This is a genomic window from Maribacter sp. ACAM166, from assembly GCF_005771495.1.
Taxonomy (GTDB): Bacteria; Bacteroidota; Bacteroidia; order Flavobacteriales; family Flavobacteriaceae; genus Maribacter.
Window position 1 is genome coordinate 1 of sequence record NZ_VAUW01000005.1, and the last position, 57,671, is coordinate 57,671.

The window sequence follows — 57,671 nt, forward strand, 5'->3', positions numbered from 1 at the left end:
ATATAAGTACAGATGCAAAAATAGTGACAGATAAATGGAGAGGATATTCACCACTAAAAAAGGACTATGATATCGAACAGAAATTCAGTAACAACGGTAAAAATTTCAAAGAACTGCACATAGTGATTATGCAATTAAAATCTTGGTTAAGAGCAATACCAACTCACGTAAGCAAATGGCACGTACAAGCTTACTTTGATGAATTTTGTTTTAGAATCAACCGCTCTCAATTCAAGCAAAGTATTTTTCATAAAACTATAGAAAGAATGGTCTTAGCGAAACCTATTTATCATAAAGACATAAAACGGATACTAGGCGTATAACTCAAAAAATTTATATTATTGTAGTTGTTACAATAAGAGTTAACAATCTCTTCGCTCTTATCCTTTGATCCATCACTAACTATGATAATTTCATAATCCTTAAAATTTAAATCCTGGTTAAGAAGACTATCAATGCATTTAGAAATATGCTTTTCAACATTATAAACAGGTAAAATTATACTTAGTTTCATTCTGTAATTTAAAGTTAAAGCGAAAATATAAATTCGTTAACGTTTATTAGTTCTACAATTAAATTAAAAGCTATTTTTTTCGTGTTATTAATGCTAATGTTGTTGTATACGGTTCGTTGCGTGTGTAAATAACTAAACTAGCAATCAAATTACAGACCTACCTGCCTGCAGGTAGAAAATAGGCAAGGGTTTTCGTAAGTAGACTTGTACTAGCAATTAATTTTATTAAGTGTTGGTTTATGTATTCCCTTACTTATTTATCGTCGCTCTACGCTAACTTTATAGAATTTAGGAGATTTAAACCCCATCTTCTCTTACATTATATCGAATGCGAATGAGGTTAAAATTCATCATTAACTATTATAAAATCAACTTTTTATCCTGTTCGTCCATGGGTAAAAAGGTGATATCCAAATAACCTCCACTGGCGTTATCATCAGTAACTAATTGAGGTTTTCCTTTGATCATTTCAATAGAGTTTCCATGGATATGTCCTGCAAAAATACCTAGTAGATTTGGAGTAGTAAAAACTTTCTTGTGAAAATTAAATGTTGTTTGAGTATGCCTATTTTTTGGCCATTTAGGACGTCTTTCTAATTCAAAATTACGATCTGTGGCCGCACCCCAATTCGGATTTCCACAACCAAATGAAACCTATTTTACTAGGCCGTATACCTCACAGGATAAAGGGGCGGTGGAAAATAGAAAAGGCGTTATAAGGAGATTCTTCTCTAAAAAAACAGATTTGAGAGAAGTCTCAATCGAAAGAATAAAAGATGTAGAAAGATTGCTAAATTACAGACCCATTAGAAAGTTTAATTATAAGAACCCTATTGAAGTCCTAAAAAGTAAGTCTGTTGCACTTATGGGTTGAACCCAGCGTTGTTCTTCTGTTGCAGAGAAATTATTAAACCAATCAAATATTTATATAGGCTGTGATTAGATGTCAACTATAGTATGTGCCTAATCAATGGGGTCACATTCTGTAGTGTAAACAGCTAAATTAAAATTCAATATATCCGTTAGTAGGTGGTCTCCTGATCTTCCTGCTGCCAGGGATAAATTATTTAGTGAGTTCTTTATGGATTATTTTTCCATTCTTATAATCAATACTAACAGTGAAACAATTCCAGCTACTAACTACAAAAGAATTATTGGATTCAGAAAAAAAATCGTCCCAACTTATCGCATCCTTATTTATTCCTTTATTCCATTGTATAGGATTACAGTAAGTGTCTCCTATTAAAGGAAGTTCTGCAGACCAAATGACATTATTATCTATATCCTTTGCATAAATGTTTGATTTTCCTTTTGGGTAATTGTCAGGGTTTTCACGAACCACTGTAATACTGTCTATTCGTTTACTTTCAAGAATATCTGTATGTATTGCTTTTTCCATAAGTTTTTTAATGTGCTACAATGATTTGTATAAAAGAAGTAGGGATGGTGATAATCTATAAATTTTCGGATGAACCACAAGCCAAATCCTTTGTATGTTGTTTTATTGATTTAAAATCCAAATTAAAAGATTTGGCGACCTCGAAAATATTCCAGAATCATTGAGTTTAGCAACTGCTTGCCCTATTCCTTTATACACTATTGGCAACATTTTTTATTGGTAAACTAATTCACTTGATTTAAAAATTTTAATCCATTTTTCAACAAATTCGTTACTCAATTTTTTATTTTTTACTGCAACAAAATTAGAATAGAGTGAAGAATTGCCTTGGATAATATAATATAATTGAGATTCAGGATTATTGTCGTTTGTAAATCTTGGTGATTCGATTTGAAAAAGTGCCCAATGATTTTTATCTGTTTTGTTCTTCTCAATTACTGTTAATACTGCTTTAGGTGCTGTTTGTTTTGTTTGCTTATAAGTCAAATTAATGTATGTGTCTATTGGTATATTCTTTGCTCCTTTTATTGAAATCATTGTACCAAGAATTTTCCAATTATCAATACTTTCTTTTTTTGGAACTAATTCAATGAAATGCATTTGTTCATTTTCTTGATTTGAGACTATTTCCCATTCATATTCTTCAGGCCAGTTTACTTTTAGATTCTCAATTTTGTTCTGACTGAATAAATTGAGTGAAATAAATAAAATTAAGATTTGTAATATTCTCATTATTTTGTTTTTTAAATTGCCGCCAACAATTGTATAAACATTTCAGGGTACGTTTATTTCTCAAATTAGGGAGTAAACGGTACCCTATTGTACTATTAAAGAATAAAGCTACACTTAGCAATACGACCACACTTACGGGAAACCATAAAATGCGAAAAATCATGTATAGTTTGGGTATTTTTTCGACTAAAAGAGGATGTCAAAAAAATTGCTTTTTATTTATAATGCGAATAGTACTGCGGGGAGTCAACTATTAGATTTCGCCCACAAAATCATAAGTCCCGTTACGTATGATTGTAAGCTCTGTTCCTTAACCTTCGGCACGTTCACTGAGAACAAGCAGTGGAAAGCCTTTCGAAAAACCTTATTGGCTAAAGGCTACGACCTTTCCTTCTTGCATAAAGATGAATTCCAGAAAAGCTATAATAGTAAATTTGGGCCTGCGTTTACCTTTCCGATTATCTTAGTGGAAACAGAGTATGACTTGGAGGTACTGGTGACTACAGCGAAATTGAATGCGATGGAGACGGTCGGTGAGCTGGTGGATGGTTTGTCGTTGTCGGTTGTTCGTTAATCGTTGTTGGATTGTAGTTATATAAAATGTCATTTCGAGTGGTTTTAGGGTGTAGTGTAGCGGAAACTTAAAATTATATCGAGAAGCTATGGAACGCATGATATTTCTCAATACTAATTTTTTCGTACCTCAAAATTCACTCGAAGTGACAGGGTGACCAAAAGCAACTATGGTCATTTCGAGTGGTTTTAGGGTGTAGTGTAGCGGAAACTTAAAATTATATCGAGAAGCTATGGAACGTATGATATTTCTCAATACTAATTTTTTCGTACCTCAAAATTCACTTGAACTGACATTCAGGTATTATTAATATGAAATTTGCCAGAAGTTGGTTGTCCGTTGTTGGAATGTAGTTGTCCGTGTAATATTTTACAGCAAAAGTACTTCGTACTAAAGGTCTTGCCTACAGTTACTGCATGATGAAAATTAGTTCAAGAAAGTCTGTCCACTGGTACTGCTCACTGAACACTAAAAAAACAACTACTTCTTAATCGCTTCAAAAAACTTCTCGTTGATGCTGTCAATATAGTTTAAGAGTTCGTCGCGGCCACTACGGTGGCTAGCGCTGGTGACGAAATGTAGCGGAGCTTCTTCCCACATATCGGCCAGTAGCGTATCTAGGTAGGTTTTAACATCGCGTTCTACGGCCTTAGGTTTTAACTTATCGGCCTTGGTGAAGATAATGGCAAAAGGTATTGCATTTTCGCCCATCCATTGCATAAACTCCATGTCAATGGGTTGTGGCTCGTGGCGAATATCTACCAGCACGAATGAACAAACGAGTTGCTCGCGTTGTAGAAAGTAATTAGTAATGTATTTCTGAAAGGTTTTTTTGTCGCGTTTCGATACACGTGCATACCCATACCCAGGTAAATCGACCAAGAACCAATTTTCATTAATTTTAAAGTGGTTGATAAGTTGCGTTTTTCCGGGTCTACCCGAAGTTTTTGCCAAGCTTTTACGCTCGGTCAACATATTGATTAATGATGATTTTCCCACATTAGAGCGACCAATAAAGGCGTACTCAGGTATAGGCTCATTAGGGCATCGTGCAACATCAGAGTTGCTTATTACAAAGTCGGCCGACTTTATTTTCATCCGTAGAAAATTTTAAAATTTGTTTTTCTCTAACCATGCGTCTAGAATGGTATTGAATTCAACTGGGTGCTCCATCATCGGGGCATGTCCACATTTATCTATCCAAAATAAATCTGAATTCGGCAGCAGTTCATCAAATAGTTCAGCAACATCGGGTGGTGTTACACCATCGTTCTTTCCCCAAATAATACAGGTAGGGGTTTTCATAGCAGGTAAGTCTTGCGCCATATTATGGCGTATTGCACTTTTAGCGATTGCCAAGGTCTTTACTAATTTAACACGGTCATTTACCGTGGCAAAAACCTCGTCTACGATTTCTTTGGTCGCAACCGCAGGATCATAAAATACGTCTTGAGCTTTTTTCTTAATAAACTCATAGTCACCACGCTTAGGGTACCCATCACCCATAGCACTCTCATATAAACCCGAACTACCGGTAATGACCAAGGCCTTTACTTTTTCTGGGTACATTTTAGTGTATAATAGTCCGATATGGCCACCTAAGGAGTTCCCCAAAAGAATAACATCATCAAGCTCTTTATGGTCTATAAATTTTTTGAGGTACTTGGCAAAATTCTTTACCGTTGTTTTCAGCATGGGCATTGAATACAAGGGCAATTCTGGAATTAGCACCTTATAGCCTTTTGGTGGGAAATGGGAGGTTACGCCCTGAAAATTACTTAGCCCACCCATAAGACCGTGAAGGATAATAATGGGTTTACCCTCACCTACTTCTATGTAATTAAACGTGCCGTCGCTGATCATATCGTTTTCCATGAACTCTACTCATCATATTTGCCCAAATATAGGTAATTACCGAGAATAGCAAACAACTCTTTTGATAAGGCGTGTTCACAAATCTTTCTTGATTTCTTTTTTTTAAGAATTATAGGTCAGGTGGTGATTTTTTCTTCAAAAGTGAGTGAAGGTGTTAAAAGGTGTTCAAAAGTGGGGTAATTTATTAACAAAGTGGATTTTAGTGGTAAAATGTGGTAATAATATTTATATATTTGAGTTATATAATAAAAACCAACCATTTTGGATATCTATTTCTTTGGGACATTTAACTGCAAGGCCGATGCCAAAGGGCGTATTATGCTCCCTGTTGCCTTACGGAACCAAGTGGCCCCAATTTTAAAAGATGGTTTTTTTATTAAGAAATCCTACCTCAGTGAATGTTTAGAGTTGTATCCGGCTTATGAGTGGAACAGGGTGATGGCAGAATTGAATGAAAAGAGCAGGTTCGACGAAGAGAACCTACAATTTATAAGAATGTATACGGCAGGCTTGCGTCAGGTTGAAGTAGATGCTACCGGAAGATTGTTAATACCCAAGGATATTATTTCATTGGCAGGCATTTCGAAAGAAGTGGTCATTGCACCGATTGGTAAACGATTGGAGATTTGGGATAAGAAGGCGTATGACGAATCGATTAGCGCTACCAAAGAAGAAAAAGTGAACTTGGCAAAGCGCGTTATGTTGAATGAAAAACCGTCGGAAAATGTATCATAACCCGGTATTGCTGAAAGAATCAGTAGATGGTCTTGATATCAAGGAGAATGGCGTGTATGTTGATGTGACCTTTGGTGGAGGCGGTCACTCTAAAGAAATATTGAAACGATTGGGGGCTGGCGGCAAATTGTTCGCTTTTGATCAAGATGAAGATGCGCAAGCAAATACACTAGGTGATGAACGTTTTGTGCTTATAGCAGAGAATTTTAGGTACATCACTCAATTTTTGAAGTTCTATGGCATTCGGAAAGTAGATGGAATCTTAGCAGATTACGGAGTTTCATCGCATCAGTTCGATCAAGCCGAAAGAGGGTTTTCTACCCGTTTCGATGCAGATTTGGATATGCGGATGAGCAAACGTAATACGCTTTCTGCCTATGAGGTGGTCAATAAATACAGGTATGATGAGTTGCGTAAAGTATTGTTCGATTATGGGGATATACGCAACGCCAACGCCATGGCGAAAGTTATTATAGCAAGTAGGGAAATAGAGGAGATTAGAACGACCGATGCGTTGAAGCAAGCTTTAAAACAGTTTTTGCCAGAGCACAAGCAACATAAGATTTTGGCTCAGATTTATCAGGCGATTCGCATAGAGGTGAATCAAGAGATTGAAGTGATTAAAGAATTTTTAGAGCAGGTGCCAGATTTATTGAAGCCGAATGGCCGGTTGAGTGTTATAAGTTACCACTCGTTAGAAGATCGCTTGGTGAAACGGTTTATACGCGCTGGTCAATTTGAAGGAGAGCCGGAAAAGGATTTTTATGGAAATATAGAGGTACCTATGAGAAAAGTTGGAGGATTGATCATTCCGTCTAGAGAAGAAATAAAACAGAATAACAGAGCACGTAGTGCAAAATTGCGAATAGCAGAGAAAAATGACAAAAAGTAAAATGAAAACGGGGGTCTTAGACCTATTGAAAGGTAAATTTTTGGTAAGCGGAGACGCACCCAAGAATTGGCTGTTCATCATTTTCATTTCCTTTTTGGCAACGGTAATGATTAGTAGCTCGCATAGTGCAGATCAAAAAGTACATGCGATAGCCTTATTGAACGAAGAAGTTAAAGAACTGCGCAACGAGTTTGTCGATATGCGATCAGATGTGCAGCAGTTGAAATTAGAATCGAGCATTACCGGTAAGATTTCTGATAAGGGACTTTATCCTTCAGAAACACCACCACAGAAAATTAGGGTCAAATCTTTAAATGAGAACGAGTAGATGGCCACAACAGACAAAAGCATACTTAAACGACTATATCTTGTAGCGGGCTTTCTTGTGCTCTTTGCTGGTGCTGTCTTATTCAAGTTGGTGTCTATACAGGTGATTGATGGTGAAAAATATAAGGCATTGGCAGAAACACGCACGTCTCACATGTTCACCATTGAGCCGAACAGAGGAAATCTTTATTCTGATGATGGTAGCCTTTTAGCAACGTCGGTATCTAAATACACCGTTCGTTTTGATGCCGTTACTGTAAGCGATGCTGATTTTAAAGAACATGTAAAACCATTATCTGATGCGTTGGCGAAGCAATTCGGTAAAACATCTTCCCATTACCAACAAATACTTAGAAAGGCAAAAGAGCATAAAAACAGGTATACCTTAATAGCACGAAATTTGGACTATTCTGAATATATGACGGTTAAAACTTTTCCGCTTTTTAAGAAAGGTGCTTTTCAAGGAGGTTTGATTATTGAGCAAAAGACAAAACGTGAGCATCCATTAGGGAAAATAGCTGAACGTAGTGTTGGGTATGAGCGTGTAGATAAAGATGGGTACCGTACCCGTGTAGGTATGGAAGGTGCTTTTGGCGAATACCTAAGGGGCGTTGAAGGAAAACGCTTGAAGCAAAAAATAGCCAAAGGGCAGTGGAAACCAATCGGAAATGATAATATTATTGAGCCTAAAGATGGGTATGATGTGTATTCTACCATTGATATCAATATACAGGATATAGCACACCATGCCTTGTTAAGGCAATTGGAGCTCTATAAAGCAGATCATGGTACGGTCATCGTAATGGAAACCAAAACCGGAGAAGTGAAAGCTATTGCTAATCTAGGGCAAACATCAGAAGGTAAATATTACGAGCGTTTGAACTATGCAATTGGTGAATCTCACGAGCCAGGGTCAACATTTAAGTTGATGAATCTGGTAGCGGCCTTAGAAGATAGGGTTGTTGATACCAGTAGCGTGATAGATACTGAAGATGGGACGTGGAAATTATACAATCACAGAATAAGGGACTCTAAACGTGGTGGATATGGGAAAATTTCTGTAGCCAAAGCCTTTGAAGTATCCTCAAATGTAGCGTTTGCTAAAATCATACACAATGGGTATAAGAATAATCCAGAAAAATATGTAAACCGGCTAATGAGCATGGGTATTCATAAGAAATTGGGTCTTCCGGTACGAGGAGAAGGTGTCCCGGTACTTCGATATCCTGGTGATAAAGGATGGTCTGGTCTGTCGTTGGCTCAAATGGCTTATGGGTATGAAATTTCTATGACCCCGTTACAGACGTTAACCTTCTACAATGCGATTGCGAATGATGGAGAAATGATCAAACCAAGACTTTTAAAAGAAGTAAAGGAGTGGAACAAGTCCATCGAAAAATTTGATAAAAAAGTATTGAATCCTGCAATTTGTTCGCAGGCAACCGTAAAAAAGGTACAGCAAATTTTAAAGGATGTGGTTGAGAAGAAACATGGTACAGGTCACGGCATGTATTCAAAAAATTTTTCTATGGCAGGTAAAACGGGTACGACACAAACAAACTATGTGTCTAAAGATCGTAGTAAGTACGAATATATTTCTTCGTTTGCCGGATATTTTCCTGCTGACAACCCCAAGTACTCCTGTATCGTAGTTATTCATAAGCCAGACAAAAGCGTCGGTATTTTTGGTGCAGATGTGGCGGGTCCGGTATTTAAATCCGTAGCACAAAAAGTATATGCCACCTCACCATTGACTAGTGAGGTTGATCTGAGAAATGTACTAATCGCTGGAGGGGAAGATGCCTACCAAGGATATTTTAAAAAGGCACAACAAGAATATTCGCATGTACCTAATGTAAAAGGGATGAGCGGAATGGATGCCGTTGCGATTTTAGAAAATTTAGGAATAGAAGTAGAGGTGAAAGGAAATGGAACCGTAAAACGTCAATCTATCTCCAAAGGAACCGATATCAAAACCGTAAAAAAAATAGTATTAGAATTAATATGAAGCAATTGAAAGACATACTATATGGAGTGAATCTTACCGCAGTTAGTGGTACGACTTCGTGTGGTATAGCTTCAGTATGTTTTAATTCACGACAGGTTAGAAAGGGTGATGCTTTTGTGGCTATAAAAGGCACGTTGACCGATGGTCATAAATACATCGATACAGTAGTTGAGGCAGGTGCACGAGCTATTATTTGTGAGGTATTGCCTGCAAATATGGTAGATGATGTTACCTATGTTGAGGTTGGGAACGGTAATCAGGCCTTGGCGGTAATGGCTTCTAATTATTATGAAAATCCGTCCAAAAATTTAAAATTAGTCGGTGTAACCGGTACCAATGGCAAAACTACCGTATCGAGTTTATTGTATCAGCTATTTAAAAAAGCGGGGTATAAAGTTGGCTTGTTATCTACGATAAAAATTATGGTAGATGAAACCGAATATCCAACAAAGCATACGACACCAGATGCATTGGTGATCAACAAGCATTTAGCGTTAATGAACGATGCTGGTGTTGAGTTCTGCTTTATGGAGGTCAGTTCACACGGTATCCATCAAAAAAGGACTGAAGGTCTTGTTTTTGAGGGAGCGGTTTTTACCAACCTTTCTCACGATCACCTAGATTATCATAAAACGTTTGCCGATTACAGGGATACGAAAAAAATATTGTTCGATCAGTTACCAAAAACAGCTTTTGCCCTTACCAATATAGATGATAAGAACGGCTTGGTCATGCTACAGAATACCAAAGCCAGAAAATATACTTATGCCCTTAAGAATTATGCAGATTTTAGGGCACGGATTTTAGAAAATCAGTTCGATGGTCAGTTGTTGAAAATTAATGAGCATGAGTTGTGGACTAAATTAATCGGACATTTTAATGCCTATAATATGTTGGCGATTTTCGCTACGGCGGACTTATTAGGACTTGAGGAATTGGAAACTTTACGCTTGTTAAGTGAGCTGGATAATGTCGCAGGAAGGTTTCAATATTATATATCAAAAAATAAAATTACAGCTATAGTTGATTATGCCCATACGCCGGACGCCCTTAAAAATGTGCTTGAGACAATCAACACGTTGAGAACTGGAAATGAAAACGTCATCACCGTTGTGGGGTGTGGTGGCGATAGAGACAGATCAAAGCGTCCGGTAATGGGCAATATCGCATCAGAAATGAGCGACAAAATTATTTTCACTTCCGATAATCCAAGAACAGAATCCCCTTCTGAAATTATTGCAGAAATGGAAGCAGGCGTTGAACCACAAAATTTTAAAAAAATACTATCTATTGAAAATAGAGCGCAGGCCATTAAAGCAGCTTGCCAATTGGCAGACGCCAACGATATCATTTTAGTCGCTGGTAAAGGTCATGAGGCCTACCAAGAAACTGATGGTGTTCGAATAGATTTTGACGATTTTAAAATGGTACAAGAAGTACTAATTAGCCTTGATAAGTAACATTGGCCTGAGAATGCCATAATGATAAAACTATGTTAACCTATTTGTTCGAATATTTAGAAAAACAATACCAGTTCCCAGGGGCTTCGCTATTTCAGTTTAGTACGTTTCGTGCGGCCATGGCAATCTTGTTTTCTTTGATTATCGCAACAGCGTTCGGTAAGCGCATCATTCTTTTTTTACAAAAGCAACAAGTTGGGGAAACGATTCGTGATTTAGGTCTTGAGGGTCAACAACAAAAAGCAGGTACGCCTACCATGGGTGGTATCATCATTATACTGGCAACCTTGATTCCGGTGGTGTTATTTGCTCGTTTGGATAATATCTATATCATACTATTAATATTCACCATGTTATGGATGGGTGTTATTGGTTTCTTAGATGATTACATCAAGGTATTTAAAAAGAATAAAGAAGGCCTTAAAGGAAGGTTCAAGGTATTGGGGCAGGTTGTATTAGGTCTTATTGTAGGGGCGGTATTATATTTTCATCCCGAAGTGACCATGCGTGACCATGATAAAACGATTATTACCAGCGAATTTACGGTTGAACAGGTAAAGGGCGTGGAAATTAAGTCTACCATGACCACGGTACCCTTTTTTAAGAACAATGAATTTGATTACGGACACTTAATTGACTGGGCAGGAGATGGAGCACAAGAATATGCTTGGTTGTTGTTTATTCCAATCATCATTTTAATTGTAACAGCAGTATCTAACGGAGCGAACCTAACAGACGGTATTGATGGTCTTGCCGCCGGTACATCTGCCATCATCGTTTTTACCCTAGGTGTTTTTGCCTTGGTATCGGGTAATATCATTTTTTCAGACTATTTGGATATTATGTATATACCACGGGTTGGTGAACTATTGATATTTATCACCGCTTTTGCCGGTGCCTTAATTGGGTTTCTTTGGTACAATACATTTCCTGCCCAAGTTTTTATGGGTGATACAGGTAGTTTGACCATTGGTGGTGTCATCGCTGTAATTGCCATTATCGTACGTAAAGAATTATTGATTCCAATTTTATGCGGAGTATTCTTTGCGGAGTCACTTTCTGTGATTTTGCAAGTAGGTTATTTCAAGTACAGTCGAAATAAATATGGAGAAGGTAGGCGTATATTTTTAATGTCGCCATTGCACCACCACTATCAGAAAAAAGGATATCACGAAAGTAAGATTGTTACACGTTTTTGGATTGTGGGGATATTATTGGCTATCGTAACAGTGGTTACTTTAAAAATTAGATAATCCCATTCCTAGCCCTTCTCAAAAGGAAGGGAATATGAATATGAAAGAGAAGAATGAAAACTTAGGAAAAGAGCGTCCCTTCTTTGGAGGGATTGAGGGAGGACTTTTAGTAGTGCTTGGCGGTGGAGAAAGTGGTGTAGGAACAGCCATTTTAGGATTAAAAAAAGGATATGAAGTTTTTGTATCCGATAAGGGGAGAATAAAAGAGAAGTATAAAAACGTTCTTGAGCATTTTGGAATTGATTGGGAAGAAGAAACACATTCTGAAGACCGCATCTTAAAAGCCGATTTGGTAATGAAGAGTCCGGGGATACCCGATACGATGCCCTTGGTAAAGCAGTTGGTGGAAAAAGGTATTCCAGTAGTATCTGAGATTGAATTTGCATCAACATACACTGATGCTAAAATTATCGGTATTACAGGGAGCAATGGAAAAACTACCACGACCATGTTAACGAACCATATCCTCGCTACAGCAGGATTGAAAGTTGGTATGGCAGGGAATATTGGCGATAGCTATGCGAAAATGGTGGCAGAACATGATTTTGACTATTACGTGCTCGAGATAAGCAGTTTTCAGTTGGACGGTATAGTGAATTTTAAACCGCATATCGCGGTAATCACCAATATAACGCCCGACCATTTAGACCGATACGGATATTCTTTTGAAAACTATATCGCATCGAAATTCAAAATTGCAGAAAATCAAGATGAGAACGATTATTTGATTTATGACGCAGATGATTCGGTAGTGGTAAAGTGGCTCGATGAGCACCCAGTCAAATCAAAATTAATGCCGTTTTCATTGAAAAAGGTATTCGCAGAAGGAGCATTTTTAGAACAAAACAACATTATAATAAAAACAACAACAGACACTATAACCATGATTAAAGACACTTTGGCCTTAGAAGGTCAGCACAATGTAAAGAACACGATGGCAGCTGCCACAATCGCAAAATTGGTTGGTATTCGTAAAGAAACGATACGAGCTTGTGTGTCTAATTTTCAAGGGGCACCGCACCGTTTAGAAAAGGTGTTGAAAATACATCATGTACAGTATATCAACGACTCAAAGGCGACCAATGTAAATGCAGCCTATTATGCTTTAGATAGTGTAAAATCTCCAACGGTATGGATAGTCGGTGGTGTTGATAAGGGAAATGAGTATATGGAGTTAATGCCTTTGGTACGTGAAAAGGTAAAGGCAATTATTTGTCTTGGAGAAGACAATGAGAAAATCAAACACGTTTTTGGTAATGCTGTCGATCTGTTAGTAGAAACTTTCGCTATGGAAGAAGCGGTAAAAGTAGCCTATAAAATTGCAGAGCGTGGAGATACGGTTTTGTTATCACCGGCGTGTGCGAGTTTTGATTTATTTGAAAATTATGAAGATCGCGGAGATCAATTTAAGAACTGTGTAAAAAACCTATAGGGTGTTGGATATATTTCAAAAAATAAAGGGAGATAAAGCCATTTGGGCCATTGCGGCACTACTGGCTCTATTTTCATTTTTACCGGTGTACAGTGCAAGTAGTAATTTGGTATACGTAGTGGGCAATGGTACCACAGCGGGCCATTTAATGAAACATGCTATTCTACTGTTCATGGGTTTTGGAATTATTTATGGGATTCATAAGATACCCACACACTTTTTTAAGGGGCTTTCAATGATTGCCCTACCTATTGTTTTGGTCCTTCTTGTATTTGTTTTGGCGCAAGGCACATCAGACGGCGGCACCAATGATAGTCGGTGGATTCGTATTCCTTTGGTAGGGTTCGGTTTTCAACCCTCTAGCTTGGCAGCGGTAGTATTGATGATTTATGTAGCACGTTATTTCTCAAAAGTGAGGGAAATTAAGGTAACTTTTAAAGAGAGCATATTGCCGTTGTGGCTTCCTGTTTTCTTAGTGGTGATGCTTATTTTGCCTGCTAACTTTTCAACCGCTGGTATTATATTTTCAATGGTGATGATCTTGTGTTTTTTAGGAGGATATCCTTTTAAATATTTACTTGGAATAGTTGGTGCGGGCATACTGTTTCTATCAATTTTTATATTGACAGCTAAAGCATTTCCAGATCTATTTCCGAATAGGGTAGATACATGGATGAGTCGTATCGATAGCTTTTCTAATCCTGAAGATACCGAAGCAAACTATCAAATAGAAAAAGCAAAAATAGCTATTGCAACTGGTGGTATAGTAGGTAAAGGTGCTGGTAAGAGTGTTCAAAAGAACTTTTTACCGCAGAGTTCTTCAGATTTTATTTACGCCATTATTGTAGAGGAATACGGATTGATAGGTGGTTTTGCCTTAATGTTCTTTTACTTGTTTTTACTGTTTCGTATCGTAGTGGTAGCCAATGGCTGTACTACTATTTTTAGTAAATTATTGGTATTAGGTGTTGGGTTGCCCATCGTTTTTCAGGCACTAATTAATATGGCGGTTGCAGTGGAATTGTTTCCTGTTACGGGTCAGAATTTACCACTGATTAGTAGTGGAGGCACATCTAGCTGGATGACCTGTTTGGCCATAGGTATAATATTAAGTGCAAGTAATAAAAGTATAGTGCAGGAGAGTGCTTCTGCAGAGAATATCGATGAGACGAACCCCTTAGAGATTTTAAGTGGGCAATTATAGATTCATCTTATCAGGCGGAGGTACAGGTGGGCATATTTATCCGGCCATAGCCATAGCCAATGAATTGAAGAGAAGGTATCCTGATGCCGAATTTTTATTCGTGGGTGCAAAGAATAGAATGGAAATGGAAAAGGTGCCACAGGCAGGATATGAAATTGAAGGATTGTGGATTACTGGGTTACAGCGGAAACTGACCCTGAAAAATTTAATATTTCCTATAAAATTGATAAGTAGTTTGATTAGAGCGAACAACATCGTAACCAAGTTTAAGCCTCATGCTGTTATAGGTACGGGTGGTTTTGCTAGCGGGCCATTGTTAAAAATAGCAACGATTAAGGGGATACCCTGTTTGTTGCAGGAACAGAATTCATTTGCGGGCATAACAAACAAACTTTTAAAGCATAAGGTGGCAAAAATTTGTGTTGCTTATGATGGTATGGATACATTTTTTCCAAAAGAAAAAATTGTAAAAACCGGAAATCCCGTACGTTCATATTTAGTTGAGTTAAGTACGTCCAAAAATGATGCGTTGGAATATTTTGAACTTAAGCCCACCAAGAAAACACTTTTGGTGTTGGGTGGTAGTTTAGGTGCCAGACGCATCAACCAATTAGTAGCAGATTATTTGTCCTATTTTAAAGAACTGGGCTTGCAAGTGATATGGCAATGTGGAAAAGGATATTACGAAACATATAAAGCGAACCAATCGGAAACTATTAAAGTTCATGCTTTTTTGAATACGATGGATAAGGCCTACGTAGCTGCAGATTTTATTATTTCTCGCGCAGGGGCAGGAGCGGTATCGGAATTATGTTTGGTAGGGAAACCGACATTTTTCATTCCATCACCTGTCGTAGCAGAAGACCACCAGACTAAAAATGCGTTGTCTCTTGTAGGGAATAATGCAGCGATAATGATACGGGAGAAAGATTTAAATGAACAGTTTAAAGCTGAATTTGAAGCAGTATTTAATTCCCTTGATAAACAAGTGCAATTATCTAAGAATAGTAAGGCATTGGCGTTGCCAAATGCTACTTCAGATATCTGTGATGAAATTGAAAAACTATTGAAGTAAAATGAATATAGCGCAAATACATAGGGTGTATTTTATAGGTGTGGGAGGCATAGGTATGTCTGCCCTAGCGCGCTATTTTGCTTTTATAAATAAAACGGTTGCTGGGTACGATAAAACAGAAAGTCTGTTGACCAAAGAATTGTCAAATGCCGGTATCGCCATTCATTACAAAGATGATTTAGAGCAAATACCGAATGAGTTTAGAAATCCTAAAAACACGTTAGTTGTGTACACTCCGGCAGTACCTTCAAGTCATACGGAGTACCAGTATTTCTTGTCAAATGGTTTTGTAATCAAGAAACGATCTGAGGTGCTTGGGCTAATTACGAAAGATTCGTTCTGTTTCGCTGTAGCAGGAACGCATGGTAAAACAACGACGTCAAGTATACTAGCGCATTTGTTAAAAGAGACAGGCGTATCGTTAACGGCATTTTTAGGCGGAATTTCAGAAGATTTTAATAGTAATTTTTTATTGGAGGGAACAGAATATTCTGTGGTAGAAGCAGATGAATTTGATCGTTCATTTTTGCAATTAACACCAAATGTAGCCTGTGTAACCTCTATGGACGCCGATCATTTGGATATTTATGGGGATGCGCAAGAACTCGAAAAAACGTTTGTTGAATTTACGAAACGATTAAAACCAGGCGGAAAATTATTTGTCCGTAATGGGCTGCCTTTAGAAGGGTTGACTTATGGTATTGAAGACAATTCTGATTATTGTATTCGGAACATAACAATAGAACGTGGTACCTACATATTCGATTTGGAGACCCCCGAAGTCACGCTGAAAGGGGTTGAATTTAACAAACCGGGAAGGCATAATTTGCTCAACGGTTTGGTTGCTTTTGCGATGGCGATAGAATCAGGTTCCCCGCCGTATCGCCTTGCTTTAGCTATGGCCACATTTAAAGGAGTGCAAAGGCGTTTTTCTTATCAGATTAAAAATGACGACTTCATTTTTATTGATGATTATGCCCACCACCCAACAGAAATCAATGCAATTTTTGAGGCTATTTCAGAAATGCATCCGAACAAAAAAGTGTTGGCTGTTTTTCAACCGCATCTATTTTCAAGAACTAGAGATTTTGCTGATGATTTTGCAAAGAGCTTGTCAAAATTTGAAAATATCTTGTTGTTAGATATATATCCTGCTCGAGAAGAACCTATTGCAGGAATAGATTCACAATGGCTGTTGGAAAAAATAACCAGTACGAATAGAAAATTAATTTCAAAGGAACAAATCATTGCTCAAATTAAAATTCAAGCCCCAGAGGTTTTAGTAACGATGGGTGCAGGGGATATCGGTTTGGAAGTAATAAAAATCAAAAAGGAAATGTCATATGCGATTTAATTTGAATTTCTTAAAGTTAACGGCCTTGGTTATTATAATCATAGGGTTATATGCGTTTTCTAATGGACGTAATAGTGCTAAAAACGTCACAGGAATGAAGGTGGAATTCGTAGGTGATCAAAATTTATACCTCACTGAAGGTTCGGTTAATAAATTGTTAATACAAAAATATGGTAGCCTTAAAAATGTGCCCAAAGAAAATATAGTTTTGAATACTGTGGAAAAGGCGATTGAGGCTAATGAAATGGTGAAAAGTGCCCAGGTCTATCTAACTATAGACGGTGAGCTTAATTCAAAAATTGTTCAACGCAAACCAATTGGACGCATAGAGGGGAATATTAAGTTTTATTTGGATGATGAAGGGAAAAGAATGCCACTTTCCAACAATCACTCAGCGAGAGTTCCCATAATAACAGGTAATATTAGTGGTAAAAGCCTTGAGGATGTCTATGTCATATTGGAGCATATTAATAAAGACGATTTTTTTCGTAAAACGGTAATCGGTATTCATATCAAAGTTGAAAATAAATATCAATTACGATTAAGGTTAAACAATTTTGTGGTGAACATAGGTGGTATTGAAGATTTGGAGGGGAAGTTCAGCAACTTTAAGGCATTTTATGCCAAAGCGAACAAGGATCAAACCTTGGATGATTATGCAGAAGTTAGTTTAGAATTCAATAACCAGGTGGTGTGCACTAAAATTTAATATAAAATGGAACAAACTAAATATTCAGTCGGTCTAGACATAGGAACAACAAAAATCGTTGCCATTATTGGTAAACAAAATGAATACGATAAGATTGAAATTTTGGGTATCGGAAAGTCCAAAAGTTTGGGGGTACACCGAGGTGTAGTCAATAATATTACACAGACTATAAAATCGATTCAACAGGCAGTTGAAGAGGCAGAAGCTAATTCTGGACTTAAAATAGGTTCGGTTGTGGTAGGTATTGCTGGGCAGCATATTAGAAGTTTACAGCACAGCGATTACATTACCCGTAAAGATTCTGAAGAAGTTATCGATGAGGAGGATGTGGATTCGCTTTGTAATCAAGTGCACAAATTGATTATGTTACCTGGTGAGGAGATTATTCACGTACTGCCACAAGAGTATAAAGTTGATGGGCAAGCAGAAATTCGTGAGCCAATCGGGATGTATGGTGGTCGATTAGAAGCCAATTTTCATGTAGTAGTTGGGCAAGTGGTTTCCATAAAAAATGTAGGCCGATGCATTAAGAGTGCGGGTCTAGATTTAGGTAATATTACATTAGAGCCATTGGCATCATCTGATGCCGTACTGAGCCAAGAAGAAAAAGAAGCGGGTGTAGCTTTAATCGATATAGGAGGTGGTACTACTGATCTTGCTATTTTTAAGGATGGTATCATCAGGCATACAGCGGTTATTCCTTTTGGTGGAGGTGTGATTACAGAAGATATTAAAGAAGGTTGTTCTATCATAGAGAAGCAGGCAGAATTGTTGAAAACAAGGTTTGGCTCTGCATGGCCAGGGGAAAATAGGGAAAATGAAATTGTTTCTATACCAGGTTTACGTGGAAGAGAACCAAAGGAAATATCTTTAAAGAACCTTTCGAAAATTATTCATGCGCGCGTGGTTGAAATCATAGAGCAGGTCTATGTAGAGATAAAGAATTACGGTCATGAGGAGCAAAAGAAAAAATTAATTGCAGGAATTGTTTTAACAGGTGGCGGTAGTCAGTTGAAACATTTGAAGCAATTGGTTGAATATATTACTGGTATGGATACCCGTATCGGTTATCCGAATGAGCATTTGGCGGGTGATTCAGATGAAGAAGTTGCTAGTCCATTATACGCTACTGCAGTTGGTCTTTTAATGAATGCGATTAAAAATCAGGAGAAATTAAAATGTATAAAAGAAGAGATTCACCAAGAAGAGGAAGCGGGGGAATTGGTCTATGCAGATCGTGATACAGAAGCAGCAACCCAAACCCGAATGCATAAAGAGCGTAAATCTGTTTTCGATAAATGGTCTGAAAAGTTAAAGGAATTTTTAGACAACGCAGAGTAAGTAGCATAGAGTAAGAATATACATAACCAGTAATAATTAGAATATGAGCAAGAACAGCGAATTTGATAATATCTCATTTGATCTTCCAAAGAATCAAAGTAACGTTATAAAGGTCATCGGTGTAGGTGGTGGTGGTAGTAATGCCATTAATCACATGTTCCAGGCAGGAATTAACGGAGTTGATTTTGTAATCTGCAATACCGATTCACAGGCTTTGGACAATAGTCCTGTACCTAATAAAATACAATTAGGTATTTCATTAACAGAAGGTTTGGGTGCTGGTGCCAATCCTGAAGTTGGAGAACAGGCTGCAATGGAAAGCATGGAGGAAATTAAATCCATGTTAGATTCTACAACTAAGATGATTTTTATTACTGCAGGTATGGGAGGGGGGACAGGAACTGGTGCTGCCCCAGTCATAGCCAAATTCGCAAAGGAAATGGATGTTCTTACAGTTGGTATCGTTACGATGCCGTTTCAATTCGAAGGTAAGATGCGAGTTGAACAGGCGCAACGAGGTATTGAAAAATTACGTAAGAATGTAGATTCGCTTATTGTTATCAATAACAATAAATTAAGGGAAGTATACGGAAACCTAGGCTTTAAAGCTGGTTTTTCTAAGGCTGATGAAGTTTTAGCAACTGCTGCTAGAGGTATAGCCGAAGTTATCACACACCATTATACTCAAAACATAGATTTACGTGATGCCAAAACGGTACTTTCTAATAGTGGAACAGCCATTATGGGGTCTGCTATTTCGTCTGGGTCTGCAAGAGCGAATGAGGCCATTATGAAAGCTTTAGATTCTCCGTTATTGAATGATAATAAAATACAAGGAGCAAAAAACGTGCTTTTGTTGATAGTTTCTGGAGCACAAGAAATTACTATTGATGAAATAGGTGAGATTAATGATCATATTCAAGTCGAAGCTGGTTATGGAGCAAACATCATTATGGGTGTTGGTGAAGATGAAAGCTTAGGAGAGGCTATTGCCGTAACGGTAATTGCCACGGGTTTTAATATAGAGCAGCAGGATGATATTGTAAATACGGAGTCTAAAAAAATCATTCATACCTTAGAAGACGGTCAGCGGGCCGAGGCAATGTTGCTGTCCAAATCCAAAACGGTGCATGCGTTGGAAATGGATGAAGAAGAGAAGAAAGTTGAACCTGTAAAAAAATATGAGTTTGTAGACGAAGCAGATTTTGATTTGATACCAACGACCAATTATATTAAAAACTTCAATGTTTTTTATGAAGAGGTGGTAGCACATAATGTATCTGACGAAGATTTTGTAATCGTAGATGCAGTAGCATCTTTAAGAGATATTGAGGTAGTTGATCCAGAAATTTTGAAATCGAAGGAAAAGGAAAATCAGGTGTCATTAGGTTTCGATATGCCTTTTAGAAAAGAGGAAAAGGAGAATGTGATTACATTCAATTTGCATGATGAAGTAAAGGATTTGGATGTAAATGATAGTATTGAAATCATACCTGTGTTGGAATACAATAAAAAAGGTGAAAAACGTTATAGCCTAGATGACTATATGCAGTTAGAAAGCAAATTGACCGGTGCAAAGTCAAAGGCCGAAGAATTTGAGCCGAAGATTATTGAAGATGAATTGATATTTGAAAAGAAAACGGAAGCGCCAAAAAGAGATGCGTATCAATCAGACAATCATCTAGACCCCATGGAAACTCCTATTGAAGAATTGTTACGGGACAGAGCTGATGAACGTAGAAGAAAACTTAAGGATTTCAACTACAAGTTTAAGAATAGCACACCAAACAATTACGATGAAAAAAAACCTGCTTATCAAAGGCAAGGTGTCAATCTTAATGATAATCCTAGGGAGAATAAAATTTCAAGAACATCATTGAGTGATGATAGTAATGATGAAATTCAGTTGCGTTCCAATAACTCTTTTTTACATGATAATGTAGACTAGAAATTAAATACTACGCATATTTTAAACCCGAAAATCACTATGGTTTTCGGGTTTATTTTTTATCTTCGCAAACCAATATAAGCAAGCAATGAGTTTACAGCAAAAGGTAATGGAGCAATTGAAATTGGCTATGAAGGCAAAAAATTCAGTAGCACTAGAATCACTTAGAGCTATAAAATCTGCGCTATTGATGGCAAGTACCAGTGGAGGGGGTGAACTTACAGAAGAAGATGAGGTGCAATTGGTGCAAAAATTAGTAAAACAACGAAAAGACAGTGCTACTATTTTTATCGAACAAGGAAGACAGGATCTCGCTGATCCAGAATTAGCACAAATCGCTGTTATCGAACAATTTTTACCAGAACAACTTACAGAAGAAGAAGTGGAGAAAGTTGTAGTACAAACTATTGATGCTACCGGTGCTTCAGGGATGAAGGATATGGGTAAGGTAATGGGTATTGTGTCTAAAGAATTGGCAGGTCAGGCAGATGGCAAATTGATTTCTACTATTGTAAAAAAGAAACTGTCTTAAATTTATAAAACGTTTAAAATAATTGGCTCCGTGGCGCAACTGAATAGCGCATCAGATTTCGGCTCTGAGGGTTGGGGGTTTGAATCCCTTCGGAGTCACTAGTTTAAAATCCTAATCAACTAAAAACAAGTTGGTTAGGTTTTTTTTATCTCTTATTATTTTATAAATGGTACGATAAATGGTACAATAATGATTTAGAGAAGTCTTTTTTACTAGATTCTATTCGGAACATTACTATATTTTTTCGATGACTCGCCACTAACGAAACTATCTTAAATTTCTTTGTTAGTTACATTTAATAACAGCCTTGCCATCAGAGGTGTTAAATTCTTGCTCGTCTTGGCAAACTACCGATTCCGTGCTTATTAAACTATAACCAGGAACGTTAAGGGTAGGCAACCCACTGGAAGTACTTCCAAAACTAACGTCATCAACTTTGTAAGTTTCTTTAACGCATTCGCAATTTCCGTCTTCTTTCTTATCACATGATGTTAGTAATACAAATACTAACAAAGACCCTAACCTTAGTTTTTTCATCTTAATTTTATATTATGGTTATTACACTTCATATAGGCGTATTTTACGTTATTATTTTTAATAGAGTTTACGGAAATCTATAATAGTGGTTTTCTAAACATTCAAATTTCCTTTGGTATATTATAATACCTATTCAATGACTCGCTCCCTGCGAAACTAACTATACCTAAAATTTTAGTAGTTGATTTATCATACATTACCTCAACCTAAACATAAGATAAAAGCAGTTAAGCACAGTAAAAAATTATTTTTAATGGTTTCTTTTATCTGCTAATTTTATAAAACTTATATCAATATAGTATTTATGATACTGTTTTTATCCCTAAGTATATTAGTTGAATTGTATATTTAAGTTTCTAAAAAAATCTAAATTAAAAGATGTCATTGGATTATTACAAAGAATATTGCGTTAATAATAGCAATCATTTAGATAGAATTACAAATGATAAATCTTACATCAATCAAGATGTCAGGATTACCGGTGAAGTAACTAGTCTTGGGAAAGTAAAAAAAATATACGGTCATCTTAATGTAGATGAGCAGTTAGAAGATTTAGGTTATTTAAACTATGTGAAAACAGATTTGTGGTGTAATCAAAAAGAATCAACGTTAAAAACTCTCGGTAAATTGGAGAGGATAGGGGGTAATCTTAACTTAAGATATTCTAACGTAGAGGATTTAGGAGAGTTATGTAGGGTGTCTGGGAATATTAGTTTAAGAGACTCAAAAATCAGAGACCTTGGAAAGTTGAAATATGTTGGAGGCAATTTGTATTTACCAAAAAGACTTGAAGGTTGTGATTTAACTAAAATAATTGTTAAAGGTAAAATTCGTTTTTGGAATGATGTTACAGACTCTCAATCCTTGACTTTAAATAAAACTCTAAGTTGGGATGTTTCAAAAACATGTTTTTCTCAGGTTCATAATAATGAAATATCTCATAAAAAAAGACACCTAAATGGGAAAATACTTGTACAAAAATGTTTTAGACCCACAGATTTAAATTCTTATATTTTAGAAAACATAGACGATTTTTACACATTTGTAGATAAAGAAATTAATGAGTTATACGGGCAAGAATACTCTTTTTATAAAGCCTTTTTCGGTTGTATAAAAACCTCATCAGAAATTAATAAAGAATTTCCAAAAGTTAGAATTGATAAAAAAATTAAAGGTTACATTAAAAACCAAAAGAGAAAGGCACATCAAATAATACAAACAAACAAACTGAATTATCCATTTGTTTTGTACAATAACAAATTAACCGAGTTTATTTTAAAATATGATTTTAAAAACGATGTTAATGATTTTATAATGATTGGTTATCCCAATGACCACAAATTAGGATACGATTACTACAAATGTGCGGGTAAAAAAAATATATTTATATATTATATAGAGAGAATTATAACTGAAATTTTTACGGTTTTTTGTTTTCAATTACAAAACAAGTTCAGAGTTTCAAGAGGTATTCCCAAAATTGGTGAGGGTTGGGTTTCAGAAACACATTTATTTTACAAAATAAGAGAGTTTTTGTTACCCGTTGAGGTAATTCATCATGGTAGACCCAAATGGTTAAAACCTCAACATGTGGACATTTGGATACCAAATTATAAAATTGGGATTGAGTATCAAGGGCAACAACACTATAAACCTATCGAATTTTTTGGTGGTGAGGAAGCCTTCATAAAAAACCAAGAACGAGATGAGAGAAAAAGAAATCTCTTTATTGAAAACAACGCCACATTAATTGACGTAAGCAGTGATTATATTTTAGAGGAATTGGTTTTGCAGTTAAATAATTTGATTAAGAACTATTAAATCTCCTTAGGAACATTACTATACCTATTCAATGATTCACCACCTACAAAACTACTTATTTCTAAAATCTTATTAGTTGGCGCATCATACATTATTTCAACCCAAAAATAGGAAAGCGAATAAATTATATAAGTAACCCTATCTTCTTTAACTGAATCTACGAATTGACCTTTAGTAAAAACGGTGTCATATTTGCCATGGTCTGATAGTATGTTGAAATCGTATATACCCATTAACTAAATATTGATGTACCTAATTTAAAACTTGTTTTCAGGGTCTTAAATTTGGCTAACCATGCCGTTTCCTCATACCTCTCCAACCTTCTCTGCTCCAATTCTTCCAACACTGTTATACCTCCCTCTGGCATAAGGCTGTATCTATAACCAGTACTTCGGGAGTGTTCCTTTATTACCTTTAGATTAGCCAATGATACCGCAACCTCATGAACAGGGTACTTATAAGATTTACAAAGAGTGTTCAAAACCTTGTAAAACTCCGTCTTAGTATAAATAACGCCCTTTCCCATAACTCTCTTTACATCATTTGTTATGTAATGCGCCACTTGTTCAGCGTTTTTTGCTACTCTCTGCATCTTTCTCTTTTTCATTATTACCCTATTAATTTACATCAAGTGTTCTTACAATGTCTATACTGGTTCTGAATATAAAAGAGTTCCCTCTTTCGGAACTTAATTTTTAATGAGATTATTAGGAACATAAGGAAGCACTTTATATTTTTCCATAATAAACATTATAAACGGACAAAATAAACAAAATGAACAAACTAACATTATTATTATTGGCGGTGTTGTTAATATCATGTGAAAGAAGTAAAGAAGAACAAATGTTTTATGACTTTATGGATGGTATAACAATAAAGTCTGTTAATATGAGTATTAAAGACCTTGACTTTAAAATTATATCACTTAATAAAGTTGGATTAGTTGCTGCTAAAGATAGCATCTTCATATTAGAACCTTTATTAGATGAGTTACGTGTTAAAATTGAAGAACAAAAGACCTCAATAGAGAAGGACTTGGACGAACTGTATAAATATAATTTGGATAAAAATAAAACTAAGCGAAAAGAGGCTATATCTATCTATCAAAATCTAATAGATTTAACAAATGGAAAAATTGAAGATAGACAAGAGGTATTAGGTATCTATACGCCGAAATTCGCCAAAACATCATCAAAATTAGACGAATATAGACTTGATTCGACTCGTGTGATTTCAACAAAGTACGAAGTTACTTATTCAATGCACATGCCTGATACTGATTTAACCAATACGATTAAGGTTTATGCTTACACAAATGAGGACAATTCAAAATTTCTAGGAATAGAATAATAATATAAAAACTAATCAGTAAAACTGTTCGTTATTTTGTTTCCAAAAATTACAACTTTATCAAACATTAGTAGTTTTTAATGGTTCGTTACTTAGGCTGTCGATTTCTTTTTTTAGTCTTTGATTTTCTTTTTGTTATGCATGGATTTTGGGGTGTTGCCTCTAAGAATTGGGAAATATATTGTAAGGAGGAAGATTAAAAAAGATTATTAATAATTGGATATATGGGTATCTGTCGCGCGCGTAACAGATAGTGGGATATTGATTTTATTTTCATTGCGCGCGCGAACAGATAGTGAAATATTAATTGATTTCGCCGCGCACGCGTATTGTTTTGAAATCTTTTTTTGTTGTTTCCTTAGTAAATCCCATAATGTTATTTAATGTTAGTTTAACTTAATATTAATTTTACAAATCATTCCCTTTTTAAGTAGTCCAATTCGTAAGATTAGTTAACTTTTATTGTTCTAAAGGCATCTACCAATTAAACAACCTTTGTTGATTTTCTGAATATAGGGCGGTTTGTTTTATCCTACCGTTACTATGTGCGTTTCTGATATTGTGCGCTATCTCTTTTATTTGGGTTTTGTGGTCTGCGTTATTCCATAACCTAGAAAGATATCTTGCTCTTATCTCTTTATATTTTTTTTTATCGGTCTTATAATAGTAATTTAAGCCTGTATGACTTAATAAAATACTATCCGTTTTCTGCATTGAAATATTCAAACCAGTAACTAAACAGATTCGTCTGTTTTTGTCTGTTTCTGTAGAAGTAGAAACTACCGTTTTTAACAGTATATGTAAAGGGTTAATTTCGGTAGTTTGCATATTTAAGAAATCAACCTTTAGGTCGATTAAGTTTGATACTATTTTCTTTGGGTTGTTTGGGTTTAAATCAATCAATTTATTTAGTTGGCTTCTGTGGTATTTGAAGTTCTCATAATTGAGTTCGCTCCACCAATTAACATTGTTGTACTTATTGTCGTTTTTAGTGGCTTTTATCATTTCTAAATCACAGTATAGCACTTCTTGCCACAACCTCAGCAAATCGCTTTTAAGGGTGCTTAAATCGTGCTTGATTAAATCATTGAGGGTGTAAATTCCTTTATCGTTTAACTCTACCATTTTGCACCACTTTTTTTCAATTCTCATTATCTCATTATCAATCTTAAAACCCTTGTTCGTGTAGTGTGTTTTCTTATCATATAATTTTATAAAGTGTCTTTGGTTCTTTACTTGTATGTAGTTTCCTTCATCCTGTGTGTAAACCCATTTAAAAGGCTTTGTCTTGTGCATTATAGAAGCCTTTATAAGGTTTTTTGTCTTTATTGGCGGCACTATGTTAACTCCAATTTCTAACTGGATTAAAACACAATTAAAAGTTAGTATATCAAACTTCTTTTTTAAATCTGCCAAAACAATAATTATCTCATTAATACCAAAATCATTAAAGTTGTGTGCGCCTTTATTCCAATACTTATGTAAACTTCCTTCTACCGTTACTCGTCTGTAATTTGTTATTTCCGTGGTTTCATATATTTTAAATTCTAGACCTCTATAAAAAGCAGACTTGTGAATTGTTAGATATTTAGTTCTGCCATCTTTGTAAAAAGTCTTTTTTCCATTGTTTAGGATTGGTATTAATTCGCCATTTTCGGTTACGTTTCTTAAAACAAAATACAACAAACTGTTACCTTCTAATTCCTTAGGGTTCGAGTTAATCAATTCGTATTTTAAGAAGTCAATCAAGTAGAATTTTGTATTTTTAAATAGTGGGTATGCGTTGCCACGTTACCTCAATATTTGAATAATTAGGAGCGTTTTTACACGCTCCTTTTTTGTTTCCTATGTTAGTCTGTAAATAGTGGCAAAAGGTTCGTTAAATCCTTTGTGTAGTAGTTCTCGAAGTACTTAATTGTGAGAGTTCTGGCGTTATTTGAAAACTTAAAGAGTGTCAGGTGTTTTCTCTTATGTAAATTACCTTTATAGATTAAAGGAATTGCAGTCTTAAATAGGCCAGTTAGCCATTCGCTGTACTTCTTGCCTTGCTTAATCTTAAACCAATAGTCTGGCATTGATTTTGCACACTTCCTGTCTTTGCTAATGTTAACTAAAGTAGATAGTTTATTTTTCGGGTCGTCAAGTCCTACTAGTTGGTAGTGCTTTGTTGCAATGTACTTACCTACATTAATTTCATTATAAACGTAGGTACTGTGTTGTAGTGTCTGCGTTGCCATATCTTAATTATTAAGTTTGACAATGCTTTGTTCTACTTGTGAACGTAGATATAGAACTCTACCACCTATCTGCAATTTTTGAAGTGTCCCACGCTTGCTTAAATTGTGAACGGTTGACAAATCCACCGATAACAATTTTGCTACTTCTTGGCGTGTTAAATAAGTTTTAGGTTGTTTGGGTTGAAAGGATTTTTTCAGAGTTTCTAGTTCTCTTTTGATATAATCAATATCATTTAAAAACTCTTTTGGTAATTCAATTTGTACTTGCATCTTGTGAAATATTATTGATTAATACTTTCGCAAGATGCAACCGTTTAAAGGTGTGTAAAGACTACTAACTTTTACCTAACTAGCGATTTTTATTTATTTTCATTGAAATATATTCAGATAGGGAGTTCGCTAATTCCTTTAAAAATTTACTTTCACCACTATTTGAGTTAAATTTCGTAATTGCTTGGTCTATATTATTTAGTTGTTTATTGAAGGTTTTTTGTACTGTATTAAAAATAACCTCTTGGTTTCCTTTTAAATTACCATTTACAATTAAGGCCTTTGTCAGTTCTATTAAATCCGTTTGACTACCATACCATTGTAAGTCATAGTTGGTTGTTTTTATTTGTTGGCTATTGTCTCTTAAGGAAGGGTTTTGTAGTTCTTTTCTTTTTTTTACTAGGCTAGATAATATATTGCACCTCGAATAAACTATAAGTATATCATTATGGATTAACCTATAAAGTTCCGAAGTTTCATCTTGTAATAAGTCAAATGTATTCAATTCTAAAAAATTACAACATTCTTCTATGTTTTTACAATTATATGTATTGGACAACATATTAATCAATGTGTTACTTTCCGATTCTAAGTAATAATTATTTTTAAAGATACCTTCGTCAAAGTTATATGATAGGAATGGCCAACCCGCATCTAGCATTTCAGAAAAACGAATTATTTCTTTATTTATCTTGCCTATTTGAGTTTCAATATCATAAATAGGTAGTTCATTGAATGTTTCAAAATCATGCATTTCCGTACCTCGATAATTATTATCTACATAGTTTTTTAGCCAAAAATATATTTGGTTATCTGTATTTTCCATTTGAACTAATAAATTACGTTGCCTTGCTAATATAAAAAAACCCTCTTAAAGTTACTTAAAAGGGTTCTATTGATTTACTTAGTTTAGTTATAAAGTCTAAATGACTTTTGGTATAACCGTTAATTTAATATTATTCTTTTCTTTTTTTCTTTTTTCGTGGAATTGGTCTATTTGTTCTTTAGTTCTTAATATGTTGCTTTCATCATTGTTATTTATATAGGCTTTTAGTTGTTGTTCTGTGCTGTGTCCAGTTATAGAGGTTATTAGGGCGGTATCTATTTTGCCGTAGTAGTTTGTTGCAAATGAACGTCTAAAACTTCTAGTGGTTATTAAATCGTGCTTTGGGAAGTAGTCCGTAATGTTTCGAGTAACCTTTTTACCTTTAATTTCAATAACGGTTGATTTTTTACCTTTTATGCTTTCGTTTATTTCTGAAAGTGCGCAAACCGTTTTTATATCTTCATTGAGTTTAACACCATTATTAGGATAGTTGGTTTGAGGTAACCCATATTTTTCGATTAAATATTGCATCCTGTTTGAAACTGTTATTTGCACTACAGTGTCCGTTTTTTCAGTTCTGAACTTCCAATAATTAACTCCGTCAACATTTTTTATATTAGTGTCAATTAATTTGTTGAGGTCGGAATATCTTAAGCCAGTTTCACAACCAATTAAAATTGCTTTTTTAGCATCAAACAACCTTGTATCTGTAATTTCTTTTTTATCTATTTTGTCTATTTCTTCATAATCTAGTGTCACTACAATTTTATCTTTATATACCTTGTCGAACATAGTAAATGACCTTAAGGTTTTACTTACTTGTATATTATTTTCTTCGTCCGCTTCATATGCCTTAACCGCTGAACTTCTAAACTTTTTGAGTTGAGCATTTACATATGATTTACTGTATTTCATTTCTATGAAAGCCCAATTCATAAAGTGATTTGCAAAATCTTGATTTAGTTCTTTTATCGTAAAAACTTGATTTTTATAATCTTGATATTTTAATAGTAGACCGAGGGTGACCTTGTATTTTTTTAATTCGCTATTGTTAGTCTTGTACCTAATGAACATTTTTTTGATTGCAGTACCTAATAAATTTATTTGAAGTATTTCGTCTTTTAATGTTTCTTCGGTTTGCTCGATTCGTTTATTCTCTGAATCTATGAGGTTTATCTTTTCCGTAGTGTTTAAGATAGTTACAGTTTCTAGAATTGCAGACTTTAGCCAATTCGATGTAATTGGAATACTGTTGTTGTAGTCCCTTATGAAAAGAATTTTAATAGACTGTTGTACTTCCTTTAGGTATTCTTTGTGATTGTATGCTTCCCCCGAAATATTGGTTGATACGTCTTTTAACTGTAGATGTTTCTGAACGGTTTTACCTAGTTTGTTAGTTGTTCTTCTATACCAATACTTTTTTTCGGATTCAATCGGTGTTGCTACTCTATAGTCAATTTCTTTACCATGTATCAGCCTTATTGATAGTTTTCCGTTTTCTTTAGAACCTCTATACAGGAAATTTAATTTTGCCATAATATATGATATTTGAACATATCAAATATATGTAATTGGTACGATTTATGGTACGATTATGTGCAATTTCATTCAAACGATTTAAAGTATATTAAATAATCATACTTGCTAGGGTCATTATTATATAGGTTTTTTAATTGATATAGTTTTAAGGTTGTTTTGATATTCGAATCCCTTCGGAGTCACTAGTTTTAAAAAAGGTCTTGCATTTGCAAGACCTTTTTTTATTTTATAAATGTTCTATATATATGTTTTAAGAAGTGAATTACTAGTTACTCTAGTTCTTAATTCCTGTTAATTTGTGAAATTATACTGTCTATCTGCATGAGTGCTATTTTTACTTTTGAATAGCTATATGTAGCTTCAGGGTAATTTTCTTAGTACAAATTGGATTAAAAGTAGTTTGTAAAACTAAGTATTCATGTAGCTGTGGGTGTATTCAGTAAAATAAGAACAGTTTAATCAAACTTTATAAATTAGCGGTAAATTGAATTAAAAATTACAATGGATAAGTACAATGTAGATGAAATAGTGGAGACCAAGGCCGAGAAAGAAGAGATTCAAGATCAAGATGATATTTTGGTGAAACAATTATGTGAGGGAATGGATACCTATCGTAAAAAACGATTTTCCACTTTCCTGAGTAGTCTAATGGCGGGTTTAGAAATTGGTTTTAGTTTCTTATTGGTAGCCATTGTTTATAGTCTTTTTACAGGACAGATTGATGATAAATTCATCCCGTATATAGCCGCATTTGTATATCCTCTTGGCTTTATATTGGTGGTTATGGGTAAATCGGTACTGTTTACCGAACAAACATCATTGTTGTCATTACCAGTAATTAGCGGAAAAAAAACCATTGGTGACCTTATATCTCTTTGGGGCATTGTAATTTTGGGTAATCTCGTCGGTGGATACATTATTGGATTATTTATCGTTTGGATGGGACCCGCTCTCGGAGTGATATCACTTGAAGGAATAGAAAGTTTGGCGTTTCATGTAAGTCATTTTTCTACGATGACAATTTTAGGCAGCTCAGTGCTGGCGGGTTGGCTTATGGCTCTTTTATCTTGGATTATCACTTCTACAGAATCGGCATCAGGTAAAATAGTGATAATATATATGATAACTTTTATTATTGCCACGGCCGGTCTTCATCATAGTATAGTAGGTAGTATTGAAGTATTCGCTGGTTTGCTTACGTCAAGTAAAATTTCATTGATGGATTACCTAACTTTTCAATCTACAGCATTGGTTGGAAATTCAGTTGGTGGAGTATTCTTTGTTGCTATATTAAAATACGGTGCATTCTTGGCAAATAATAAGGAGAATTAATAATTGCTTCTTAATAAAATCATTAAAGTTTATTTAACGTTTATTTATACTAGTTAGTTCGGAACTTTACGAACTAAGTTCTAATTTTGCGTTTCAATTTTTTTGAAATGAGTATTTGTTCCCAAGAGAAAAAGAATTTAGTAGAAGATTTAGGCCTGTTTTTTCAAGCACGACACAAGTTCCCTCCATTGGCGGCTCGTATCTATTCGATTTTAGTATTGACATCACATGATGGCTACACCTTTGAAGACCTTATGGAGATTACCCAAAACAGTAAAAGTTCAGTGTCAACAAATTTAAACCTATTGGTTTCTTTGAAATTTGTTGAATACTATACAAAAACAGGTAACAGAAAGCGTTATTTCAGAAGCAATGGTAGCTATGTGAAAAATATGTTGGTCGAACGTATGGAATCAGTTTCCAATGAATTAAAAATGGTGGATAAGGTAAATACCTTTAATAGAATCAATAATCCAGAAAAGTACGAACAGAAGGGCTATAATGGGACTGTTTTTCAATCCTATTTAGCATCTGAAAAAGAAAATTTAGAGCAAGCAATCCAAAAAATAAATGTGTATCAAATTAATAATTAAATCACTCCAACATATCAAAATAAAAAAAATGAGACTAATTATACTGTTATTTCCACTTTTACTATGTGTATCCTGTGGGGATGGAAATGTCAATAAAAGTGCTATGGTCAATGGTCCAACACCATTTCAAGTGGTGTCAATTCCAACACAAGATATAACGTCCTATACTACGTATCCAGCAAGTATAGAAGGTATTATTTATAGTGAGGTTAGGGCTAAAATTTCTGGATATATTACTGATGTTTTGGTAGATGAAGGGCAAAGGGTGCGAAAAGGAGAAACCTTATTCAAATTAGAGACTCAGGCACTATCTCAGGATGCTGCTGCTGCTGCTGCTAATGTAAATGCCGCTCAAGTTGAGGTAGATAAATTGAAGCCGTTGGTAGAAAAGGATATTATCAGCAATGTTCAGTTAGAAACCGCAAAGGCAAAATTACAACAGGCACAGAGTAGCTACAATTCAATAAATGCCAATATTAATTACGGGTTAATCAAGAGTCCTGTAGATGGTTTTGTGGGTTCAATTCGTTTTAGAAGGGGTGCATTGGTTAGCCCTACGAACCAACAAGCCTTAACTAGCGTAGCTGATATTAGTGAGGTATTTGCGTATTTCTCTATGAACGAAAAGGACTATTTGGATTTTATACAAGATGCCGAAGGTGATAATATAGTGGACAAGATAAAAAACTTACCTAAAGTGAAACTTATTTTAGCAAATGGGCGAGTTTATGACCAAGAAGGAATAATAGAAACGATTAATTCTCAGGTAGACGAAGCTACAGGAGCAATAACCTTTAGGGCAAAATTTGATAATCCGTCAAGAATTCTGAGTAACGGTAACAGTGCGAAAATACAGTTACCTAAAGTATTTAAAGATGTGGTTGTAATACCTAAAGAAAGCACCTATGAGCGTCAAGGCAATACCTATGCTTACAAGGTGGGTAAAGATAGCATGGCTATTTCTACAGCACTTACAATCCTTACCGAAGTAGATAATTTGTATTTGGTGGAAAATGGTTTGAATGCAGATGATGAGATTGTAGCAAAAGGGATAGACAAAATTAGGGGTGATATGAAAATTATTCCGAAATCGGTTCCTTTTGATAGTATCGCCAAGCCAATTCAAAAAGTATTTAGATAAGTACCGATAAATAAAAGAACATGTTAAAAAAGTTTATTGAACGTCCCGTACTTTCTACGGTTATTTCTATAATTATAGTAATTCTTGGGGTATTAGGGCTCTCCACTTTGCCAATTACCCAGTATCCTGATATAGCACCTCCAACAATTAGTGTAAGTGCTAGCTACCCTGGTGCTAATGCAGAAACTATTTTGGAAAGTGTAATCATTCCATTGGAAGAGCAGATAAATGGGGTAGAAGGTATGACTTACCTGACTTCTACGGCTACCAATAGTGGTACGGCATCGATTAATGTTTTCTTTGATCAAGATGTTGATCCTGATATTGCAGCGGTAAATGTTCAAAATAGGGTTGCACGAGCAAATGCTTTTTTGCCACAGGCAGTTATTCAAACGGGTGTAACCACTCAAAAACAGCAGACAAGTGCTTTAATGTACATGTCTTTCTATAGCAGTAATCCAGATTACGACGATACGTTTATACAGAATTACTTAAAAATAAATGTAATTCCAGATTTACAGCGGGTAAATGGTGTTGGTGATGTAAGTGTATTCGGGTCTAAGGATTATGCTATGAGGATTTGGTTGCAACCTGAAAAATTAGCCGCATACGGACTTATTCCGTCAGATGTAACTGCAGTATTAAAGGAGCAAAGTTTGGAAGCTGCTGCAGGGTCACTTGGTGAAAATGATGGCGAGGCATTTAGTTATGCTATTAAATATGCGGGTCGTTTTAAAACAGAAGATCAGTATAGTAATATTATTGTAAAGGCTTTGGATAATGGTCGTTTTTTAAGACTAAATGATATTGCTGAAATTGAATTAGGTGCACAATCTTATTCGGGTGGTTCAATGACCTCTGGTTTTCCTGCAGTTAATTTAGGGATATTCCAGACCAAGGGGTCTAATGCACGAGATATCATTGTGGAGATTGAAACCAAGCTGGAGGAAATTAAGCAGAATATGCCGGCAGGAATGGAAATATTTGTGCCTTACAACACCAATAATTTCCTGAACGCCTCCATTGAAAAGGTGGTAATTACGTTGGTAGAAGCATTTTTATTGGTTTTCTTGGTCGTGTTCGTCTTTTTGCAAGACTTCAGGTCTACCTTGATACCTGCTATAGCGGTGCCTGTTTCTATTATTGGCACGTTTTTCTTTTTAAATTTATTTGGTTATTCTATCAACCTTCTGACACTTTTTGCTATGGTTTTAGCCATTGGTATTGTGGTGGATGATGCAATTGTTGTAGTAGAAGCCGTGCATGCTAAATTAGATGAAGGTGCTAAGGATCCCAAGAAAGCTACAATAAATGCAATGCAAGAAATATCTGGGGCAATTATTTCAATAACCTTAGTGATGGCAGCGGTATTTATTCCGGTGACATTTGTACAAGGACCTACAGGAGTTTTTTATGAACAATTCGGAGTTACCCTTATTGTGGCTATTATCATTTCTGCGGTAAATGCATTGACCTTAAGTCCTGCACTTTGTGCATTATTATTAAAACCACATAAGGATGAGCATGTAAAGAGCAAGAATTTTGTTCAACGATTTTTTGATGCTTTTAATGCAGGTTTTAAAGCCACTACTCAAAAATATGGGAAAGCGGTTCATTTTTTATACAGGAATAAATGGGTTACCGTAGTAATCTTAGTATTGGCGGTTGTTGGAATATGGTGGTCTTCAAGTAACGTGAAAACGGGATTTGTACCTGATGAGGATAGAGGAATTATATTTGTAAACGTTGAATTACCGGCTGGTTCTTCTATAGATAGAACGCATAAGGTAAATCAAGAATTATATGCTAAATTAAGGCAAATTCCGGGCGTGTTGGAAGGTTCAATTGTTGATGGACGAAGTTTTTTGGGCGGATCAGGGAGTAATTATGGTCTTGGTTTTATACGATTGAAAGATTGGGATGAACGAGGTGCAGATTCTTTATCAATTGAAAGTGTTACGGCAAAAATGTTTGGTGTAGCCGCAACAATACCAGAAGCTAATATCATCTTTTTTTCTCCTCCAAGTATACCAGGTTTTGGTAGTTCTGCTGGGGTAGAGGTAAACCTTTTAGACCGCTCAGGGGGAAGTTTTGAAAATTTGGATATTACAAATCAAGACTTTATTTCAAAATTAACGCAACGGCCTGAAATTCAATATGCACAATCTTCATTCAACACGAAATATCCACAGTATGAATTGGAATTAAATGTACCACGCGCTAAGGAATTGGGTGTATCTGTGAGTAGTATTTTCTCAACCCTTCAAGGGTATATTGGAAGTATTTTTGCATCCGATTTTTCACGATTTGGAAAACAGTATCGCGTATATGTACAAGCCTTACCAGAAGATCGAGCTGATGTTGATAACCTAGATCAGATTTTTGTAAGAACCGATGCTGGGGTAATGACCCCTATAACTGAATTTATTACACTGAAGCGTGTTTATGGTCCGCAATCGGTAACGCGTTTTAACCTATATAATTCAACAAAGATAACGGCGGCAACTAACCCTGGCTTCAGTAGTGGGGATGCAATTGCTGCAGTAGAGGAAGTTGCAGCAACGTTGCCTGTTAATTATACTACGGCCTATTCTGGATTAACTAGGGAAGAGGTTAATGCAGGAAATCAGACTACCACCATATTCTTACTGTCATTATTGTTTGTTTACTTCCTATTAGCGGCGCAGTACGAGAGTTATTTAATACCATTTTCGGTATTATTATCCTTGCCTTTAGGTGTATTTGGAGCCTATTTCACAACGCAAATGGCAGGGTTACAGAACAATATTTATTTCCAGATAGCATTGATTATGTTAGTTGGTCTTCTGGCTAAGAATGCTATCCTAATTGTAGAATTTGCACTGCAACGAAGACGAGAAGGTATAAGCATTTTAGACGCTGCAGTACAAGGAGCTGAATCTCGATTACGACCGATTTTAATGACTTCATTTGCCTTTATACTAGGTTTGATGCCTTTAGTACTTGCATCTGGGGTAGGTGCTGCGGGTAACAGGTCTATTGGTACAGGCGCTGTTGGTGGCCTATTAATAGGTACGGTTACAGGAGTTTTTGTAATACCTATTCTCTTTATTTTCTTTCAATGGTTGCAAGAAAAAATAAGTGGGGCGCCAAAAAAAAATGAATTAGAAACTATTCAAGAATCATAGTTGTATGAAATTATCAAGAGTTATAAAATGTATCGGGGTTGTTTTATTGCCATTTTTACTAGTATCCTGTTTTTCGGCCAAAACTTATGAACGTCCGGAAAATGAAGTACTCAATGCACAGTACTTTAGAACCGATTCTTTGCAAAAGGATAGCGTTTCTTTAGCATCGGTATCTTGGAAAGAACTTTTTACAGATCCTATTCTCCAGGGTTATATACAAGAAGGGCTTCAGAATAACATTGATATTAGGCAGGCCATTCAGCAAATATTAATTTCTGAAGCATATTTAAAACAAGGGAAAGCAGGTTATTTGCCAACATTGAACGGTACAGCGCAATACACACATAGTGAACTTTCTTCGAATAGTCAGTTTGGTGGTCAGTTCAGTACGTTAGATCAGTACCAATTAAGTAGTGGATTATCATGGGAAGCTGATATTTGGGGTAAAATTAGAAGTAATAAACGCGCTTATAAAGCTAGATATTTACAATCAGTAGCAGCCCATAAGGCAGTTAAGAGTACGTTGGTTGCAAATATCGCATCGCTCTATTACCAACTTTTAAGTTTGGACGAACAAATAGAGATAACAGAAATGACGATTAAAATCAGAGAAAGTGGATTGAAGACAACCAAAGCTTTGAAAGAGGCTGGTAACGTAACTGAAGTAGGGGTAAAGCAGACTGAAGCACAGGTATATACTGCCCAAGCTATTTTAATCGATTTGAAAAATTCCGCTCGACTATTGGAAAACTCTTTGTCTATTTTATTAGGAGGAGAACCAAAGGACATTACTAGAGGTAGGTTGGAAGAACAAAAAATCACGACACCTTTAAAAACTGGAATTCCGTATGAGTTATTGGCTAATAGGCCCGATGTAATTTCAGCGGAATATGCCTTGGTAAATTCTTTTGAGCTAACAAACGTAGCTAGGAGTAATTTCTACCCTTCTATAACGCTTACGGCAAATGGAGGATTACAAAGTTTGGATTTTGATAAGCTTTTTGACACTAGTTCATTGTTTGCAACTATAATTGGTGGATTAACACAACCTATTTTTAACGGAAGAAAAATAAGAACCCAATACGAGGTAACCAAAGCGCAACAAGAACAGGCAAAATTAGAATTTAAATTTGCCTTGATCACGGCATCTAAGGAAGTATCTGATGCATTGTATTCTTATGACGCAGCCATGGAAAAGATAGAGGTGAAAGAAAAGGAATTTGAAGCCTATACATTAGCTAGAGAATATTCTCAAGAACTTCTTGATAACGGTTTAGCGAATTATCTGGAAGTATTAAATGCTAGGCAGAATGCCTTAAGTACGAATTTAGACCTTACCAGTACGAAAAATGCCAAGCTACAGTCAATTGTAGATTTATATCAAGCCTTAGGAGGTGGGTGGCAATAAGATTTAATACTGACTTATTATAAATAAAGGCATTAGAATAGCATGTTCTAATGCCTTTGTCTTTTGTGGTTTTAGTAAAAAAACACGTATAGGAATTGATTGGCTTTTATTAAGAATTGAACTAAGACAACGATTTATACTTTCGTGTCAATCGTTGTCTTAGCGAGTATATTCCTGATAATTATTTTAGCGTGAATTCTAGAATTTTCTATAAACCATTTATGGGTCTCCATTCCGCCGCAAATAACTCCTGCCAAGTAAAGTCCCTTCACATTCGTCTCCATAGTTTCTGTATCATATTCTGGAAGTCTTTTTTCATCATTGCTGATGTGAACACCGAGCATTTCTAAAAACTTAAAATTGGGTTTGTAACCGGTTAGAGCCAATACAAAATCGTTATGAATTTCTAATTCTTCTCCATTAGAAGATAAGGTAAGGGTGTTTTTTTGAACCGCCTTTACCGTGGTATTATAAAATGCTTTTATACTTCCTTCCTCGATACGATTTATGATGTCTGGTCTTACCCAGTACTTTACACGTTGCCCAACTTCATCACCGCGAATAATTAAAGATACTTCAGCTCCTTTGCGCCAACATTCAAGTGCAGCATCAATAGCTGAGTTACTTGCGCCTACAACAGCTACTTTTTGACCTGAATAGTAATGTGGATTATCATAATAGTGAACAACTTTATCCAGCTCTTCACCTGGTACATTTAATAAGTTAGGGATGTCATAAAAGCCTGTAGCTAATACTATTTGATGCGTCGTATAGCTGTTTTTGTCAGAAACAACAGTGAATGAATCTGTTTCCTTCTTTACATTTTTAACTTTCTCGAATAAATGAATGTTCAGTTTATTCGTTGTGACAATACGTCTGTAATACTCTAATGCTTCATTCCTTTTTGGTTTGGCCTCGTTACTGATAAAAGGAATCTCATCGATTTCCAGTTTTTCGGATGAGGAAAAGAATTGCATGTTTGCGGGATAGTGGAACAGTGAATTAACAATTGGTCCTTTCTCCAATATTAGGTACCGAAGTCCTTTTTTCTTTGCCTCTAAACCACAGGCAATACCTATAGGGCCACCTCCTATGATGATGATATCAAATTCAGTTTTCATCCCTTTAGCGCTTTTATAGTTGCTGTAGGATTCGAGCTCTTAAAAACAAAACTTCCCGCAACCAAAATATCAGCACCAGAATCAACCAATTGTTGTGCGTTTTCTGTGGTGACACCGCCATCAATTTCAATTAAGGTTGAAGCATTTTTTTTGGTGATAAGAGCTTTTAAAGCTTTTACCTTAGCATACGTGTTTTCTATAAACGATTGTCCTCCAAAACCAGGGTTGACACTCATAATTAGAACGATATCGATATCTTTTATGGTATCTTCTAAAAGTAGTATGTTGGTATGCGGATTTAAGGCAACTCCTGCCTTCATACCATGTGCTTTTATAGCTTGTAATGTTCTATGCAAATGTGTGCAAGCTTCATAATGTACAGTCAAGATACTTGCTCCCAGGTTAGCGAATTCTTCAATATAACGGTCTGGATTAACAATCATCAAATGCACATCCAACGGTTTGGTTGCACTTTTTTGAATTGCTTTTACAACTGGCATTCCGTATGAAATGTTGGGGACAAAAACACCATCCATAACATCGATATGATGCCAATCGGCTTCACTTTCATTCACCATTTCTACATCACGCTGTAGATTTCCGAAATCTGCGGCTAAAAGTGATGGTGCTATTAGTAGCTTTCTCATGCTTATCTTCCCTTTAAATTCAATACAAAAATAAGAATTTGTAAACCTTCATCGTAAAATTTAAACTATTCAATTTATTCTATTGGAGTTAATCCATTCTGGTTTAAAATAGGATTTACTTTTGGTTTATAATTATCCAAGATAGTATTCAGTTTTCCAATCTGTACTTCAAGATCTACGGATAATTCTTCAAATACCTTATAAGCTCCATTCGTAGGTTTTGCGTCCCCATGTTCGATACTACGTCTCAACGATGCCATTCTATTATTGAGTTTTATCGGAAAATTTAAAGGATCTTGACCAGATTGATTTTTAACTTGATATAATTCTTCTTCTACAACGGATAGTTCACTTAAAAACGGTGAAATAGTTTTTTTGTAAGCACTGGCTTCAATTTTCTCTTTAGCATCTTTAAATGTAGATTTGATTTTTCGGATTCGAATTACTGCTTCGTTAGCAGTAGTTGTTTTACCCATTATTTTATTGGCCAACTCAAACTGTTCATCTAAATCCTCTTTTGTAATCCCTTTAAGATTAGGGTCCATGTCTACCTGAAAAGAATAAGTTTTTTCATAATCACCCGACTTCATTTTTACTTTATAGGTGCCTAACGGTGCTTTTGGTCCTCTGGTCGGCCTGGCGCTCCAAATAATCATTCCATCAAAACTGGTCGCTCCAGGATATCTAAGGTCCCAAGTGAATGTATTGATACCTTTTGCCGTAGTAGGTTTAGAAGAACCTCCTCTTAGCCAATAAGGTAGGTTTGGGTCTACCTCGTATTTAGGTTTGCTACCGGTGAAAGTGTTGACCAATTTATCTTTGGCATCATAAATCTCAAAAGTTATGGTATCTTTTTGGTCCTTTAAGTAATATTGAATCGAAGCATCATTGATTCCTCGTAAGACATTGTTAGGTTGAAATAAAACAGCCTCTTGCGATGTCATTTCTTGCTTATATTGACGTAGCGGTTGAATGTCATCTAAAATCCAAAAGCCTCTACCGTGTGTGCCCAATACGACATCATTATCTTTTATCACTAAATCACGAACAGGTGTATCTGGAAGCTTTAATTGCAGGCTCTGCCATAATGCACCATCATTCATTGAAAAGTAAACACCGTGTTCAGTTGCTAAGAATAAAAGGCCTTCTCGTACTGGATCTTCACGAACTGCCCTTGCAAAGTGACCGTCTTCGATGCCGTTGATAATCTTTGTCCAAGTTTTACCGTAGTCATGTGTCTTAAACACATAAGGTTGTCTATCATCAACTTGATATCTATTGGCAGCAACATATAATGTACCCGGATTGTGTATGGATTCGTCAATAATACTTACCCTTGAAAACTTAGGTAATTCTTTAGGGGTAATGTCTGTCCAGTTTTCCCCGCCATCTCTGGTAATATGAATTTTTCCATCATCCGAACCCGCCCAAATAGTATTAATGTCATGGTTGGATGGAGCAAGAGCGAATACTGTTGCGTAAATTTCAGGGCCATTCATGTCCATGGTTATGATTCCTCCAGTTTTCCCTAAAGTGGAAGGGTCTGCATAGGTAAGATCCGGACTTATTTTTTCCCATGATTGTCCGTCATCGGTTGTTTTCCATACATGTTGTGAACACGTATACATTACTTTAGAATCTTGTGGCGCAAACATAATAGGGAATGTCCATTGCCAGCGTTCTGGTAAGGCACTAGCAGGTTCACCAGAGAAAAAACGAGGGTATACCTGAATATCTCTTGATTGACCATTACTTCTATCATATCTAGTCAAAAGTGCACCTTGACTACCAGCATAAAAAATATCTAAATTTTCAGGATGTTGTGTAATCCAACCGCTTTCTCCACCACCAACAGCATAAGCCCAACCATCACCTTGTCCTCTTGCCTGCATATGTTCCCAACCATCACTAGGTACTGCAATTGTACTATTATCTTGTTGCGCGCCTGCCACATGATAAGGAACATCATTTGTTGTCATTACATGGTACAATTGAGTGGTACTATAATCTTCTTCTGTCCAGGTCTTGCCGCCGTTAATACTTACGACACCTCCACCATCATTGGAAGAAATCATACGTTCTGGATTGTTAGGGTCGATCCACAAATCATGGTTATCGCCGTGCGGTACTTTAATTTCGATGTCAAAGGTTTTACCGCCGTCTGTTGATTTCCAGAAATTTACGTTGAGCCCGTAGACAGTCTCTTTATCGAATGGGTCAGCATAAATTCTAGAATAATAGAAAGCACGCTGCCGTAACTTGCGTTCATCATTGGTTCTCTCCCAAGTTTTACCAGCATCATCTGAACGGAAAACACCACCTTCATTTGCCTCGACAATTGCCCACACACGATTAGAATCTGCAGGAGAAACAGTAACGCCGATTTTACCTATTGGACCTTCTGGCATTCCTGGGTTTTCTGTAAGGTCCATCCATGTTTCACCAGCGTCTGTAGATTTCCACAATTTACAATCAGGTCCACCACCCCACATTTTCCATGCTTTTCGCTGAACTTGCCATGTACTAGCATACAATACCTTCGGATTGTTCCTGTCAATTATCAAATCTACTGCACCGGCTTTATCGCTAACATATAAGGTCTTTTTCCACGTATTTCCGCCATCAGTACTTTTGAAAACACCACGTTGTTCGTTGTCCCCATAGGGGTGACCAAGAGCCGCAACATATACGATATTGGGGTCTGTAGGGTGAATTCTAATTCTAGAAATTGCTTGGGTTTCTTCTAAACCTAAATGCCTCCATGTTTTTCCTGCATCGGTAGTTTTATACACACCATCACCTTGGGTAATGCTTCCCCTAAGCTGTACTTCTCCCATACCGATATATACAATATCCGGATTTGTCTCTGCAATGGCTACGGCACCAACTGAAGAACTTGTAATTTGCCCATCAGTAACTGGCGCCCATTCATTGCCTCCATCGGTAGTTTTCCAGAGACCACCGCCTGTGGCACCAAAATAGTATTCATTTGGTCTCCCTGGGCTACCCGCAGATCCTAAAGAACGTCCACCTCTAATCGGACCAATATTCCTCCAAGCTAGATTTTCATAAAACTCCGAGCCTAACGGATTTGTAGGAGTAGTTTCTTTTTTTGATTTTTTCTGAGCAAAAATCGTACTGAAAGCTGATAAGACAATAATAAGAAAAAGATGGAAGTGTTTTGTTTTCATGTAGTTGTATTTTATTTGGTATGTAAGCTGTTGGATTTTAGAAAAGCCAGCTTGAAAATAATCATTTATTCCGCCAATTCTAAGGGATGGGTTAATTTTAACGACTTAGAATACATGACCAATTTACGATAATCAAATTGGGGTATTATGTTTTTTGAAAAGTGTTGCGTGTACACAATCGTTTTGTATTCTAAATTAATAGGATAAATGTAATTTGCAACGCAATGAATAGTAGCAAACAGAGCTTCTAATCATAGCGTTTTTAACTATTTAGCTCTTAAAAATTCAGTATCCAGTCATTTTGGGCAGGATATGAAATAACAATTTGCTAAAAGTCTACCTGGTATTTATTTCTGCCCAGTATACATTTTATGTTTTTCATCGCCGCCGGCAATTATATAGGCAAAAAGGTCAACCACTTCTTGCTCGTTCAATCTATTCAATAAAGCTGGGGGCATTGGTGAGACCGGTGATAGTTCTCTTTTTGTAATAACACTTTTTGCAATGCTAACGGTATAGCTTTCATTGAACGGATTGGGCATTATTACGATGGAATCGCCAGCTTCAGATTTAATTCTTCCGGCTAATTTTTCATCATATTTAAAATGAAAAAGGGTGTTGGCGTATTGATCGGAAATTTCATCATTAGGACTATAGATAGCAAACATCAAATCAAAGGTGCTAAATTTAGCATGGGTTTGAGTTAGGTCTGGTCCTGCAGCACCGCCTTCACCGCGCATTCTGTGGCAAAGCACACAATTTGCAGCAGCAAATGCTCTTTTACCATCTTTCAGGTTGCCTTGGTAATCATCTAAACCGCCCCAAACAATATCGCCCATATTCTCACCTGTATACTTCTTGCCCGGTCCTATAGGTTGTGGTAGTTCTGCTACGGCACTAGAAGGGGAGTAAACGCCAGAAATTTCTTGAAAATAATTCCTGCGTTCCTTTGGTACATTACTGATTGCGCGTTGGCGAACATTTTCCATATAGGCTTTAAAGCTCATGCCACCCTTAGAACCAAGCACGTCAAAATACCAAGAAAAGTAACGCTTTCTTAAATCGTCGTTCCAACCATTTTCAGCATTACTCAACAGCATACCATAATAAATAGCTTCACTTGGTGGCATTTTGGCAATAACATCCCTAATTAAAGGTCCGTATTCCTCACTACGAAGCGTTGCTTCTTTTGAAAGCATTTCAACACCTTCAGTTACGGTTTTTTGTTCTGTATGATATTCAAGACGTTCTACCAATTTTGCTGTAATTCCGTCAGCTTCTAAAAATAGAAGAATTTGTGCCAATTCTTTACTTATGGCACTTTCAGGTGCAGGAAATAACGGATTCAAAGTAGTTACAATTTCTTGTCTCTCTTTTTTAGTAGGAATTCCCATTCTTATAAAGTTGAGGGAATACGAACGAAGTAAATCCATTTGCAGATCTGCACCCAAGGATGTTATGGGGATGTGTAGTAATTTTTTCAACATCAAAGATTGAAGTTTAGGTTCACCTTGATGATTTAAAGCGATACTACTTTCAATAATTTTTCGAAAGTCTGTTTCATTGGTATAGTTATCTAACCAGCTATCAACAGGTTGGTGCTCTAAAGCGACCCTAGCTGCATAGCGAATAAATCGATCGGGATTGTCTAAATGTTCCCAAGCCAATTCAGTGCCTTTTTGAGAAACAATGGTATGATAATCTTCCAGTTGTTTACGAAGGTTTCGTTCTGTACTACCTTCTGAATTGGCTTGTGCGACCTCCATTTTTTCAGAACCGATATAGCTAAGTCGATATAAATGTGAATCGAGTCGGCGACCACCGGTGGCGAAGTATAAATTACCATCATTACCAGCAATCATATCTGTTAAGGGCAGGGGAGTACCCGATAAGAATTCTTCTCTTTTGGCTTCGTACGAACTTCCATTTGGAATTAAATTGATAAAATATACCGTACCAAAACTCCAGTCCATTACTAGAAGTCCATTTTTGTATCTACTAGGGAAATTCAGTTTAGCGGTCGATAAAACCGCAGTTGGTGAGCCTTGTTCTAGATTATGTACAGCAGGAAGATTATCCGGATAATAAGCAGGCCATTTTCCAGAACCTGTTCGCCATCCATATTCACTTCCACTGGTAACATGGCATATTCTAGTGGGTCTATACCAAGGCATACCAATGTCCCATTCCATATCAGCATCATACGTAAAAAGTTCCCCATCTGAATTGAAGGCGATGTCAAAAGGATTTCTATAACCTGCTGAAATCAACTCCCAAGAAGACCCATCAGGGTTAAATTTGGTTATCCATCCACCAGGAGCCTTTATATCGTTTGCATGTCCTCTAGCATCCAAATAAGGCGTAAATAGATTATCCTCATCCCAATTGATAGGAATACGGCTATTTTGTTGAACAGATTCGGGGATTAAGGTATGGTTTCCTGCAATAAAATAAATCTCCTTACCATCTGGTGAAAGGGTAAAACTATGTGGCCCGTGTTCACCGTTTCCATCCAACTTAAGAAGCATTTTTACAGTGTCTAGTTTTCCATCCTGATCATTATCGGTAATACGATAAATTCCGCTTCCATTTTCTTGGTCGTCGGGCGTATCGTCGTCCCAATTTTTATTGACTGCAACATACAAACTATTAAATGCCCATAATATACCATGTGCTTCCCCAAGTTCAAGTTCAAGTGGTATAACGTTTTGAGAATTGAGAACTTCTCCGTTTTCAGGAATTTCAAATTGATATAGTTTACCATATTGGTCACAAGCGAACATTTGGTTGTTATCCCCTTGCGCTAATGCCACCCATGAACCTTGTTCATAGCTGCTGGGGTGGTAGATTTCTTCCAGTAAGAAGCCCTCTGGAGTGTTGAATGTGATTTTGGTATTTTTAGCTATTTCTTTTTGTTCATTACTACAAGATGCAGCTATAAAAATAAGGGTGCATACTAAAAGGCGGTTGGTTAATTTGGTCATACGTTCTGTGAATTATACTCTTAAAGATACGAAGTAACCTTAAATGATAATCAGCCAATTTGTCGCAATCCTTCATATATGGATATTGCTACAGCGTTAGCCAAATTCAGACTACGTATATGTTCGCTGAACAAAGGGATTTTAACTGAATGTTTTTCATTCTGAATTAAAATAGTTTTTGGGAGTCCGATTGATTCTTTACCGAAAACCAGAAACATGTCATCTTTATAATTAACCTCCCAATGGTTTTGCTTGGCGGTAGCCGAGAAAAAAACCATTTCCTTGTCTTGGTGCTGTTCAAAAAACAATTCTTGATTCTCGTAAATTTTTACGTTTAGGTGTTGCCAATAATCTAACCCTGCTCTTTTTAAACGTTTGTCACTTAATTCAAATCCAAAAGGTTTTACTAAATGTAGTGTAGATCCGGTTGCAAGGGCTAATCTGCCAATATTACCTGTGTTATTAGGAATTTCTGGTTCTATTAGAACAATGTTAAATGCCATTATTTTTTGATAGATTGTAAATATAAATGTTCTACTTTTTCACGAGCCCAAGGCGTTCTTCGTAAAAATTTTAAACTGGATTTAATTGTCGGATTACTTTTAAAGCAATTGATGTTGACTTGACCAGCCAAATCTTCCCACGAATATTTTTCAGTAAGTTCTTCTAGAATAGTGACTAGTTTAACTCCGTGTAGCGGATTGTTGGGTTGGGTTTCAGAATTCATGAATTTCGTACTAGTATTAGTTGAGAATATATAAGAGTGTATATGTTCTATTATTTTTGAAATGCAACGTACAAAGATAGGGCTGGAACCGCTATTTTATTTTTTAAGGTACGCTTTCCTTCTAAATCAAAGTTGTCTCTAGAAACTGCCTTTTGCCAAGTTTCTTTTATAGGATAATCAATGATTTTATTTGATGCGTTATAGATTACTAAAATATTTTTCCAACTATCATCATTGGCATGGTCTTCAATAGTATAGGAAATAATTCCATTTTCCACCATTTGAAATTTTAAATGTTTAACGACATCTGAGGCACTATTCATAAAAAATGCAGGATGTGCTTTTCGTAAAGTAATCAAATTTCGGTAATAATTGAAAACGTCTTGATGTTTTACCTTCCAATTCCAATCGATTTGATTTATACTATCAGGTAAATTATAGGAATTGTGCTCACCATTTTTAGTACGAAGTAGTTCAACACCTGCATGTAGAAAAGGGGTGCCTTGCGTTGTTAGTACAATCGCATTTGCCAATTTATGCATAGCGATTAACTCTTCTAAATCGGCATTTGGTCTAGAAACCTTTAGTTTATCGAGTAACGTGTGATTGTCATGACATGAAACATAATTGATCGCTTGCCATGGTTCTTGAGTCCAAGGAGCATTTGAGTAATTGACATTTTCATAGTCGAGTTGCGGATGTTGTATAGCCCCTACAATACCAAATTTTATGGATTCTTCTGTGTTTGTTGCCCCGCTAACAAAACCAGTACTTTCATCCTCGAAGACAGATCCTTTAATTCCGTCCCGTATGTCATCACTAAAGGCGGCAATATCGGGTAACTGTTGCATGTGTTTTTTAAGTGCTCTTTCCGCTTCAGGTAAGGGCGAATCTGTAGCGGTCCATCCTTCGCCATATAGTAATGCATCTGGATTTATTTTTTTAACAGCATCTGATATTTTGTTCATTGCTTCGACGTCATGAATACCCATAAGGTCAAATCGAAAACCATCAATATGGTATTCTTGGGTCCAAAAGGTTACAGATTCTATCATGAACTTTTGCATCATGGCACGTTCAGATGCTGTTTCGTTCCCACAAGCCGCGGCATCTGCAAAAGAGCCATCTTCCCAATGGCGGTAATAATAGCCAGGCACTTCTTGATTGAAGTTAGATTCTTCGGTTTTGCCGGTGTGATTATAAACAACATCCATAATGACCCCGATACCTTTGTCATGAAAAGCCTTTACCATTTGTTTGAATTCCTTAATTCTGACTTCAGCATTAAAAGGGTCTGATGAAAAGGAACCTTCAGGTACATTGTAATTTTTTGGATCATAGCCCCAGTTGAATTGTGGGGTATTTAAAGTGGCCTCATCGATGGAATAATAATCAAAAGTTGGTAATAAGTGCACATGAGTAATCCCTAATTCCTTTAAATGATTAATTCCTGTTGCTACATTTTCAGGTCCCTTTGTCCCTTCCTCTACTAATCCTAAATACGAACCAGGAGAGGATGATCCAGAGTGAGGATGAATAGTCATATCCCTAATATGCAGCTCATAAATTATTGCTTCATTGTAATTGGTTAAACCTGGACCTTTATCCATTGTCCATCCTTCTGGGTTTGTAGATTCCATATCTACTACCATTGCTCTATTACCATTAACGCCAACTGCCTTAGCATAGATACCAGGTGTTTCTGCTAACCATAAATTTTCTACCCGTACTTGAAATGTGTAATAAGTGCCATTTAAGTCTCCATCAACTTTAAGTTGCCATATGCCATCCGCCCCTTTTTTTAACTGTTTGGTGGTAAAGGCTTCGGAGTTATTTCCAGTTTTATATAAAGTTAAAACTACCTCCGCTGCAGTGGGCGCCCATAATGAAAACAATGTGTTTTCTGTTGTGTATATTGGCCACAGGGTGCTTTGGGTGGGAGCGGTATAAGAAGAAAATGCGGTACTATGTTGTATAGTACCAGATGAATATGATAATAGAAAGGATAACATCAAACTAAAGAATAATTGCATTTTGGGTTATTTGAAAAAGGCACAACTTTCAAGGGCTGCAATCTTTTTCACAGGTAATTAATAGGTCTTATATCGATTTAAAACTAACTTATATAAATGAAAAAACTCCAATACTTGGTCGCAGGTTTTTGAAAACTTCTATATTTGGATAAAATTTAGTACTTTTTTCGTGAAGGGCCATTTGCTTTTTCTTTTGGAATGCAATCGGTTTTGCTTTATGCTGGATTCATCCTGAATAGCTTGTTTTCAATTAAATCTTGATAATATGCTTCGGTTTTAATTAATATTGGCTTTGGTTTTTCTTTAGCGATTGGTGGTTTCTTGATATGAATTTTATTTGATTTCTTATTCTGAATTGTTTTCAATTTTGAGTTTTTGACACTTGACTGGTTATTTGAAACCTGGTCAATGCTAATAGGATAAACAGGTAAACGTTTAAGGTCTGGATTGATGGACATTAATTGGTTAAAACAGTCATCTGTATCAGCCGAATTACCACATGCCAGGGAAAAATCATGAAGATATTCTCTTTCTAAGTCAAACCCCCTTCCTACCAGAGCATTGAAGTTTTTGGTAGTTAAATACTGCCAATCTAAAATAAGTTCATCCAATATATGAATATTGAGGAATGCCGCAGGTATATAATCATCATTATTTGGGTTACACTTGCTCGGTAATGGATCGTGTTTGTAATATGTTGTTAATGGTCCATATTGTGAAGCGCCTACACTATTACCCAAATAAAAAGCTTGGTGCTTTGGTTTATCGAAGAATGAGCTTGGAAAAACTACGTTGCTTGTATTTGGAGAAGCACCCAATCTAAGGGGTGCATTTAGTAGTGTTATAATGTTTTCTGTTGCATCATTATTTTGTATCGCATCATTATTCCCTGCTGTAGTAATGCTTCCTAAACTACTGGCTACACCTAATACAGTAACGGTAACAGGTGTACTGGATTCTTGATTGTTTCGGGGGTATTCGGAAAGCTCCGCTAGGTCACGAATTGTATATTTACCTAGATTGTTCTTCGCAATCATTTTCATTGTTTCGCGGTATCCTTTTTTGGTTAATTCTTGCTGTATTTTAGCATTGTGCAAGGTGTTAAAATCAAGACTATACCCCGATTCAACAACTCGTAAGTAGTTGAGCCAATCCCCAGTAGCATTTGCATCTAAGTACGTTGTAAGTCTTTCAAAACTATTGTCATTCATCCAATTGTGACCTATTGGGTCATCAATAGTTCCATTACCATTTGTGGTTACACCGCCTGTTAAAGGAGCGTGATTATTGAATGACCTACTTGCACCGTTAATGGATGGAATAGCTGACTGGCCATTTGGGCTATATTGGTTCATCTTGTTTATGATGTGATAAAAGAAATCATCATCACATAATAGTGCTTCGTGACCACTAAACTCTAAAAAAAAGCCATTGCCGTTATATGGGTTTTGACCATACGTTCTATTCTTAATTTCGTACACATCACCTAAAATGAAGTTGCCATCTGGGTCGTGAGCGAAGCTGTTTGTGCCAAATATTCCAATATTATTATTCTGTGTTCCAATATGCTTAAAACATGGTGTATCTATCAAATTTCCGTTGGAAGAACAATTTGTACCATAGATGGCATTATCATAATATTTTGGTCGAATAGTTTCAACCACCAAATGATTTCTATCGCTACCCGCGGCATTAGTACCGTTTAAAACATGAATTTGAAACCCTTGTGGTGCGGCGATATAGCTGCAACTTGAGGTTACCGTAAAATCTAGATTCTGAAGTGCTTTTGTCTGTGCTTGAATAGTAGTATATAGCAACACGGCAAGAGCAATTAATAAGGTTTTTTTTATCATATTGTATATTGATTGTTAAGAAACAACGCTTGAAAAAGGCAAAAGATATAGTTTTGCCATTGAATACAATAAATAGGTAGTTTACAATACTTTAATTATGATTAAATAGTATTGATTATGCGTTTGAAAAGCTTGTGAAATAGGAATAGTATGATTTGCTACTAGTACTATTTTAAGGCTGTCGATTTTCTTGACAAGGTTTCAAAAATGTATTAAATGAAAAAACTCCGGTAATCAGCCGGAGTTTATTCATCAATCAAAAAACGAACAGTCATGATAAACTGTTGTTACCGTTAAAATTACAATTAATATGCCATATTACCAATTTAAGGAATATTTAACGTGCAATTTTTATAGCTTAACCGCTATTGGTTTCTAACCCAAATACGTTTTTAGAATTTTACTTCTTGAGGTATGTTTTAATCGTCTAATCGCTTTTTCCTTAATTTGACGAACTCTTTCCCTTGTTAGGTCAAAAGTTTCTCCAATTTCTTCTAAAGTCATTGAATGCTGGCCTGCAAGACCAAAGTATAAACGAATAACGTCTGCCTCACGCGGTGTCAATGTTTCTAATGCACGTTCGATTTCTGTACGTAAAGATTCATTTAATAACTCTCTATCTGGATTTGGAGATTCACCACTACGCAAAACGTCGTAAAGGTTAGAATCTTCACCATCAATTAAAGGCGCATCCATGGATACATGTCTTCCTGAATTCTTCAAGGACTGTTTTACATCCTCAACGGTCATATCCAATTCTTTTGCAATTTCTTCTGGAGAAGGCATTCTTTCATGCGCTTGTTCTAGAAAAGCAAAAGTTTTGTTGATTTTATTAATCGAACCAATTTTGTTCAACGGCAAACGAACGATACGCGATTGTTCTGCCAGAGCTTGTAATATAGATTGACGGATCCACCATACGGCGTAGGAGATGAATTTGAATCCCCGCGTTTCGTCAAAACGCTGTGCAGCTTTAATTAGACCAAGGTTACCCTCGTTAATCAAATCTGGCAAAGTAAGGCCTTGGTTTTGATACTGTTTAGCAACTGAAACCACGAATCTGAGGTTGGCTTTTGTAAGTTTTTCAAGAGCGAGCTGGTCGCCTGCCTTGATTCGTTGTGCCAACTCTACTTCTTCATCAGCGGTAATCAAGTCAACCTTTCCAATTTCTTGTAAGTACTTGTCCAAAGATGCGGTCTCCCTATTGGTGACCTGTTTTGTAATCTTAAGCTGTCTCATTAAAATAAATTAAGTTCAGTTTGCATAGACTGCATATACTTGTACGTAAAAAACTTCCGAATGTTACAAAAAGGAAGGAAAAAATTCATTTATCCGATGAAACGCATAAAAAAGCCCCGACCAAAAAATGTCGAGGCTAACTTTTTAAACTTTAGAAGAATTAATCTCTTCTTGGTTTTCTATCGCGATCACGACTACGATCGTTTCCACGACGGTCATCTTTACGTTTGTCGTCACGTGGTGGTCTTTCAACAAAACCTTCGGGCTTTGGTAAAAGTGCCTTACGTGAAACTTTCTCCTTTCTTGTTCTTGGGTCAAGACCAAAATATTTCACATCAAACACATCACCCATGTTTACCACATCAGATACGTTTTCTGTTCTTTCCCAAGCCAATTCAGAAACGTGAAGCAATACTTCATTGCCTGGAGCATCCTTATATTCAACAACAGCACCAAAATCTAACATCTTGATAACTTTTACTTCATATACATTCCCTACTTCAGGTTTGAACAAAATAGAATCTATTTTTGCCATAACAGCATTAATACCTTCTTGTCCAACGCCTAAAATTTCAACGATACCTTCTTCAGTCACTGGATCTTCGTTAATAACGATAGTTGTATCAGTTTCTTTTTGCATCTCTTGAATCACTTTTCCTCCTGGTCCAATTAAAGCACCAATAAATTCGTTAGGAATTCTACGCGTAACCATAGTTGGCGCATGTTCTTTTACAGCTGAATTTGGTAAAGAAATAGTTTCTGTTAGTTTGCCTAAAATATGTAAACGACCATCTCTAGCTTGTTTTAGTGCATTTACTAAAATCTCGTAAGACAATCCTTTTACTTTAATATCCATTTGACAGGCAGTAATACCTTCTGAAGTACCGGTAACTTTAAAGTCCATATCACCTAAATGATCTTCATCGCCTAAAATGTCAGAAAGAACCGCATATTTACCAGAATCAGCATCAGAGATTAATCCCATTGCAATTCCAGAAACTGGTCTTGTCATTTGCACACCAGCATCCATTAACGCCATTGTACCAGCACAAACAGTTGCCATAGAAGATGAACCGTTAGATTCTAATACTTCAGATACAACTCTTACAGTATAAGGACAATCTTCAGGAATCATTCCTTTTAAACCACGTTGTGCTAAATTACCATGTCCAACTTCTCTACGAGAGGTTCCTCGAATTGGTCTAGCTTCACCGGTGCAAAAAGGAGGGAAGTTATAGTGTAAATAGAAATTTTCTTCACCTTCGTAGGATGGCATATCTATTTTGTTTGCATCTCTAGAGGTTCCTAAAGTTACAGTTGCCAAAGCTTGTGTTTCGCCTCTTGTAAAAATTGCTGAACCGTGTGTTGATGGTAAGTAATCTACCTCACACCAAATTGGTCTAATTTCATCTGTTTTACGACCATCTAAACGTAAACCTTCATTTAAGGTTAAATCTCTTATCGCAGCTTTTTCGGCTTTACGATAATAATCAGAAACTAAACCGCCATAATCTGCTAATTCTTCTTCAGAAAAAGTAGCTTTAATGTCTGCTTTAATTTCAGCAAATGCAGCACTTCTTTCATGTTTAGCAGATCCCGCTTTTGCTATAGCATATACTTTATCGTATGCCATATCATGAACCTTCTTTTCTAAAGCTGCATCTTCTCTATCACCCTCGTATTCACGAACGTCTTTCTTTCCAAATGCTTCAGCTAATCTTAACTGAGCTGCACATTGAAGTTTAATAGCTTCATGTGCAAACTTAATAGCAGCAGCCATATCGTCTTCAGAAATTTCATTCATTTCACCTTCAACCATCATTACAGAATCAGCAGATGCTCCAATCATCATATCGATGTCAGAATCTACTAATTGTGCTCTAGTTGGGTTGATAACAAATTCTCCGTTAATACGACCAACTCTTGCTTCAGAGATTGCGCACTCAAATGGGAAATCTGATAATTGGATAGCTGCTGATGCTGCTAAACCAGCCATTGCGTCGGGCATAACGTCTTCGTCATGAGACATTAACTGTATCATCACTTGCGTTTCTGCGGTATAATCTTTTGGGAATAATGGACGTAAAACACGATCCACTAAACGCATCGTAAGCACTTCACCATCACTTGGTCTTGCTTCTCTTTTAAAGAAACCACCTGGATAACGACCTGCAGCTGCAAATTTCTCTCTGTAATCTACCGTTAATGGTAGAAAACCAAGATCTTTTTGTTCGTAATTGGAAACAACTGTACATAACATCATACATTTTCCCGATGTAACAACAACAGAGCCATGTGCCTGTTTTGCCAATTTTCCGGTTTCGATAGAAATTTCCCTACCGTCACCAAGGTCTATGACCTCTTTAAATACTTTTGGAATCATAAAATTTGATTAAAACCTGCTTTTTGCAGATTAGTTAAACAATGGTCTTTCCGACTAAATTTCTCTGGTCGGAGCTGTTGTGTTGTTGTGTTGACCAATGAAAAACCGTGTGTAGCTTTTTGTGTTCGCCTTTGCCAATGTTTGGCTAAATCTCCCAAGGCGCGGAGTATTTTAAAAAAAAAGGGGATAGTTAACTATCCCCTTTTGCACTATTATTTTCTAATACCAAGCTCTTTAATTAGCTCTCTGTATTTTACAATATCATTTTTAATCATGTAATCAAGAAGACTTCTTCTTTTTCCTACGAGTTTCACAAGTGAACGCTCTGTGTTGTAATCTTTATGATTATTTTTCAAGTGACCGCTCAAATGATTAATTCGGTGTGTGAACAATGCGATTTGACCTTCAGTAGAACCTGTGTTCTCTGATTTTCCGCCGTGTTTCTTGAAAAGTTCGGATTTTGCTTCTTTTGTTAGATACATTCCAATATTATTTTAAATGATTTTTATGTATTATGATTGATTTTCAATCAGGGCGCAAAGATACTCTTTTTTTGAAATATGAAACTATTTCAAATTAAGAAAACATCTAGCAGCATTACTTTCTGATGGGATTATTTTGAATTAAGTCTATATATAGATTCACTTTTTTCTTCAAATCTTTTCTATGTGAAATGAAATCCAAGAAACCATGTTCTAATAAAAACTCAGAGGATTGAAAGCCCTCAGGTAATTCTTTACCAGTGGTGTCTTTAACAATACGAGGGCCTGCAAAACCAATTAATGCTCCTGGCTCTGCAATATTGATATCACCAAGCATTGCATACGATGCCGTTGTACCACCAGTTGTAGGGTCTGTGCAAAGAGATATGTATGGAAGTCCGGCTTCTGATAACTGCGCTAATTTTGCAGATGTTTTAGCAAGCTGCATCAACGAAAGCGCAGCTTCCATCATACGGGCGCCACCAGACTTGGAAATCATCATAAATGGTGTCTTCTTCTTAATGGCGTAGTCAATACCACGAGCAATTTTCTCACCAACAACACTTCCCATTGAGCCACCAATGAATTTAAAATCCATACAACAGATTACCATATCCTTTCCAAATGACTTACCGAATCCTGTTCTAACAGCATCTTTTAGTCCAGTTTTTTTCTGTGCTGCCTTTAACCGTTCTACGTATTTTTTGGTGTCTTCGAATTTTAAAGGATCTTTCGATGTCAGCTTCTCATCAAGTTCAGTAAACTTATTGTTATCAAACAAAATTTGGAAGTATTCTTTACTTCCTATTCTAACATGGTAATCATCTTCTGGACTAACATAAAAGTTTTTGGCCAGATCTTCAGACTCAACAATCTTGCCTGTGGGTGATTTGTACCACAGGCCTTTTGGAGTGTCTTTTTTTTCTTCGGTAGAAGTCTGTATTCCCTTTTCTTTTCTTTTAAACCAAGCCGTCATATTGTCCATTTTCAGGTTATCGTAAAGTCTGTTATAACGTATTAACGTTATTTAAGTCCTCAAACGCTTTTTTCAAACGATCGATGAAAGTAATTTCTCCTTTTCTTAACCAAACTCTTGGGTCATAGAATTTTTTGTTAGGCTCATCAGCCCCATTAGGGTTTCCTATTTGAGCTTGTAAATAGTCTTTATTGTCTTGAACATAATCGCGAACTCCCGCAAGAAACGCATATTGCAAATCTGTATCGATGTTCATTTTTATAACACCGTAGCTGATACCTTCTCTAATTTCTTCTACTGTAGAACCAGAACCACCGTGGAATACAAAATCGATATGGTTATGTTCAACACCGTATTTTTTAGTAATATATTCTTGAGAATTCTTAAGGATTTTAGGGGTTAATTTCACGTTACCAGGCTTGTACACCCCGTGAACGTTTCCAAATGCAGCAGCAATTGTAAATCTTGGACTTACTTTAGAAAGTTCCTCATATGCATATGCTACTTCTTCTGGTTGCGTATATAGTTTAGAATCATCAACATCTGAGTTGTCAACACCATCTTCTTCACCACCTGTAATACCTAATTCGATCTCTAGCGTCATGTTCATTTTGCTCATACGCTCTAAGTATCCTTTGCAAATTTCAATGTTCTCTTCTAAAGGCTCTTCAGAAAGGTCAATCATATGCGAGCTAAAAAGAGATTTACCTGTTTCAGCAAAATGCTTTTCACTAGCATCTAACATACCATCTATCCATGGCAATAATTTTTTAGCACAGTGATCTGTATGTAAAATAACAGTTGCACCATATGCCTCTGCCAATTGATGTATATGCTTTGCTCCAGCTACAGCACCTAATATTGCTGCTTTCTGGCCTTCATTTGATAGTCCTTTGCCAGCATTAAACTGTGCGCCACCATTAGAAAACTGAATGATTACAGGTGCGTTCAAGTTAGCCGCAGTCTCTAAAACACCATTAATAGTGTCAGATCCTATAACGTTTACAGCAGGTAATGCAAACCCTTTTTCCTTTGCGTAATTGAATATTGCTTGAACTTCGTCTCCGGTAGCAACTCCCGGTTTAATATTGTGAGCCATAATTAATTGGTCTATTAGTTTCTAAAAAAATGTGGAACAAAAGTAATAAAACAATTATATTTAAAACGGATAGTTGATGCCTATTTGTAAAACAGAGTTGGCAAAATTATAATCCTTAAACCATCTTTCAGATTGTATTTCGGCCGGGTTGTACGTCTTAAAACCTAAATCTAAACGAAAGAGAAAATAGGTGAAATCGTACCGTATGCCAAGTCCAGTCCCCAATGCGATATCTTTTAACGACGCTAGGGTATCAAACGTAGCATTAGGGTCTTCAACATTGTCGAAAACATTCCAAATATTTCCGGCATCAGCAAAAATGGCACCATTAATATCACCGACGATCGGGAATCTATATTCTAGATTTAAGGAGAATTTTAGGTTAGCTTCATTAAAATCGTTAACCGCTGAAACACTGCCAGGACCCAATGAATATGGAAACCACGCTCGGTTATCATTAGAGCCACCAGCAAAATAGCTGCGTACAAAAGGAATGTTGTCAGAATTTCCATAAGGTATTGCCATACCAAAGAAAGCTCTTGCTGCCAAAACGTTTGAGCGTGAAAGGTCCCAGTATTTTACATATTCGAATTCGTTCTTTATATACTGTGAAAAGGGCACGCCAAAGACCAATAACTGTTCTTTGTCATTTTTATTAAAGGGAACAAAACTTGAAAAAGCTGATAAAAGATTACCCGCACTTTCAAGTTTCCATCTAAATTTATAAAAATTATTATCTATAATTCCATTTCTATTTGTTTTGTTGAATGTATAGTTGGTGGCAAAAATTAAATTGTTCTCCGTTAAGCGTTTTCTTCTTTCTTCTAAACGTGTTACATCATTAAAGTCTGATGTTGTCGAGGATATAGTTCTATTCTGTATTGCATTTATAAATCCAGTAGTCCCTGCAGGTATTATCAACTTTGGGTCTGTAGGGTCTGATTCGTTTTCAAAAAATGCTGATAGTAGTGGGTCGATGTGGTAGCTGTCGGCAATATCATCCAATCTTTCAAACGTATTTCGATACACATTAAAAAACCGATTACTATTTACATTACGAACAAATTGTATATTCAATAGTTCAACATTATGGTTTACGAAGTCACTAGGAACCCAATTATAGCCTAAAACAGTTTTAAAAGTCTGCTTGTCAAGCCCGATGTTATTTTGAAAACTCGTCCCTATAGCAATTCGAGTCTTAGGCAATGAATAATTAGGTATTATTTTAGAGGTGTTAACGAACGGAAACCAAATACGTGGAAAATCAAGGGTGATATCTCCGCCGATCTCTGAAAAGTAATTTGCTTCAAAAGTAGAATTACTTAAAAGACCGTAAGCACCATCAGCAGAA

Annotated in this window: 51 protein-coding genes and 1 tRNA gene (1 of these 52 running past the window's edge); 25 read left to right on the forward strand and 27 right to left on the reverse strand. The window is 36.1% G+C overall.

Features of this window, described 5'->3' with window-relative positions; genetic code table 11:
* A partial coding sequence (locus ES765_RS05495) for a transposase (RefSeq protein WP_138112035.1) occupies positions 1–323 on the forward strand: 323 nt, incomplete at its 5' end.
* Here ES765_RS05495 and ES765_RS05500 read toward each other — a convergent pair.
* Positions 290–514: a glycosyltransferase family 2 protein gene (locus tag ES765_RS05500; protein ID WP_138112038.1), complete on the reverse strand. Its 225-nt coding sequence runs from the start codon at positions 512–514 to the stop codon at positions 290–292. The genes ES765_RS05495 and ES765_RS05500 overlap by 34 nt on opposite strands.
* Before the next feature lie 613 nt (positions 515–1,127).
* Here ES765_RS05500 and ES765_RS05505 point away from each other — a divergent pair.
* A complete protein-coding gene (locus ES765_RS05505) occupies positions 1,128–1,388 on the forward strand; it encodes a hypothetical protein (RefSeq protein WP_138112042.1) in 261 nt (86 codons plus the stop codon).
* A 189-nt stretch (positions 1,389–1,577) separates the two neighbouring features.
* On the opposite strand, the gene ES765_RS05510 is transcribed toward ES765_RS05505, so the two are convergent.
* A complete protein-coding gene (locus ES765_RS05510; protein ID WP_138112045.1) occupies positions 1,578–1,913 on the reverse strand; it encodes a hypothetical protein in 336 nt (111 codons plus the stop codon).
* Positions 1,914–2,126: 213 nt separating this feature from the next.
* Positions 2,127–2,645 carry a hypothetical protein gene (locus tag ES765_RS05515; RefSeq protein ID WP_138112048.1) on the reverse strand — a complete coding sequence of 173 codons (519 nt, stop codon included), beginning with the start codon at positions 2,643–2,645 and terminating at the stop codon, positions 2,127–2,129.
* Positions 2,646–2,841: 196 nt separating this feature from the next.
* Between ES765_RS05515 and ES765_RS05520 the strand changes: the two genes are divergently transcribed.
* Complete coding sequence (locus tag ES765_RS05520; RefSeq protein ID WP_138112051.1) at positions 2,842–3,219, forward strand: GTPase; 378 nt, start codon at positions 2,842–2,844, stop codon at positions 3,217–3,219.
* Positions 3,220–3,699: 480 nt separating this feature from the next.
* Here ES765_RS05520 and yihA read toward each other — a convergent pair whose 3' ends face one another.
* Both yihA and ES765_RS05530 read right to left on the reverse strand, forming a co-directional pair.
* Complete coding sequence (yihA, locus tag ES765_RS05525) at positions 3,700–4,317, reverse strand: ribosome biogenesis GTP-binding protein YihA/YsxC (RefSeq protein ID WP_138112054.1); 618 nt, start codon at positions 4,315–4,317, stop codon at positions 3,700–3,702.
* Between the two features lie 12 nt (positions 4,318–4,329).
* A complete protein-coding gene (locus tag ES765_RS05530) occupies positions 4,330–5,094 on the reverse strand; it encodes an alpha/beta fold hydrolase (protein WP_138112057.1) in 765 nt (254 codons plus the stop codon).
* A gap of 261 nt (positions 5,095–5,355) precedes the next feature.
* Between ES765_RS05530 and ES765_RS05535 the strand changes: the two genes are divergently transcribed.
* From ES765_RS05535 to ES765_RS05605, 15 genes are all read left to right on the forward strand, one after another.
* Complete coding sequence (locus ES765_RS05535) at positions 5,356–5,829, forward strand: division/cell wall cluster transcriptional repressor MraZ (protein WP_138112061.1); 474 nt, start codon at positions 5,356–5,358, stop codon at positions 5,827–5,829.
* On the forward strand, positions 5,819–6,721 hold the full coding sequence (gene rsmH / locus ES765_RS05540; protein WP_138112064.1) for a 16S rRNA (cytosine(1402)-N(4))-methyltransferase RsmH: 903 nt from the start codon (positions 5,819–5,821) through the stop codon (positions 6,719–6,721). The genes ES765_RS05535 and rsmH overlap by 11 nt, the downstream gene beginning before the upstream one ends.
* Position 6,722: 1 nt before the next feature.
* On the forward strand, positions 6,723–7,049 hold the full coding sequence (locus ES765_RS05545; protein WP_138112396.1) for an FtsL-like putative cell division protein: 327 nt from the start codon (positions 6,723–6,725) through the stop codon (positions 7,047–7,049).
* Positions 7,050–9,056, forward strand: coding sequence for a penicillin-binding protein (locus ES765_RS05550; RefSeq protein WP_138112067.1), 2,007 nt, complete (start codon positions 7,050–7,052; stop codon positions 9,054–9,056). It abuts the gene before it with no gap.
* Positions 9,053–10,516, forward strand: coding sequence for a UDP-N-acetylmuramoyl-L-alanyl-D-glutamate--2,6-diaminopimelate ligase (locus ES765_RS05555; RefSeq protein WP_138112070.1), 1,464 nt, complete (start codon positions 9,053–9,055; stop codon positions 10,514–10,516). The genes ES765_RS05550 and ES765_RS05555 overlap by 4 nt, the downstream gene beginning before the upstream one ends.
* 32 nt (positions 10,517–10,548) lie before the next feature.
* The gene (mraY, locus tag ES765_RS05560) at positions 10,549–11,769 is read left to right on the forward strand and encodes a phospho-N-acetylmuramoyl-pentapeptide-transferase (RefSeq protein ID WP_138112073.1); all 1,221 of its coding nucleotides are present in this window, start codon (positions 10,549–10,551) and stop codon (positions 11,767–11,769) included.
* A 40-nt stretch (positions 11,770–11,809) separates the two neighbouring features.
* Positions 11,810–13,201, forward strand: coding sequence for a UDP-N-acetylmuramoyl-L-alanine--D-glutamate ligase (gene murD / locus ES765_RS05565; RefSeq protein WP_249356252.1), 1,392 nt, complete (start codon positions 11,810–11,812; stop codon positions 13,199–13,201).
* Between the two features lies 1 nt (position 13,202).
* Positions 13,203–14,405, forward strand: coding sequence for an FtsW/RodA/SpoVE family cell cycle protein (locus tag ES765_RS05570; RefSeq protein WP_138112079.1), 1,203 nt, complete (start codon positions 13,203–13,205; stop codon positions 14,403–14,405).
* Complete coding sequence (murG, locus tag ES765_RS05575) at positions 14,392–15,480, forward strand: undecaprenyldiphospho-muramoylpentapeptide beta-N-acetylglucosaminyltransferase (RefSeq protein ID WP_138112082.1); 1,089 nt, start codon at positions 14,392–14,394, stop codon at positions 15,478–15,480. The genes ES765_RS05570 and murG overlap by 14 nt, the downstream gene beginning before the upstream one ends.
* Before the next feature lies 1 nt (position 15,481).
* Positions 15,482–16,834 carry a UDP-N-acetylmuramate--L-alanine ligase gene (gene murC / locus ES765_RS05580; RefSeq protein ID WP_138112085.1) on the forward strand — a complete coding sequence of 451 codons (1,353 nt, stop codon included), beginning with the start codon at positions 15,482–15,484 and terminating at the stop codon, positions 16,832–16,834.
* Entirely contained in the window at positions 16,824–17,543 is a 720-nt protein-coding gene (locus ES765_RS05585) for a cell division protein FtsQ/DivIB (RefSeq protein WP_138112087.1), read from the forward strand. The genes murC and ES765_RS05585 overlap by 11 nt, the downstream gene beginning before the upstream one ends.
* Positions 17,544–17,549: 6 nt before the next feature.
* Positions 17,550–18,884, forward strand: a complete 1,335-nt coding sequence (gene ftsA / locus ES765_RS05590) for a cell division protein FtsA (RefSeq protein ID WP_138112090.1) — start codon at positions 17,550–17,552, stop codon at positions 18,882–18,884.
* Between the two features lie 43 nt (positions 18,885–18,927).
* The gene (gene ftsZ, locus ES765_RS05595; protein ID WP_138112093.1) at positions 18,928–20,832 is read left to right on the forward strand and encodes a cell division protein FtsZ; all 1,905 of its coding nucleotides are present in this window, start codon (positions 18,928–18,930) and stop codon (positions 20,830–20,832) included.
* An 88-nt stretch (positions 20,833–20,920) separates the two neighbouring features.
* On the forward strand, positions 20,921–21,364 hold the full coding sequence (locus ES765_RS05600; RefSeq protein ID WP_138112095.1) for a GatB/YqeY domain-containing protein: 444 nt from the start codon (positions 20,921–20,923) through the stop codon (positions 21,362–21,364).
* Between the two features lie 24 nt (positions 21,365–21,388).
* Positions 21,389–21,462, forward strand: a tRNA-Arg gene (locus ES765_RS05605).
* Positions 21,463–21,649: 187 nt separating this feature from the next.
* Here the strand turns inward: ES765_RS05605 and ES765_RS05610 are convergent.
* Entirely contained in the window at positions 21,650–21,901 is a 252-nt protein-coding gene (locus tag ES765_RS05610; protein ID WP_138112098.1) for a hypothetical protein, read from the reverse strand.
* Between the two features lie 384 nt (positions 21,902–22,285).
* Here ES765_RS05610 and ES765_RS05615 point away from each other — a divergent pair, with 384 nt between their 5' ends.
* Positions 22,286–23,722, forward strand: a complete 1,437-nt coding sequence (locus ES765_RS05615) for a hypothetical protein (RefSeq protein ID WP_138112101.1) — start codon at positions 22,286–22,288, stop codon at positions 23,720–23,722.
* Here ES765_RS05615 and ES765_RS05620 read toward each other — a convergent pair.
* Both ES765_RS05620 and ES765_RS05625 read right to left on the reverse strand, forming a co-directional pair.
* Positions 23,719–23,955, reverse strand: a complete 237-nt coding sequence (locus tag ES765_RS05620; protein WP_138112104.1) for a hypothetical protein — start codon at positions 23,953–23,955, stop codon at positions 23,719–23,721. The two genes, ES765_RS05615 and ES765_RS05620, sit on opposite strands and share 4 nt — an antisense overlap.
* Positions 23,955–24,314, reverse strand: coding sequence for a hypothetical protein (locus tag ES765_RS05625; RefSeq protein WP_138112107.1), 360 nt, complete (start codon positions 24,312–24,314; stop codon positions 23,955–23,957). The genes ES765_RS05620 and ES765_RS05625 overlap by 1 nt, the downstream gene beginning before the upstream one ends.
* 182 nt (positions 24,315–24,496) lie before the next feature.
* Here ES765_RS05625 and ES765_RS05630 point away from each other — a divergent pair, with 182 nt between their 5' ends.
* Positions 24,497–25,072 carry a hypothetical protein gene (locus ES765_RS05630; protein ID WP_138112110.1) on the forward strand — a complete coding sequence of 192 codons (576 nt, stop codon included), beginning with the start codon at positions 24,497–24,499 and terminating at the stop codon, positions 25,070–25,072.
* Positions 25,073–25,549: 477 nt separating this feature from the next.
* Here the strand turns inward: ES765_RS05630 and ES765_RS05635 are convergent, their stop codons facing one another.
* The 5 genes from ES765_RS05635 to ES765_RS05655 all read right to left on the reverse strand — a co-directional run bounded on the left by ES765_RS05635 (position 25,550) and on the right by ES765_RS05655 (position 29,941).
* Positions 25,550–26,821: a hypothetical protein gene (locus ES765_RS05635; RefSeq protein WP_138112113.1), complete on the reverse strand. Its 1,272-nt coding sequence runs from the start codon at positions 26,819–26,821 to the stop codon at positions 25,550–25,552.
* 101 nt (positions 26,822–26,922) lie between these two features.
* On the reverse strand, positions 26,923–27,309 hold the full coding sequence (locus tag ES765_RS05640) for a hypothetical protein (RefSeq protein WP_138112115.1): 387 nt from the start codon (positions 27,307–27,309) through the stop codon (positions 26,923–26,925).
* Positions 27,310–27,312: 3 nt separating this feature from the next.
* A complete protein-coding gene (locus tag ES765_RS05645; protein ID WP_138112118.1) occupies positions 27,313–27,579 on the reverse strand; it encodes a helix-turn-helix domain-containing protein in 267 nt (88 codons plus the stop codon).
* A gap of 79 nt (positions 27,580–27,658) precedes the next feature.
* A complete protein-coding gene (locus ES765_RS05650) occupies positions 27,659–28,405 on the reverse strand; it encodes an RteC domain-containing protein (protein ID WP_138112120.1) in 747 nt (248 codons plus the stop codon).
* A gap of 96 nt (positions 28,406–28,501) precedes the next feature.
* Entirely contained in the window at positions 28,502–29,941 is a 1,440-nt protein-coding gene (locus tag ES765_RS05655; protein WP_138112122.1) for a hypothetical protein, read from the reverse strand.
* Positions 29,942–30,445: 504 nt separating this feature from the next.
* Between ES765_RS05655 and ES765_RS05660 the strand changes: the two genes are divergently transcribed.
* The 5 genes from ES765_RS05660 (at position 30,446) to ES765_RS05680 (ending at position 37,585) form a co-directional block, all read left to right on the forward strand.
* A complete protein-coding gene (locus ES765_RS05660) occupies positions 30,446–31,276 on the forward strand; it encodes a formate/nitrite transporter family protein (RefSeq protein WP_138112124.1) in 831 nt (276 codons plus the stop codon).
* A gap of 107 nt (positions 31,277–31,383) precedes the next feature.
* A complete protein-coding gene (locus tag ES765_RS05665; protein WP_138112126.1) occupies positions 31,384–31,869 on the forward strand; it encodes a GbsR/MarR family transcriptional regulator in 486 nt (161 codons plus the stop codon).
* 28 nt (positions 31,870–31,897) lie between these two features.
* Entirely contained in the window at positions 31,898–33,010 is a 1,113-nt protein-coding gene (locus ES765_RS05670) for an efflux RND transporter periplasmic adaptor subunit (RefSeq protein WP_138112128.1), read from the forward strand.
* A 20-nt stretch (positions 33,011–33,030) separates the two neighbouring features.
* A complete protein-coding gene (locus tag ES765_RS05675; protein ID WP_138112130.1) occupies positions 33,031–36,177 on the forward strand; it encodes an efflux RND transporter permease subunit in 3,147 nt (1,048 codons plus the stop codon).
* A 4-nt stretch (positions 36,178–36,181) separates the two neighbouring features.
* Entirely contained in the window at positions 36,182–37,585 is a 1,404-nt protein-coding gene (locus tag ES765_RS05680; RefSeq protein ID WP_138112132.1) for a TolC family protein, read from the forward strand.
* 134 nt (positions 37,586–37,719) lie between these two features.
* Here the strand turns inward: ES765_RS05680 and ES765_RS05685 are convergent, their stop codons facing one another.
* The 14 genes from ES765_RS05685 to ES765_RS05750 all read right to left on the reverse strand — a co-directional run.
* Positions 37,720–38,706, reverse strand: a complete 987-nt coding sequence (locus tag ES765_RS05685; protein WP_138112134.1) for a YpdA family putative bacillithiol disulfide reductase — start codon at positions 38,704–38,706, stop codon at positions 37,720–37,722.
* Complete coding sequence (gene rpe, locus ES765_RS05690; RefSeq protein WP_138112136.1) at positions 38,703–39,353, reverse strand: ribulose-phosphate 3-epimerase; 651 nt, start codon at positions 39,351–39,353, stop codon at positions 38,703–38,705. The genes ES765_RS05685 and rpe overlap by 4 nt, the downstream gene beginning before the upstream one ends.
* 74 nt (positions 39,354–39,427) lie before the next feature.
* On the reverse strand, positions 39,428–42,544 hold the full coding sequence (locus ES765_RS05695; RefSeq protein ID WP_138112138.1) for a VPS10 domain-containing protein: 3,117 nt from the start codon (positions 42,542–42,544) through the stop codon (positions 39,428–39,430).
* Between the two features lie 347 nt (positions 42,545–42,891).
* The gene (locus ES765_RS05700; protein ID WP_138112140.1) at positions 42,892–45,528 is read right to left on the reverse strand and encodes a c-type cytochrome; all 2,637 of its coding nucleotides are present in this window, start codon (positions 45,526–45,528) and stop codon (positions 42,892–42,894) included.
* A gap of 50 nt (positions 45,529–45,578) precedes the next feature.
* Positions 45,579–46,031 (reverse strand): tRNA (cytidine(34)-2'-O)-methyltransferase, encoded by a 453-nt coding sequence (locus ES765_RS05705; protein ID WP_138112142.1) that lies wholly within the window; start codon positions 46,029–46,031, stop codon positions 45,579–45,581.
* Positions 46,031–46,255, reverse strand: coding sequence for a VF530 family DNA-binding protein (locus ES765_RS05710; RefSeq protein WP_138112144.1), 225 nt, complete (start codon positions 46,253–46,255; stop codon positions 46,031–46,033). Before ES765_RS05710 ends, ES765_RS05705 begins: the two co-directional genes overlap by 1 nt.
* Positions 46,256–46,305: 50 nt before the next feature.
* Positions 46,306–48,288: a type I pullulanase gene (pulA, locus tag ES765_RS05715; RefSeq protein WP_138112146.1), complete on the reverse strand. Its 1,983-nt coding sequence runs from the start codon at positions 48,286–48,288 to the stop codon at positions 46,306–46,308.
* A 215-nt stretch (positions 48,289–48,503) separates the two neighbouring features.
* Complete coding sequence (locus ES765_RS05720) at positions 48,504–50,141, reverse strand: hypothetical protein (RefSeq protein ID WP_138112148.1); 1,638 nt, start codon at positions 50,139–50,141, stop codon at positions 48,504–48,506.
* A gap of 375 nt (positions 50,142–50,516) precedes the next feature.
* Positions 50,517–51,380 carry an RNA polymerase sigma factor RpoD/SigA gene (locus ES765_RS05725; protein ID WP_138112151.1) on the reverse strand — a complete coding sequence of 288 codons (864 nt, stop codon included), beginning with the start codon at positions 51,378–51,380 and terminating at the stop codon, positions 50,517–50,519.
* Between the two features lie 160 nt (positions 51,381–51,540).
* Positions 51,541–53,763 (reverse strand): polyribonucleotide nucleotidyltransferase, encoded by a 2,223-nt coding sequence (locus ES765_RS05730; RefSeq protein WP_138112153.1) that lies wholly within the window; start codon positions 53,761–53,763, stop codon positions 51,541–51,543.
* 212 nt (positions 53,764–53,975) lie between these two features.
* The gene (gene rpsO / locus ES765_RS05735; RefSeq protein WP_138112155.1) at positions 53,976–54,245 is read right to left on the reverse strand and encodes a 30S ribosomal protein S15; all 270 of its coding nucleotides are present in this window, start codon (positions 54,243–54,245) and stop codon (positions 53,976–53,978) included.
* Between the two features lie 115 nt (positions 54,246–54,360).
* Complete coding sequence (gene accD, locus ES765_RS05740) at positions 54,361–55,221, reverse strand: acetyl-CoA carboxylase, carboxyltransferase subunit beta (protein ID WP_138112398.1); 861 nt, start codon at positions 55,219–55,221, stop codon at positions 54,361–54,363.
* 31 nt (positions 55,222–55,252) lie between these two features.
* Positions 55,253–56,320: a class II fructose-bisphosphate aldolase gene (gene fbaA / locus ES765_RS05745; protein ID WP_138112157.1), complete on the reverse strand. Its 1,068-nt coding sequence runs from the start codon at positions 56,318–56,320 to the stop codon at positions 55,253–55,255.
* Between the two features lie 60 nt (positions 56,321–56,380).
* On the reverse strand, positions 56,381–57,671 hold the 3' portion of the coding sequence (locus tag ES765_RS05750; protein WP_249356246.1) for a BamA/TamA family outer membrane protein. 1,268 nt of this gene lie beyond the right edge of the window; only the last 1,291 of its 2,559 coding nucleotides appear in the window; its start codon lies beyond the right edge, outside the window; the stop codon is at positions 56,381–56,383.

Excerpts from the sequence above, each read along its gene's own strand:
- ftsA (WP_138112090.1), top strand. The coding sequence starts at position 17,550 with ATGGAACAAACTAAATATTCAGTCGGTCTAGACATAGGAACAACAAAA.
- ES765_RS05500 (WP_138112038.1), bottom strand. The coding sequence starts at position 514 with ATGAAACTAAGTATAATTTTACCTGTTTATAATGTTGAAAAGCATATT.
- ES765_RS05650 (WP_138112120.1), bottom strand. The coding sequence starts at position 28,405 with ATGGAAAATACAGATAACCAAATATATTTTTGGCTAAAAAACTATGTA.
- ES765_RS05530 (WP_138112057.1), bottom strand. The coding sequence starts at position 5,094 with ATGGAAAACGATATGATCAGCGACGGCACGTTTAATTACATAGAAGTA.
- rpe (WP_138112136.1), bottom strand. The coding sequence starts at position 39,353 with ATGAGAAAGCTACTAATAGCACCATCACTTTTAGCCGCAGATTTCGGA.
- ES765_RS05550 (WP_138112067.1), top strand. The coding sequence starts at position 7,050 with ATGGCCACAACAGACAAAAGCATACTTAAACGACTATATCTTGTAGCG.
- ES765_RS05720 (WP_138112148.1), bottom strand. The coding sequence starts at position 50,141 with ATGATAAAAAAAACCTTATTAATTGCTCTTGCCGTGTTGCTATATACT.
- ES765_RS05545 (WP_138112396.1), top strand. The coding sequence starts at position 6,723 with ATGAAAACGGGGGTCTTAGACCTATTGAAAGGTAAATTTTTGGTAAGC.
- ES765_RS05665 (WP_138112126.1), top strand. The coding sequence starts at position 31,384 with ATGAGTATTTGTTCCCAAGAGAAAAAGAATTTAGTAGAAGATTTAGGC.
- ES765_RS05630 (WP_138112110.1), top strand. The coding sequence starts at position 24,497 with ATGAACAAACTAACATTATTATTATTGGCGGTGTTGTTAATATCATGT.
- ES765_RS05515 (WP_138112048.1), bottom strand. The coding sequence starts at position 2,645 with ATGAGAATATTACAAATCTTAATTTTATTTATTTCACTCAATTTATTC.
- ES765_RS05520 (WP_138112051.1), top strand. The coding sequence starts at position 2,842 with ATGTCAAAAAAATTGCTTTTTATTTATAATGCGAATAGTACTGCGGGG.
- ES765_RS05710 (WP_138112144.1), bottom strand. The coding sequence starts at position 46,255 with ATGAATTCTGAAACCCAACCCAACAATCCGCTACACGGAGTTAAACTA.
- ES765_RS05695 (WP_138112138.1), bottom strand. The coding sequence starts at position 42,544 with ATGAAAACAAAACACTTCCATCTTTTTCTTATTATTGTCTTATCAGCT.
- ES765_RS05700 (WP_138112140.1), bottom strand. The coding sequence starts at position 45,528 with ATGACCAAATTAACCAACCGCCTTTTAGTATGCACCCTTATTTTTATA.
- pulA (WP_138112146.1), bottom strand. The coding sequence starts at position 48,288 with ATGCAATTATTCTTTAGTTTGATGTTATCCTTTCTATTATCATATTCA.
- ES765_RS05640 (WP_138112115.1), bottom strand. The coding sequence starts at position 27,309 with ATGGCAACGCAGACACTACAACACAGTACCTACGTTTATAATGAAATT.
- ES765_RS05680 (WP_138112132.1), top strand. The coding sequence starts at position 36,182 with ATGAAATTATCAAGAGTTATAAAATGTATCGGGGTTGTTTTATTGCCA.
- ES765_RS05510 (WP_138112045.1), bottom strand. The coding sequence starts at position 1,913 with ATGGAAAAAGCAATACATACAGATATTCTTGAAAGTAAACGAATAGAC.
- murC (WP_138112085.1), top strand. The coding sequence starts at position 15,482 with ATGAATATAGCGCAAATACATAGGGTGTATTTTATAGGTGTGGGAGGC.
- ES765_RS05660 (WP_138112124.1), top strand. The coding sequence starts at position 30,446 with ATGGATAAGTACAATGTAGATGAAATAGTGGAGACCAAGGCCGAGAAA.
- ES765_RS05670 (WP_138112128.1), top strand. The coding sequence starts at position 31,898 with ATGAGACTAATTATACTGTTATTTCCACTTTTACTATGTGTATCCTGT.
- ES765_RS05610 (WP_138112098.1), bottom strand. The coding sequence starts at position 21,901 with ATGAAAAAACTAAGGTTAGGGTCTTTGTTAGTATTTGTATTACTAACA.
- ES765_RS05645 (WP_138112118.1), bottom strand. The coding sequence starts at position 27,579 with ATGCAAGTACAAATTGAATTACCAAAAGAGTTTTTAAATGATATTGAT.
- accD (WP_138112398.1), bottom strand. The coding sequence starts at position 55,221 with ATGACGGCTTGGTTTAAAAGAAAAGAAAAGGGAATACAGACTTCTACC.
- ES765_RS05555 (WP_138112070.1), top strand. The coding sequence starts at position 9,053 with ATGAAGCAATTGAAAGACATACTATATGGAGTGAATCTTACCGCAGTT.
- ES765_RS05675 (WP_138112130.1), top strand. The coding sequence starts at position 33,031 with ATGTTAAAAAAGTTTATTGAACGTCCCGTACTTTCTACGGTTATTTCT.
- rsmH (WP_138112064.1), top strand. The coding sequence starts at position 5,819 with ATGTATCATAACCCGGTATTGCTGAAAGAATCAGTAGATGGTCTTGAT.
- ES765_RS05685 (WP_138112134.1), bottom strand. The coding sequence starts at position 38,706 with ATGAAAACTGAATTTGATATCATCATCATAGGAGGTGGCCCTATAGGT.
- fbaA (WP_138112157.1), bottom strand. The coding sequence starts at position 56,320 with ATGGCTCACAATATTAAACCGGGAGTTGCTACCGGAGACGAAGTTCAA.
- ES765_RS05585 (WP_138112087.1), top strand. The coding sequence starts at position 16,824 with ATGCGATTTAATTTGAATTTCTTAAAGTTAACGGCCTTGGTTATTATA.
- rpsO (WP_138112155.1), bottom strand. The coding sequence starts at position 54,245 with ATGTATCTAACAAAAGAAGCAAAATCCGAACTTTTCAAGAAACACGGC.
- ES765_RS05625 (WP_138112107.1), bottom strand. The coding sequence starts at position 24,314 with ATGCAGAGAGTAGCAAAAAACGCTGAACAAGTGGCGCATTACATAACA.
- mraY (WP_138112073.1), top strand. The coding sequence starts at position 10,549 with ATGTTAACCTATTTGTTCGAATATTTAGAAAAACAATACCAGTTCCCA.
- yihA (WP_138112054.1), bottom strand. The coding sequence starts at position 4,317 with ATGAAAATAAAGTCGGCCGACTTTGTAATAAGCAACTCTGATGTTGCA.
- ES765_RS05655 (WP_138112122.1), bottom strand. The coding sequence starts at position 29,941 with ATGGCAAAATTAAATTTCCTGTATAGAGGTTCTAAAGAAAACGGAAAA.
- ES765_RS05600 (WP_138112095.1), top strand. The coding sequence starts at position 20,921 with ATGAGTTTACAGCAAAAGGTAATGGAGCAATTGAAATTGGCTATGAAG.
- murD (WP_249356252.1), top strand. The coding sequence starts at position 11,810 with ATGAAAGAGAAGAATGAAAACTTAGGAAAAGAGCGTCCCTTCTTTGGA.
- ftsZ (WP_138112093.1), top strand. The coding sequence starts at position 18,928 with ATGAGCAAGAACAGCGAATTTGATAATATCTCATTTGATCTTCCAAAG.
- ES765_RS05620 (WP_138112104.1), bottom strand. The coding sequence starts at position 23,955 with ATGGGTATATACGATTTCAACATACTATCAGACCATGGCAAATATGAC.
- ES765_RS05725 (WP_138112151.1), bottom strand. The coding sequence starts at position 51,380 with ATGAGACAGCTTAAGATTACAAAACAGGTCACCAATAGGGAGACCGCA.
- ES765_RS05730 (WP_138112153.1), bottom strand. The coding sequence starts at position 53,763 with ATGATTCCAAAAGTATTTAAAGAGGTCATAGACCTTGGTGACGGTAGG.
- ES765_RS05705 (WP_138112142.1), bottom strand. The coding sequence starts at position 46,031 with ATGGCATTTAACATTGTTCTAATAGAACCAGAAATTCCTAATAACACA.